The following is a 57,671-nucleotide window of genomic DNA, read 5'->3' on the forward strand; positions in this document are numbered from 1 at the left end:
AGCGACTTGCAGCGCATCGAACCCTATGTCGATGTGCACCACATCGACGTCGCGGACGGCCATTTCGCGCCGTCCTTCCTGTTCTTCCCCGATCTCGTCGCCCGTATCGCCAAACTGACGGCCAGGCCCGTCCACGTCCATCTGATGGTCGACCAAGCAATCGTCGAAGAACAGACGCGCCAGTTCATCGAGGCCGGCGCCGACATGATCAGCGTCCATGCCGAGAACGGCGAGGCGGGTCTGCGCGCGGTGCGGCTGGCGCATGAACTCGGCGCCGAGGCCGGCGTCGTGCTGAGGCTGGAGACCCCTGTAGAGGCGATGAAGCCTTTCGTCTCCGAAGTGGCGTTCGTCACGCTTCTTGGAACCGCGATCGGCGTCAAGGGCCAGGGCCTGTCGGAGAAGGCTTGTGACAGGCTGGGCGAAGCCCGCGCCATCCTGAGGAACGCTGGTCGTGAGTCGGCCGTGGTGCTCGCCGCCGATGGCGGCATCCGCCACGAAACCGTGCCGCTGCTGCGCGCCGCTGGCGCCGAGACCGTGGTGCTCGGTTCGCTCGCTTTCGGCGACGAGGATCTCGCCAGCCGCATCGGCTGGCTGCATGGTCTGAAGGTCGCGGCCTGATGAGCATTGAAGTCGCCCTCGCGATCGATCTTGGCGGCACCGAGCTTCGTGCCGCCCTGGTCGACCGTGACGGCAAGATCCTGGCCTTCGCGGCTGTGCCGACGCAGGCGCAGGCCGGCCCCGACGTGGTGATCGGCCAGATCGAGGCGCTGGCCGCGACCATTCATGCCGAAGCGCCGGGGCTGTCGATCCTCGGCGTCGGCGTCGGCGCGCCGGGCCCGCTCGATCCGCTGGCCGGCATCGCCGTCGGACCGCCGACGCTGGCCGGCTGGCAGGACGTGCCGCTGGCCGACATCCTCGAGCGGCGGCTCGGCCTGCCGGTGCGGCTGGAGAACGACGCCAATGCGGCAGCGCTCGGCGAATGGCGCTTCGGCGCCGGCCACGGTGCGCGCTCCCTGGTCTTCGTCACCGTCTCGACCGGGATCGGCGGTGGCGTCGTCGCCGACGGACGCATCCTGCACGGCCGTCGCGGTCTTGCCGCGGAGATCGGCCACATGACCATCACCAACGAAGGCGAGCGCTGCGTGTGCGGCGTCGTCGGCTGCTTCGAGGCGATCGCTTCGGGAACCGCGCTCGGCCGCCGCGCCAATGCCGCAACGTCTCCTTTGGACGGTTCGACGCTGCGCCGCCTCTCGGCCAACGCCGAGGTCATGGGTCGTCACGTGGTCGAGGCCGCGCGGCTGCAGGACGACCTCGCTCTGGCTCTGCTCGAGGAGGAGGCGCGCTGGCTGGGCGTCGGCTTCACCAACCTTTTGCACCTCTATTCGCCCGACGTGCTGGTCGTTGGCGGCGGCATCGCCAATGGCCTCGACCTGATGGCGCCCGTCATCGGGGCGACCATCCGCCAGCGCGCCATGCGCGCCTATCGCGACGTGCCGGTCGTCCAGGCCCGGCTCGGCCGCCATGCCGGGCTGGTCGGCGCGGCCAGCCTCGTCCTGTTCGATGATTTGGGCACGTTGGCGGCTCCCATTCCCGTCGGCCCAAGTACATATCCGGACACGCGGAGGGACTTCAAGGGCTGAGCTCAAGCTGGCGCGGTCCTGTCTCGCTGCAAGTCGATCCGTCGCGCTGCGACCCCTCGTGGCAGATGGCAAGGCCGTGCCACCGCTGCGCAAAGCCGCCTGATAGCGATGAAACATGACCATGGCCGCAAGCGGCGTGCTTGCGGCCATTGTCCGTCGTATGAAACCGTGGATCACTCGGCGGGAACGATGTCCGCCGGCAGGCTGTCGTCGGCGGTCCCAGCCAGCGCTCTCGCCAGCTTGGCCTCGTCGAGTTCGCCTTCCCAGCGCGCCACGACCAGCGTCGCCACCGCATTGCCGACGAAGTTGGTCAGCGCCCGGCATTCCGACATGAAGCGGTCGACGCCGAGGATCAGCGCCATGCCGGCGACCGGCACCGAGGGAACCACCGAAAGCGTGGCGGCCAGGGTGATGAAGCCTGCCCCGGTGATGCCGGCGGCACCCTTGGACGACAGCATCGCCACCAGCAAAAGCAGGATCTGGTCTGATATCGACAGATGGATGTTCGTCGCTTGGGCAATGAACAGGGCGGCAAGCGTCATGTAGATGTTGGTGCCGTCGAGATTGAAGGAATAGCCGGTCGGGATGACCAGTCCGACCACCGAGCGCTTGGCGCCGGCCTTCTCCATCTTCTCCATCAGCGAGGGCAGGGCCGCTTCCGACGACGAGGTGCCGAGCACCAGCAGCAGCTCTTCCTTGATGTAGCGGATCAGCGACAGGATCGAGAAGCCGTTGTAGCGGCAGACGGCACCGAGCACGACGAACACGAACAGGAACGAGGTCGCGTAGAAGGTTCCGACCAGCATTGCGAGGTTGATGACCGAGCCGATGCCGTATTTGCCGATGGTGAAGGCCATCGCACCGAACGCGCCGATCGGGGCTGCCTTCATCAGCACGCTGACCAGCTTGAACATCGGCGCCATCAGCGCTTGCAGGAAATTGAGCACCGGCGTGCCCTTGTCGCCGACCAGCGCCAGCGCGATGCCGAACAGCACCGAGAAGAACAGCACCTGCAGGATGTCGCCGTCTGCGAAGGCGCCGACGATCGTCGTCGGGATGATGTTCATCAGGAAGCCGGTAACCGACTGGTCATGTGCCTTGGCGGCGTAAGTGTTGACCGTCGAGGCGTCGAGCGTCGCCGGATCGATGTTGAAGCCGGCGCCCGGCTGCACGACATTGGCCACGACAAGGCCGATGATCAGTGCCAGCGTGGAGAAGGTGAGGAAGTAGAGCATCGCCTTGCCGGCGACGCGGCCGACCTTCTGCAGGTCGCTCATGCCGGCGATGCCGGTTGCCACCGTCAGGAAGATGACCGGGGCGATGATCATCTTCACCAGCTTGATGAAGGCGTCGCCGAGCGGCTTCATGCTCTCGCCGATCGCCGGATAGTAATGGCCGAGCAGGATGCCGACGGTGATCGCCACCAGCACCTGGACGTAGAGCTGGGCATAGAGGGGCTTGCGCTGCGCGGCGGGCGCGGCGGATTGGTCTGCGATATGCATCGAACTCTCCCTGGCCGGATGGACGGAACCCGCCCTGCGTGACTTCTCCCATCGCGGCGTTCCGGTCGCCCGCCGCTGCACGGATGTTTGCAAACGCTGTGCCAGATGCCGGACAGGCCGGAATCCCTGGGTTCAGCCGTTCCTGCCTTGCCTTTGACGGAGAGTTGTGCGGATTTCCGCACAGGTCTTGTTTGCCTGGGCGGAATTCCGCATTAGACTGGGGGCAAAGCCGGGGAGCAAAGGGAGAGGGCCGACGCCACAACAGCGCATCGATAGCGGATCCCCCGGGTTTGCCGGCCGCGACCTGCTGCGCGAAGCGGTAGCGCGCCTGCGCGGCCGTTGGCTGTTTGCGGCAATAGCGCTCGCTCTGCTTGCCGGCGCGGTTGCCACCGCCGGGCGCATCGCCGAGGGTCAGGCCGCCGATGACCTGCGCGACGGGGCATTGGCCGCCTTGCCGCTGGCGGCCGGAACCCTGACCGGCGAAATCGAAAAGCAACGTCTCGTGCCGCTGGTGCTGGCGCGCGACGATGCGGTGCGTGAGGCGCTGCGCCGTGCCGGGAAAGTCGAGGAAACAGCGCTCGACGCCAAGCTGAAGGCCATAGCCGGCGATGCGTCGGCCTCGGCCATCTATGTCATCGATACGGCGGGCATGGCGATATCGGCCAGCAATGCCGGCCAGCCGGACAGCTTTGTCGGCATCGATTATAATTTTCGCCACTATTTCACCGATGCGATGGCCAAGGGCGCGGCCAGCCAGTATGGCCTCGGCACGATCAGCGGCAAGCCGGGACTCTACCTTGCCGGCCGTGTCGACGACGGTGGCAAACCGCTTGGCGTCGCGGTTCTGAAGGTCGAACTCGGCGGTGTCGAAGCCAATTGGCGGGCGAGCGGCTTTCTCGTTTTCGTCACCGACGAGCGCGGCGTCGTTCTGGCCACCAGCCAGCCCGACTGGCGGTTCCATGCGCTGGCGCCGCTCTCCGCCGCGGATGCCGCCGCGGCGCATGACCAGCTTCAACTGGTCGACGCCGCCTTCGAGCCGCTGCCGATACGGCGTGGCGCCGGTGACGGCCTGGCGACGATCGAAGAAGCCGGAAAATCGCGCCGGTTCGTCGAGGTGGTGCAGGACTTGCCCGGTGCCGTCCCCGGCTGGCGCCTGTGGCTGCTGACGCCCGCCGATGCCGCCTTGACCGCCGCCGCCAACACGGCGCGCCTGACGACACTGCTCGGGCTGCTGCTGATGGGGCTGCTTGCCTATGTGTTCACCCGGCGCCGGCGCACACGCCGGCTGCGGCAGGAGGCGCTGGCGCGCATGAATGCCGAACTCGAAAGCCGGGTCAGTTCCCGGACCGCCGAACTGACGCGATCGAACACGGCCCTTGCCGGCGAAATCGCCGAGCGCGAAAACGCCGAGGCCAAGGTCCGCCGGCTGCGCGACGATCTTGCCCAGGCCAACCGGCTCTCCATCCTCGGCCAGATCGCCGCCGGCGTGGCGCATGAGATCAATCAGCCGGTCGCCGCCATCCGCACCTATGCCGAGAATGCCCGCCGCTTTCTCGAGGCCGGCAAGACCGAACCGGCAAGCGGCAACCTGACCTCGATCGTCTCGATGACCGAGCGCATCGGCGCGATCACCAGCACGCTGCGCACCTTTGCGCGACGGCCTGGCGTCGCTGCCTCGCCCTTGCCGGTACGCGAGGCGATCGAGGGCGCGCTGTCGCTGCTGTCCGGCCGCATCCGCGATTCCGGCGTCACCATCGTCAAGCCGGGCGGCACCGCATCGCCATTGGTGATGGCAAGCCGCATCCGGCTGGAGCAGATCCTCGTGAACCTGTTGCAGAACGCGCTGGACGCCATGAAGGACCGGCCTGATCCCGGCATTGAGATCGACCTCGCCGAACGCGGCGACCGCGTGCTGATTTCGGTGCGCGACAATGGCCCCGGCCTCGATCAGGACGCCGCCGCCAATCTGTTCATGCCGTTCCAGACCACCAAGGAGAAGGGGCTTGGCCTCGGCCTGGTGATCTCGCAGGAGATCGCCCAGGAATTGGGCGGCACGCTGCGGCTCGACCCCGGCACCGCCAGCGGCGCATCCTTCACCATCGACTTGAGGCGGATCGAATGACGCAGGGATCAGGGCTGGTCGCGCTCGTCGACGACGATGCGGATCTGCTGCATGCCACCACGCAACTGCTCGAACTTGCCGGCTTCACGGTGATCGGGCTCGACGCCGCCGAGGCAGCGCTTGGTGTCGTCGACAGGGACTTCGAGGGTGTGGTCGTCAGCGACATCCGCATGCCCGGCATGAATGGGCTGCAACTCTTCGACCGCGTCAAGGCTGTTGATCCCGACTTGCCGGTGATCCTGGTCACCGGGCATGGCGATGTCGATCTTGCGGTCGCCGCGCTCAAGGATGGGGTCTATGATTTCATCCCGAAACCCTATGCGGGGGAGCGTCTGGTGGAGGCGCTGAAACGTGCATCGGAGAAGCGGCGGCTGGTGATGGAAAACCGGCGGCTCCGCGAAGCCGCCGCACTTGCCGCGGACGGCATGCCGTTGATCGGCGAGGCGCCGGCCATAAGGCGGTTGCGCGAGACCTTGCGCCAGATCGCCGACATGGACGTCGACGTGCTGGTGGAAGGCGAGACCGGAACCGGCAAGGAAGTGGTGGCCGACCTCCTGCACCGGTGGGGCCGGCGGCGTGCAAAGCCGTTCGTGGCACTGAACTGCGGCGCTCTGCCCGAGACCGTCATCGAAAGCGAGCTGTTCGGGCACGAGGCCGGCGCGTTTACCGGGGCGCAGCGACGGCGGATCGGCAGCATAGAGCATTCCAGCGGCGGCACGCTGTTCCTCGACGAGATCGAATCCATGCCGCCGGCCCTGCAGGTCAAGCTGTTGCGGGTGCTGGAGACGCGCAGCCTCACCCCGCTCGGCTCGAACGAAACAAGGCGCCTCGATCTCCGGGTCGTCGCGGCGACCAAGGTCGATCTCAGCCGGCAGGACCAGCGCAGCGATTTTCGCGAGGATCTCTATTTCCGCCTCAACGTGGTGACGCTGCGCATTCCGCCGCTGCGCGAGCGGCGCGGCGATATCGAGATGCTGTTCGGCCACTTCCTTGGCAAGGCGGCGAAACGGTTTGGCCGGCCTGTCGCCAAGGTGAACGCCGCCGTGAGCCATCATCTCCAGTCGCACGACTGGCCGGGCAATGTGCGCGAACTCGCCCATTTCGCCGATCGCGTCGCGCTCGGTCTTGGTCCCGATGACGAAACCAGGTTCTCGCCCGCACGATTGCCAGCGCCCGCCGCCGCACTGCCGGAGCGGGTCGGGCATTACGAGGCGCAGCTCATCCGCGACGCGCTGCGCGACCATGGCGGCGACGTGCGCGGCGCCATCGACGCGCTCGGCGTGCCGCGCAAGACGTTTTACGACAAGCTCAAGCGCTATGGCATCGCCGCATCTGATTTCCGTCCCTCTTGATCTTTCCAAGCGAGTATCGCGAAAGCCATGAACACGACACTTGAAACGACCGCCGATCCCCTGCCGGAAGAACTCGCCCTTCTCAGTGAACGGCTGACGGCGTTCAACGACGGCGATGTCGGCGCGTCCGAAAAGAAGGCGCTGGCGGTGTTCGTGCGCGACGAGATCGGGGCGATCGTCGCCGGCATTTCAGGCTACACCGCCTGGGGCTGGCTCTACGTGCAGTGGCTGTGGGTCGACGAAAGGCTGCGCGGCCAGCACATGGCAGGCCGGATGCTCGACGCGGCCGAACGCGAAGCCGTGGCGCGCGGCTGCCAAAACGCCTGGATCGACACATTCAATCCCAACGCCGCCAAGGTCTATCAGAGGCAAGGCTACCAGCCTTTCGGGACGCTGGCCGATTTCCCGGTCGGCCGCAGCCGCATCTTCCTGCGGAAGAAACTGGTCGACTGATCAGCCAGCCAGCTTTCCGCCGCGCATCGGCCGCGGCGCGCCCGTCGTGCTCGGGAAACTGATCGGCAGGCCGCGCAGCACGCGAACCGCGAGGAAGGCAAAACACTCCGCCTCCACCGCGTCGCCGCTCCAGCCGAGGCTTTCGGCCAGTACGACCTCGACCCCGGCGCGGCTGGCGAGCATCGCCATCATTGTCGGGTTGTGGCGACCGCCACCGCTGACCACCAGCTTCTTCGGCCGGCTGGGCAGAAGGTCGAGCGCCTTGCCGACAGCCGACGCGGTGAAGGCGGTGAGCAGGGCCGCGCCATCCTCGGCGCTCAGGCCGTCGGCCATGGCCGCGCCGAAATCGAAACGGTCGAGTGATTTCGGATAGGCCTTGGTCAGATAGGGATGCTGCAACAGCTTGGCGAGCCGGGCTTCGTCCACCTTTCCCGCGCGGCCAAGCGCACCGTCGCGGTCCATTTCGCCGAGCCCCTTCGATTTGATGAAGTCATTGAGCGGCGCGTTGGCGGGGCCGGTGTCGAAGGCGATGACATTGTCGGCGCCGTCCCACCAGGTGATGTTGGCGACGCCGCCGAGATTGAGTACCGCCACCTCGCCACTGGCGCCGGCGCCGCGCATCAGCGCGGTGTGATAGGCAGCGGCCAAAGGCGCGCCCTGTCCGCCGGCGCGCATGTCGGCCGAGCGGAAATCGTAGGCGACCTTGGTGCCGAGGATGGCATGCATGAGGTCGCCGTCGCCGAGCTGCCGGGTCTGGCCGAGCCGTCCGACCTGCGGCGCGCGATGCAGCACGGTCTGGCCGTGAAAGCCGACGACCCCGATCTCGGCCATCGTCATGCCATAACCTTCCACGAGTTCCTTCACCGCTGCCGACTGCGCGCGCGTCAGCGCCTCTTCGGCCTTGCGGAAAATCGCAGGTTCCGGCCCGGTGAAATTCCAGGCCCGCGCCGCCGCCAGCGTCTCTTCCAGCAGCGACCGGATCGACGCGGGATAAGGCATCAGCCGGTAAGTGCCGAAATCGTCCATCCGCTCGCCATCGGTCTTGATCAGGGCGACATCGATGTTGCCGTCAAGCACCGTGCCGGTCATCAGGCCGACGGCCCAGATTGGTTCCATCATTGAGCTCCATTGATGAGGTCGCCGACCGCTTGCCGAAGCTGAACGATGCCGCTGTCGAAATGACGTGTCGGATGGATCCGGTTGGTAAGCAAGGTCCATGCCTGACCCTTGTCGAAGTCGATCCACAATCCTGTGCCGGTGAAGCCGGTGTGGCCGATCGTTCCCGGACCGCACAGCGCACCGCCGGACCAGCCTTGGTAAGGGCGCTCCCAGCCATGGGTGCGGGTGGCCGATAAGGGCTCGCGCATCAGCGCGATCAACCGTTCGGATGCGCCGGTTCCGTCCAGCAATCCCCAGGCGAAATCGAGCACCGAAGCAGCTGTGCCGAACAGGCCGGCATGACCCGCACCCTGCAGCGCCGAGCAATTGTCGTCGTGGACCTCGCCGGACAGCACGCGATGGCGCCAGGTGCAGTCCTCGGTCGCCGCGGCGGCATCGGGTTCCGCGAACCAGGCAAAGCCTGGGCCGGGTTCCATGGCGCGGATGCTCTTGCCCGACAGCCGCTCCATCGCAAAGCCGAGCAGGATGAAGTTGATGTCGGAATAGACAGGGTCGCGCGCCCGCCATTCGCGCTGCAGGACGAAGGCGCGCAGCAGCTCGGGGTCCCGCCCATAGGTGTAGATCGGCTCGACGGCCGGAAAGGGCGTCTGGTGGCCCAGGCACTGGCGAAACGTCACCTCCCGCTCCCATGCGTTCGCGTCATACTGGCGAAGGTCGGGAAGCAGGGAAATCAGCGGCGCGTCGAGATCGATGATGCCGTCCTGCGCCAGCGCCAGGATACGCGGCGTGGTAAAGATCACCTTGGTCAGCGACGCCAGGTCGAACCAGGTCTCAACAGTCATCGGCCTGACCTTAGGCACAAGCTGCGCGGAGCCGATCGCTCTGGTGATGCGCTCGCCGTTTCTGCCGACCAGGCCGAGCACGCCGCCGGGAATGCGCTTAGCCGCCACTGCCGCTGCGAGCGGTTGGAACGCGCGATCGAAGAGCTGGGCAAGGGGGCTCAATGCCGGCCACCGCACGTGGGCATGTCGTCAAACGGAAAAGTCGGCGATCCTTCGCACCCCCCTCTGTCCTGCCGGACATCTCCCCCGCAAGGGGGGAGATTGGCCGTAATAGCGGCTTTCGCCAATCGCCGACGTCGCAGGAAGGGGCGGGATGCCGAAGCTGCTAATCTCCCCCCTTGCGGGGGAGATGGCCGGCAGGCCAGAGGGGGGTGCTGTCCCGCCGACCTTGCATATCCCAGTGCACCGTCCATCACACCTCCACCCTCGCCATGTGATCCCCGCCAAACCGCTCCCATTTCGCCGGCGCCGGCTCGAACCCTGGCGGGCGCACCAGCGAAGGCACCTGGCGTGTGTCGATCTCGAAATGCTCGCGCCGACGGTCGATAGCCGGAACGGCTGATATGAGCTTCTTCGTATAGGAATGTCTCGGCTTCGACAGCACGGACTGTGCGTCGCCGATCTCGACGATCTGGCCGGCATAGATGACTGCGATGCGGTGCGCGATCCGCTCGACCACCGCCATGTCATGCGAGATGAACAGATAGGCCAGCCCAAACTCGCGCTGCAGGTCGACCAGCAACTCCAGCACCTTGGCCTGCACCGACACATCGAGCGCCGACACTGCTTCATCGAGGACCACGACGGACGGGTTGAGCATCAGCGCGCGCGCAATGCACAGCCTTTGCCGCTGGCCACCGGAGAATTCATGCGGATAGCGCTCGAGGCTGTTCTTGGGCAGGCCGACGCGTTCCAGCAGGCGCGCCATTCTGGCCCGCGTTTCGGCATCCACCCGGCCGCCGGTGGCGATCACGGGTTCCGCCAGAATGCTCTCGATCGTCAGCCTTGGATTGAGAGAGGCATAAGGGTTCTGGAACACCATCTGTATGGGCCTGGCGCTGCGCCTCGGCGAGGCCGCTCGGGCGCCGACCGAGAAGCCGCCGCGCGCCGGCCGCACAAGCCCTAGCACCGCCTTGGCGGCAGTGGATTTGCCCGAACCGCTTTCGCCGACGATGGCCAGCGTCTCGCCGTGCATCAGGTCGAAATCGACGCCGTCGACGGCATGCACCGCGCCGGTGGCGCGGCTGAAGAAACTGCTCTTGAGGGGAAACCGAACCACGAGGCCATCGACCTTCAAGGCCGGTTCGGCGCTCGCGCCGTTGTCGCGTTGCCCATCCGAGCGCGTCGCGCGACCGCTGGCGAAATGCGGCACGGCGTGCAGCAGATGCTGGGTGTAGGGATGCTGGGGGCTGTCGAGGATCCGGTTGAGCTCACCCTGTTCGACGGCCTGCCCGTTCTGCATCACCATCACCTTGTCGGCGATGCCGGCAACCAGGCCGATATCGTGGGTGATGAAGATGACGGACATGCCGCTTTCGCGCTTCAGCTCGGCAAGCAGCGCCATGATCTGTGCCTGCACGGTAACGTCGAGCGCCGTCGTCGGCTCGTCGGCGATCAGCAGGCGCGGGTTGCAGGCCAGTGCAATGGCGATCATCACCCGCTGCAGCATGCCGCCGGACAGCTGGTTGGGCGTGTATTTCAGCCGCCTTGCGGCATCGGGAATGCGCACGCGGTCGAGTGCGTCCTTGGCTGCCGCAGTAGCCTGCCGGCCGGTCAGGCCGCGATGCAGGCGGAACGATTCCTCGATCTGGGTGCCGATGGTCAGCACCGGGTTGAGCGAGGTCATCGGTTCCTGAAAAATCATGCCGATCTCGGCGCCGCGAATGCCGGTCAGTTGCGGTTCGGTCGCGGTCGTCAACTCGAAGACGGTCCCATTGGCCCGCTTGAGCTTCATCGAGCCGCCAGTGATGCGGCCGCCACCGAAATCGACGAGCCGGTTGATCGACAGCGCCGTCACCGACTTGCCCGAGCCGCTTTCGCCGACAATGGCCAGCGTCTCGCCATCGGCGATATCGAAACCGACGCCGCGCACCACCTCGTTGGCCCGGGGGTCGCGGCCGAAGCCGACGCGCAGGTCCGAGACTGACAAGAGCGGGGTCATGCGAACGCGCTCCGCATCCTCGGGTCGAGTATGTCGCGCAAGGCGTCGCCCAGAAGGTTGAAGCCGAGAATGCTGATCATGATCGCCAGCCCCGGGAAGATCATCAGCCAGGGTGCCGTCTCCATCAGGTTGCGGCTGTCGCTCAGCATCAGTCCGAGCGACGCGGCGGGCGGCTGCGTGCCGAGGCCGAGAAAACTCAAGCCGGCTTCGGTCAGCAGCGCCCAGGCCAGTGCCAGCGTCACCTGTACGGTCAGCGGCGCCACCAGGTTGAGCAGCAGGTGGCGCGTGACGATGTAGCTTGAGCTGCTGCCGAAGGTGCGCGCGGCATCGACGAATTCGCGTGTCTTGAGCGACAGCGCGGGGCCGCGCACCACGCGGGTGAAGATCGGCGTGTAGACGATGCCGATGGCAACGACGCTGGTCCAGGTGCCGGGGCCGGCAACGGTGACGATGAGCAGCGCCAGGAGGATCGCCGGGAAGGCCAGCAGCACGTCCATGATCCGCATCACGACGCCGTCCCAGCGGCGCCCGAGCCAGGCGGCGGCCAACCCCAGGATCGTTCCGGCAAGCGCCGCGAAGGCCACCGAGAAGAAGGCGACGGTAAAAGACTGGCCGATGCCCGCCATCAGGCGGCTGGCGACGTCGCGGCCGAACAGGTCGGTGCCCATCCAGTAGGCGGCGCTGGGCGCATGCAGGCGGTCGATACGGTACTGCGTGATCGGATTGTGCGGCGTCAGCCCGAGCAGGCCGAGGATGGCAAGCAGCAGATAGACGCACACGATGACGCCGCCAATGCGGCCGCTGCCATGGCCGAAGATGGCACGCAGGATGTGCATCACTGTTCCCCCAGCCGGATGCGCGGATCGAGCGCGACATAGGCGAGGTCGACCAGGAGATTGACGATCATGAAGTTGAAGGCGATGAACAGCACGCTGCCCTGCACCAGCGCGTAATCGCGCTGCAGGATCGCGTCGAGCACCATGCGTCCGAGGCCGGGCAGGGCGTAGATCTGCTCGACGATGACGGCGCCGCCCAGGAGGTAGCCGAATTCTATGCCGCTCAGCGTCACCACCGGGATCAGTGCATTGGGAAGCGCATGCCGCCAGATGACGCTGCGCGCCGAAGCGCCCTTGCTGCGCGCGGTGCGCACATAATCGTCGCTCAACACGTCGAGCATTGCCGAGCGCGCAATGCGGGTGACCGATGCCGCGAAGGCAAAGCCGAGCGTGATGGCGGGCAGGATCAACTGGCTGAGATTGCGCAAGGGATCCTGCCAGAGCGGCACGAATTCGCCCATCGCCGGCAGCACGCCGAAGCCCGCCGACAGCGTGTAGATGATCAGCAAGCCAAGCACGAAGCTCGGCGTCGACTGGCCGATCATGGCGACGACGCGCACACCGAGATCGGACAGCTTCTCGTTGTGAGTGGCGGCGTAGATGCCGGCCGGCATGCCGACGGCAAGTGCAATGATCATAGAGAGGAGCGCCAGCTCCAAGGTCAGCGGGAAGCGCTCGAGGATGACGTCGAGAACCGGCCTGCCATAGGTGACGGATATGCCGAAATTGCCGTGCAGGATGCCGCCGATCCAGCGCCAGTACTGGACGAACCAGGGCTGGTCGATGCCGAAATAGGCGGCGAGCGAATCCCGTTGTGCCGGCGTCAGCAGGCCGGCCTCGGTGCCCAGCATCGCCGTGATCGAATCGCCGGGCACCATCCGGATCGCGACGAAGACCAGGATGGACACGCCAAGCAGCACGAGAGGAAACGTCGCCAGCCGTCGCAGGAGATAGTTCACGCCAGGAAGACCTCTCGTCCCATTGCCGAAGCTACTGGATCGTCACCTTGCTCAGGCTGAACAGCGTGCCGGTCGGCGTCGGCACGAAACCGGATATGTTCTTCTGCTGCGCCGTGTAGCTGTAAGAGGTGTAGAGCCAGATCCACGGCGACATTTCGGCGAGATGCTTCTCGAATTCGGCGAAGATCGCTTTGCGTTTGGCTGGATCGGTCTCTGCGCGGCCCTGCTGCATCAGGCTGTCGAGCGTATCGTCGATGTAGTTCGCCACCTTTTGCAGATTGCCTGATTTGGTCCAGTAGCGGTTGTACATGGTATAGGGGTCGGCCCGGCCGCCATTGAGCGCGATCGCCATGTCGAAATCGCCCTTCAGCCAGGCGTCGACATAGACGTTGAGTTCCATCATCTTGATATCGAGTTTGACGCCGATTTCGGCGAGCTGCGACTGGATGACCTGGGCTTCGGCCGCTGCCGTCGGCGGCTCGCCCGTGGCGCCGATCACGGTCGCCGAAAAGCCGTCGGCAAAGCCGGCCTCGGCCATCAGCTTCTTGGCCCTTTCGACATCGCGCTTGTAGCAGAACAACTGGCTGGGATCGGTGGCCAGCGCCGGGATGGTCAGCGGTCCGGTGACCTTGCCTTCGCCCAGCGCGGCGGTGTCCAGCACCTCCTGCCGGTCGATGGCGCAGGAGATCGCCTGGCGCACCTTGAGCTCGGTCATCGGCTTCCGCGACGGGTTGAGCTGCAGCACGTTGTAGGCCAGCACCGGCACGCGGTTCAGTTGCAAGTTGGCTTCCTTCGGCACCAGCGTGGCGACGAGCGGATCGTTGAGCAAGGCGAAATCGATCTGCTTGGTGCGCATGGCGGCGAGGATCGCCGCCTCGTCGGGCAGCACACTGATCTCGATGCCGTCGACGCCGGTCGCGCCGCCGGCCCAGTTCTTGTTGGCGCTCAAGACTTCCTTGGCGTTGGGATCCCACTTGTCGAGCTTGAACGGGCCCGAACCGACCGTCCTGGTGCCGATCGAGCCGGCCTTGATCTCGGCCACCGGAACGATGGCCGCGTTGACGTCGCTCATTGCCGTCAGGATAGGCGCGTCGGCCTGCGACAGGTGGAACACGACGGTCGCCGCATCCGGCGTGTCGATGCTGGCGATCGACAGGAAGTTGGCGCGGGCGGCGGCACCGGTCTTCTCGTCGAGAATGCGCTCGAACGACGCCTTGACGTCGGCCGGGGTCACGGCGGTACCGTCCTGGAATTTCGCCTTGGGATCGAGCTTGAAGGTCAGCTCCTTGCCGTCCTTCGAAAACTCCCAGGAGGAGGCGATGGCGGGGATGATCCGCAGGCTGGCGTCGACGCGCACCAGCGGCTCATAGATCAGCTCCAAAAGCCGCAGCGAGGAAAAGGCCGTCTGCTTGTGCGGATCAAGCCCGGTGGCGTCCTGGGACCAGGCCATGTGCAGCGTCGCCGCCTGCGCCGAAACCGTCGCGATGCCGAGCATCGCGGCAAGGGTGATGCCCGAAAGCAGCCTTCTTGTAAGATGAACCATTCTCGTCTCCCATTATTGAACTCGATGCCTTGCAGTTTCCGAGGACCGCTTCCAAGGCACACATGCTATGGAGTGTCGGCCCAGTCTATGCGGCTTGACGCCGTCTTGTCTAAAGCGGCTTCAGGTCGCTTCGTCGCCGATCGCCTTTCGCAGGAACCCTCCGGCCCTGGACAAAGCGGCCCGCGCCGCGTCGACATCAAGGCCCGTGATGGTCACCAGGATCGCCAGCTTGACGTCCTTGCCGGTCCGGTCGAGCGCCTGCCGCGCCTGCGGCGCGGTACAGCCGGTCGTCTGCATGACCATTCTGATCGCCCGGGCCACCAGCTTCCTGTTCGACGGGTTCAGGTCGACCATCAGATTCTGGTAGCTCTTGCCGATCCGGATCATCGAGGCCGTGGTCAGCATGTTGAGCACCAGCTTCTGCGCGGTTCCCGATTTCAGCCGCGTCGAGCCGGTGAGCACTTCGGGGCCGACGATCGGCGAGATCGCGATGTCGGCGATACCGGCAATGGCCGATGCCGGATTGCAGGAGAGGGCGACCGTCGTTGCGCCGATCTGCCTGGCATGGGTCAGCCCGCCGATGACATAGGGCGTGCGTCCGCTGACCGCGATGCCGACCACCACGTCGTCGGGTGTGAGTCCGATCCCCTGTAAGGCCTTGGCGCCCATCTTCGGGTCATCCTCGGCGCCTTCGAGCGAGCGCACCAGCGCGTCGGACCCGCCGGCAATCAGGCCGACCACCATGCCTTCGGGCACGCCGAATGTCGGCGGGCATTCCGAAGCGTCGAGCACGCCAAGCCGGCCGCTGGTGCCGGCGCCCATGTAGATGAGGCGCGCGCCCCTCTGGAAGGCAAGCACGATCCGGTCCACCGCGGCGGCGATTTCGGGCAGCACCTTTTCGACGGCCGCTGGGACGATCTTGTCCTCGTCATTGATCCTGCGCAGCACGTCGAGGGTCGGCAGCAGATCGATGTCGACGGTCCTTGGGTTCCGACCCTCGGAAACCAAGCGATCCAGCTCAGACATCAATCCTTGCTCGGTCATCCCAGCGCTTTCAAAAATTCTGCCGCACGACGCCCGGCATGACTCGACGGGCAGCCAGTGCGGACGGACCTTGGGGTCCGTCATCGCAGTTTTTCTTTGTTAACTTTCTAGAATTTGATATTCGTATCGTCAACGGAGATTTGGAATATTCTATTCCTGCCCAAATTGGCTATCCCTTGCAAACCGAACGCTTGGCAAGAATGATCGCGCCGGATACGGCGTCGCCGTCGGCGGGCTTCAGGCGGCGGCGCACATCGGGAGAAAGCCAGGGCTCCAGCGGGCTGGCGAGGCCGCCCAGCAACGTCACGCGCAGCGCGCCTTTTTCGAACAATACCCGCACCAGCGTGTCGATCTGTTCGGCGGCACCTTGCACGATGCGGCGCCCCACGGGATCGCCCTGGTCGGCATGGCGCATCACCATGGGTGCAAGCGCGGCATAGTCCGTGGCACTGGCGCGGTCCATCCAGGCGACAGCCTCCATGGGGTCGCCCGCGAAGCGCTGCATGACCTCCGCCAGCAGCGCCGTGCGCTCGTGGCGGCCGTCATGGGCGCGCAATGCCAGTTGCACGGCTTTCAATCCAAGGTCGGCGCCGCTGCCCTCGTCGGAGATCGGAAACCCGTAGCCGCCGGCGCGCAGGTCGCGGCCCTCGACGAAGCCGAGGCCGATCGAGCCGGTCCCGGCGATGACGATGGCGCCGTCCCGGCCGGAATGCGCGCCAAGGCAGGCACCGATGCCGTCGCTGACGAAGTCGATGCTGGCAAAGGGATGCGCGATTGCCCGCAACGCCTCAAGCGCGCCTTTGCGGCCGATGCCGGCAAGGCCGATGCCGGCATGGATCTTGGCGGTCTCGGCTGGCGCGAAACCTGCTTCCTCGATCGCCGCGCCGAAAGCTTTGGCGATGGAGGCCCAGGCTGCCTCGATGCCGAGCCGCGTCGTCGCCGGCCCCGACAGGCCCTGTCCCAGCACCGTGCCTTGCGCGTCCTCGAGACGGGCGCGGCAACCGGTGCCGCCGCCATCGACGCCGAGAAAATAATCCGCTTCGGTATTCATGCGCCCAGCCGCTCGATGCCGGCGCCGCACAGGCGCAGCTTGCGGTCCAGTTGCTCGTAGCCGCGGTCGAGGTGATAGACGCGGTTGATTGTCGTCTCGCCTTCACAGACCAGCGCCGCCAGCACCAGCGACACCGAAGCCCGCAGATCGGTGGCCATCACTTGCGCGCCGTGCAATTTCTCGCCGCCGCGCACCAGCGCCATCGTGCCTTGCAGCTTGATGTTGGCGCCGAGCCGCATCAGTTCGGGCACATGCATGAAGCGGTTCTCGAAAATGGTTTCGCGCAGCAGCGACGCACCCTGGGCGCAGCACATCAGCGCCATGAACTGCGCCTGCAGGTCGGTCGGAAAGCCCGGATAGGGTTCCGTCGTCAGATCCGCGGCCTTGAGCGGCCGGTCGCGCGAGACGATCAGACCGCGATCGCCTGGCCAGACGCTGACGCCGGTCGCCTCCAGCAATTGCACCACCGAGGCCATGTGCTCGAGCCGGGCGTGCGTCAGTTCGAGCTGGCCGCCGGTGATGGCGGCCGCGATGGCATAAGTGCCGGCCTCGATGCGGTCGGGGATGATGTCGTGCCTGGCGGCGTGCCAGCTGGTGTCGCCCGCGATCAGGATACGGTGCGTGCCGGCGCCTTCGATGCGCGCGCCCATGGCAACGAGGCAGGCGGCGAGATCGGCCACTTCCGGCTCGCGCGCCGCGTTCAGGATCTCGGTTTCGCCCTTGGCCGCGGTCGCCGCCATCATGGCGGTTTCCGTCGCCCCGACCGATGGCGAGGGGAGCACGATGCGCGTGCCGGTCAGCCCGTTCGGGGCCGAGGCGACGATCAGGCCGTTCTCGACGGCGATCCTGGCGCCAAGCGCGGCGAGTGCGGCGACATGCATGTCGACCGGCCGCGCGCCGATCGCGCAGCCGCCCGGCAGCGAAACCCGGGCATGGCCGAACCGCGCCAGCAACGGCGCCAGGACGAGCACCGTCGCCCGCATTTTTCGTACCGTGTCGTAGGAGGTCTCCTTGGAAACGGCGGTACTTGTGTCGATTGTGGCGGCATGGGCGGACCGGGTGATTTCGGCGCCGTGAAGTCGCACCACGCCGAGCATGTTTTCGACGTCGGTCACATCGGGCAGATTGGTCAGTTCCAGCGGGTAGGGGCTGAGCAGCGCAGCCGCGATCTGCGGCAAAGCGGCATTCTTGGCGCCCGATATGGTGACCGCGCCTTCCAATCTCCGTCCGCCGACGATCCGCAATCTGTCCATGGCTGAAACCTTGACGGCCACATCCGATGACCTGCCCGGGGAATCCCCGAGCGACCCCGGGTCGAGCCGAGAATTAATTCTGCGTTCTTGGCTGTCAATCAAATTTGGAATAATTTATTCCTCGTCTTGCAGTGAAGAGCGAGGGGTTCCCGTGTCCGTCTTAAGCAGGATCAGTGCCGAGCTCGACGGCATGGCGCCCGGCGATCGCGAGATCGGCCGTTATATCATCGACAATCCCGACCAGATGCTGCGGCTGTCGACGGCGGCACTTGGGGCCGAGATCGGCCGCAGCCAGTCTAGCGTCGTCAAGTTCAGCCAGAAGCTCGGCTATGCCAGCTATCAGGAGCTCAAGCTCGCCGTCAGCGAGGCCAAGGCGCAGGATTGGCAGGTGCCGGCCGGCGTCATCCATGGCTCGATCGAGGTGGGTGATACTTTTCCGGTCATCCTGAAGAAGCTGATCGGCAGCAAGCTGCTGTCGATGCAGCAGACCGTCGCCGCCAACAGCGAGCGCATCCTCTCCAGGACGCTGGACCTGCTTGATGGCGCGCGGCGCATCCATCTGGTCGGCGTCGGCGCCTCCTCGCTGGTGGCGCGCGATTTTTCATACAAGCTGATGAAGCTCGGCCGCAATGTGCTGCATGACAGCGACAGCCACATCCAGATGGCCAACGCCTCGACGCTCGGGCCTGACGATGTGCTGTTCGCGCTGTCCTATTCCGGCGCCAGCATCGAAACCTTGCGTATCGCGGAGCTTGCCAGCAAGCGTGGCACGACGGTGATCGCCGTCACCGGCCTGCACGACAATCCGCTGAGCCGCGTCGCCGACATCCGCCTCTACACCCTCGCCGACGAGGAACGCGCGCGCTCTTCCTCCATCACCGCGCGCGACGCGCAGCTGACGCTGACCGACCTTCTGTTCATCCTGCTGGTACAGAAGCAGCCCGACGCCAACGACTACGTTCACAACAGCGAGGCGGCGGTCACGGTGCTGAAGGCCGAGCGCTCGTCGTAAAGGCCTCAGACGCTTTCGAGATAGGTCTCGATCTCGAAATCGCTGACGTTGAGGGCAAACGTATTCAATTCCTGGCGTTTGCAGGCGACGAAGGAGTCGCGCAGAATCGCCGGGAAGATCTCCGCCACATGCGTCCCGCCTTCAAAGGTTGCAATCGCCGACGCCCAGTCCGGCGGCAATTTGGCCGGGGCAACGCCTTGCCCGTCACTCCCCGCCGGGTCGCCTGGCGACATCTGCTTCTCGATGCCGATCAGCGCGGCGCCCAGTATGGCGGCAAGCACGAGATAGGGGTTGGCGTCGGCTCCCGAGACGCGATGTTCGATGCGGCGCGCGCCGGTCGGGCCGCCGGGGATGCGGATCGCGACCATGCGGTTCTCGTAACCCCAGGCGACCGCGGTCGGCGCGTAGGATCTCGGGCGCAGCCTGCGGTAGGAATTGAAGTGCGGCGCGAACACCAGCGTGCTTTCGGCCATCGCCGCCAGCAGCCCGCCGACCGCGTGCCGCATGGTGTCGGAACCCTGGTCGGTGCCGTCGTCGAATACGTTGCGCCCATCGGCATCGACCAGGCTGAAATGGACATGGAAGCCGTTGCCGGCGCGATCGCCATAGGGCTTGGCCATGAAGCAGGCGGCAAAGCCGTGTTTGCGGGCAATGCCCTTCACCGTGCGCTTGAACAACACCGCATCGTCGGCCGCCCGCAAGGCGTCGGCGACATGGTTCAGGTTGATCTCGAACTGGCCGACGCCGTTTTCGGCGATTGCCGTGTCGACGGGAATGCCTTGCGCCCGGCAGGCTTCATAGATGTCGTGGATGAAGGCTTCGAAATCGTCGATCTCGTCGATCGACAGCGCCGCGTCGGAATCGAGACGCCGCCCGGTGACCGGTGAGACCGGTCCGACCGGCCGCTGCGATTGCGGATCGACCAGGTAGAATTCGAGTTCGGTCGCCGCGACAGGCGTCAGGCCGAGCGCCTTGTAGCGACCGAGGATGCGAGCCAGTGCCCGCCGGGGGTCGCCGAGATAGGGCGCTCCGCTCTCATCGGCGAGCCAGAGCGGGACGAGCGCCGTCGGATGCGCCGTCCATTCCACCGGCAGAATGCCGCGACCCGTCCATTGGCAAAGGCCATCGGCATCGCCGGTCGAGAAGACCAGGCTGTTGCCTTCGATGTCCTCGCCCCAGACATCGAGCCCGATCAGCGAGTAGGGCATGCGCAGCTTGCCCTCCAGTGCCTTGCGGGCCTGCTCGACGGGGATGCGTTTTCCCCGCATGATGCCGTTGAGGTCGCACACCGCGGCCCTCAGGCTCTGGATGTCGCTTCGGCTTTCAAGCCAGTTCAAAACGTCCGCAATTGCATCGCTCAATTTCAAACCTCTGGTTCCCTGCGGTGTCGCGTCTGAGGCGAGCACCCTATTTTTACGACAAAGCGGCTGATGAGTTCATGAAGGCATCTCCGACATCGGTCGGAAAAGTTTCCTTCATTTTTTCAAGTCATTAGCCGGTATGTCGGGAGGCATTTCAGGAACCAATTGCGCGATCTGCGATCGCAACATAGCGACAAGGCAAGGGAAAGCCAAGCGGCATCTGGGGTCCAGGAGACACCGGCCTAGCTCCTCGCTTCCGGGAATCTGACCTGCCGCAGGATGTGGGCAGCACCCTCGTCGATGTCGCGAACGATGGCCGCCCGCGCTCGCGCACCGTCCTGCGCCTCGATCGCGGCAACGACTTCCTCGTGATAGTCGATATCCAGGATGGAGGAGAGGTCGTCCTCGAATCCCACGGCGAGGTTTCTGAGAAACGGGCCGACCTGCATCCACACCGTCTCGATCAGGAAGATCATCTGCTCGTTGCCGCAATGGCGATAGATCGAGAACTTAAAATCGTGGTTCTTCCTGAGATAGTCGCCGATATCGCCTTTGCGGGCCGTCAGGGTCAGTTCTGTGCAATGGCGTCGGATCGCCCGCAGATTGTTGCCGTTGATCAGTTTCGTCGCAAGCTCGGTCGCCGGGCCTTCGAGCAGTGTGCGCACGGCGGTCAATTGCGAGAACCGCTCGGCCGAGATCACCGGCACCTCGACGCTGCCATTCGGCATCGGGCTCAGTGCCCGCAATGCCTGCAGCCGCATGAAGGCACTGCGCACCGGCATGTCGCTGGTGCCGAGTTCCCTGGCGAGCCTGCGCGAGGTCAGCTTCTGACCGGGCAGGAATTGGCCCGACATCAGGGCTCGCACAAGCTCCAGATAGACCTTCTCGTGCAAGGGCACGGTGTCGACGGCGGTCAAACCGAAATGTGTTCTGCCGGCCATTGGCGGGGCGCACCTTCATCCGTTCTGAAAATGACCTGACGACACGCGCCGCGGACAAAGCTTAGGCCCGGCACGGCGGGAACACCCAAGCCGCCGATTGACCAGGCATGATAGACGCTTCGATCGTTGCGCGGCAAGCCAACCGCCGGAGCCGGCGTGGTGCGGCGGGCTGCCTTCCTTTCCGGCTATCGATCCGGAGCCTCTTTTCCTGCGCCAGATGCGTCAGCAAATTCCTGGTGATCCGGCCGACGTCGTTCATGGCATCGCCCGCGGGCAAGGCGCCGCACCAGGCGACCGAACTCGCGCAGAAGATCAGACCGCCCGAGGGCAGATGGCGCAGCGTCATCTCCGCGCAGCGGCGCTCGTCGCGCTCTCTGTCACCTCCTTCGTACCAGCGCGTCGCGTCATGGACGAAGCTGTCCGGGAATCCGGTCGCGCGGGCAATGACCATGGTGTCGGGGGATGTGCCCAGATGCGGGTCGGTGGCATCGACCTCGTAGCCGGCGGCGCCTCCAAGCACGATGCCCTCGTCGCCGAAGGTCTCGCTGGTGACGCCGTCGAACAACCACGCGGCCGAGGGCTGACGGCTTTCCGGCGTACGCGTGAAAGGCCGCGCGCCATCGAAACCCATCAGCGAGATGGCGACGCCGGTCAGCGAGAACTCGCCGCGCCCGCTGGCGCGCAGGTAGCCTCCCGGCTGGTTGGTAATCGACAGTGACTGTTCGGCGATGGGGCCGTCCCAGGTCCGGCCCGCCTCGAGCGGCGAGCGGCGCAATTCCATCAGATCGTCCTGGAACGCCACCTTGCCGGCAAAGCCATTGCCGCCGAGATAGGCGATGCTGCCGCCCGCCGCCGCGAATTGGCGCAGCGCATGCTCCATCTCGACCGACATGTATTCGGGATGGCTACCGGTGATGACCGCCTGATACTCCTGCAGGCCGGCAAGACCCAGTTCGTGCAGGTCGCGGTCGGTGATGAGATCGAAGGCGATATCATTGTTGTGGCAGAAGCGTAGAAAATGCAGGTCGACCGGCAGATTGTGCGGGCAGCCGCAGAGCGGATACTTGTAGTCGTCACGCAGCGTCGCCTTGGGCTTCCTGGTGGAACAGATCGACACGCCGCTGAGGTCGCTGTGATAGTCGTAGAGCGACTTCAGATTGTTATCGATCGCGAAGCGATGGCCGCGATCTTCGCACATCCATTCGTAGAGATGCGCCGGCAGGAATTCGTCCGCGTAAGCGAGATAGGTGGCCGTCGGCACCAGGAACAACAACGGCGCCCGGCGCTCCGACGAAGTGATGAAGAAGACGATACGCTCCGATCCTTCATCGTGACCGACCTCGAAGGCATAGACCCCGGCGGGCGCCTCGGCGGGAACCTGCAATTGGTATGAGGCCGGCCACTGCAACGCCTCCATGTCGTCGTCGTGGCAATGCACGGCGTCGTAATGCGACGGCACCAGCCGGGGGTCGAAACTCGACCCGTCCCAGCGGCGCGAGGTCATGCAGAAGGCGGGCTGGTTGACCGTTTCCAGGAAGAGGACGCGATCGGTGCCTGTCGAGGCGAGCGGGCCTCTCGGCAGCAGGGTCGGAAACGTCCAGGCGATACGGCCAGCCGCGGTTTGCAGCGAGATCGTCGAGAATTTCGCGTTGAGCGACCTGACATCGTTTGCCGTGCTGGTGCCGAAGACCATGTCACCGGTCAGGAGCCGCCACGGCAGGTCGAATCGACGATCCAGGCGAAACGGCGACAGGAGATCGTCCGAATCGATCCGCAGCACGGTCGCGCCGTCGTTCGACGAAATCTCGACCTTGAGCCAGGTGTTTGCCGGCAAGACCACGTCGCTATCGGGCGAGTTGCCGTCGTCGCCTGATATCAGCCGCCCGTCCTGCAAGCCGAGGCGCAGGTTTCCGCTTTCGAACAGCACGCGGGCGCCATCGTTGCGGGTCAAGTATACTTCGAAGGCGACGCCTTCGATCTCGGTGGCCTTGGCAAGTTCCGCCGCCGCGACCCTGAGGAAGGATCCGTGATCGAAATCGCGACGGGACACGGCATTTCCCGTCGGCTCGACGCGCCAGCCCATCGGCTCGGCCGCTTGCGTGTCGAGCCGCACGACGTGCACGTCGCGTACCGGCCGCGACGACGAGACATGGAGGGCGACTGGTGTTCCTGCCGCTGTATGCCAAGGAACGGTATAGCCTGAGACGGCCATGGCGCCGTGGTCGACGGGGCGTTTCATCGCCGCAAAAATCCGCGTCGCGATCCCGGCTGTCGCACTCTCCCCGGCTGTCGCACTCTCATTGATGGCAAACTGGACAATTCTTTCATACCTTTGGGTCAGGAGGGCGCATATATCCCCTCGGCCTTGCTTGCTGATTAAGTCCGTAGAAATCTCGCTCAGCCATCGATGGCCTCGGCAAATGCGAGTTCTAGGCATCCGTCGCAGGCATCCGCTTGGTGCCTGATCCACGACGACATTATCGCGATCGTCCGAAACCGGACAGTCGTTCTCGAAGGTCGGCCTCTTCATCACAAAACTTGACCTTCACGCACTTGCACGTCCGGCCGCTCTCTGGCTTTTTGGGGTACCCATCCGAACGGACTGATTCGCGTCATGCCGCTCGATTGCAATGTCTTGCAGGCAGTCTGCTTGTGGGTCGTGAAGCGCACGCAATTGGCGAAGGAGAAGCAGGCATGGCCGAGTTCAAGAAGCCGGAAATCTCCGAGATGAGACCCAAGATCACCGTGATCGGCGTCGGCGGCGGCGGCGGCAACGCGATCAACAACATGATCGTGGAACAGCTTCAGGGAACCGAGTTCATTGCCGCCAACACCGATGCCCAGGCGCTGACTATGTCGAAGGCGACGCGGCTGATCCAGCTTGGCGCGCACGTCACGGAAGGCCTTGGCGCCGGCTCGTTGCCCGAGATCGGCCGTGCCGCGGCCGAAGAATCGCTGGACGAGATCATGGATCATTTGGCCGGCACCCACATGTGTTTCGTCACTGCCGGCATGGGCGGCGGCACCGGAACCGGTGCGGCCCCGATCATCGCCCAGGCGGCGCGCAAGGCCGGCATCCTGACGGTCGGCGTCGTCACCAAGCCGTTCACCTTCGAGGGCAGGCGCCGCATGCAGATGGCCGAAGAGGGCATCGAGCGGCTGCGCGAGGCCGCCGACACCGTGATCGTGATCCCCAACCAGAACCTGTTCCGGATTGCCGATGCCAAGACCACTTTTGCCGATGCCTTCGTCATCGCCGACAGGGTGCTTTATTCAGGCGTCAGCTGCATTACCGACCTCATCGTCAAGGAAGGCCTGATCAATCTCGACTTCGCCGACGTCAAATCGGTGATGCGCGGCATGGGCCGCGCCATGATGGGAACCGGCGAGGCTTCGGGCGAAGGCCGGGCGATGAAGGCGGCGGAAGCCGCGATCGCCAATCCGCTGCTTGACGAAATGTCGATGAAGGGCGCCAAGGGCGTGCTGGTGTCGATTTCGGGCGGCCGGGACATGACCCTGTTCGAGGTCGACGAGGCGGCCACGCGCATCCGTGAAGAGGTCTATGAGGACGCCGATATCATCGTCGGCGCCATCTTCGACAAGAGCATGGAAGGCCGCTTCAGGGTCTCGGTGGTGGCGACGGGCCTCGATCGTTCGCTCGGCGAGGGTGATGCCGATGCCGGCATGGCACATGGCCATTCCGTGCCGTCCGCCGCACGGACCCTGCAGTAACCTTTCTCTTCGATTGACCTCCCGGGCAGGCGACCCGCGGTATCTGCCGCGTCCCCGGGGCGGAAAAATTGCTCTTCAGGACGCCTTCTCGCCGATGAGCTCGAATCGCTCGATCTCGCATTCGCGCGCGACCAGCGCCAGGATTTCCGTCGAGGGTTCGGCGGCGTCGGACTGTCTCCATTCGAGATTGAACGAGTACACGAAGCGGTCGCGGCTGGGATCATGCTCGATCTTGGCAAGGCGCGCGCCGTAGCCGAGCGGCCGCACCATCTCCGGAAGGTCAGGTGGGAATCCGTTTGCCCAGGAAACCGACAGGATCGCATGGTGGTCGCGCGGCAACTTGAGGTCGACCCATTTCAACACCTGAAGTGTCAGTAGCGTCAGCACGGTTGCAATTGCCGCAAGACCAAACTGGCCGCCGCCAACGGCAAGTCCGATCATCGTCATGATCCACATGGTGGCCGCGGTGGTGATCCCAGTCACGAGATCGCCGCGCCGAAGGATGGCGCCGCCGCCGATGAAGCCGACGCCGGTCAGCACGCCAAGCGGCAGACGCAGCACGTCCATGCTGGCGAAGAAGTCCATTCCCTTACCCGTGGTATCAAGCAGTATGTTGGCCTGGATCATGGCCACAGCGGCTGCCAGGGCGACCAGGATGGTCGTGCGAAGCCCGGCGGTGTGGCCGCGCGCTTCCCTGTTCAGGCCGATGAAGAAACCAGCCAGCAGCGCAAGCAGCAACCGGGCGACAAGATCGGGCCATGTCGGATGAAGTGGCATATCGCAGCAAAGCGGCTCGAACATCGCCCTGTCAGGGCGGCGCTGGTGCTCCGCCCTCCATTTTTCTCAGGATTTCGGCGCCCTCGCTGACGACGTTGCTTGCGGCTGGCCGGTACGTCGCGACCTCGGGCTGTCGATGTAAGAACCTTTTTGCCTTCGTGAGGTTCCCGGCGAACCGTCGCGCGGCAGCCGACCAAACGCCATGCAATTTGAAGGTGGCGCTTGACTTCGTCCGGTCCGTGTGAAAAATTTTGCAGCAAATGATAAAAATATCACCGGGATGGAAACGTGGTTGGTTTTGGAAACGGCCTTTTGCGGGACGATGATGCCAGCATGGCGGCGCGGGCCGCGTGGCTTCATTACGCCGGCGGCCTGACCCAGTCCGAGGTCGCCAAGCGGCTGGGGCTGACCAGCCTCAAGGCGCACCGCCTCATCACCAAGGCCAATCAGGAAGGCCTGGTGAAGGTCTATATCGACGGCGAAGTGTCGGAATGCGTCGAGCTCGAGGACGAATTGTCCCGCCGCTACGGCCTCGACTATTGCGAGGTGGTCCCGGATTTCGATTCCGAGGATCTGCCGCTCAAGGCGCTCGGCATCGCCGGCGCGCAGTTCCTCAAGCGCGAGATCGAGCGCGGCGAGCAGGCGCTGATCGGCGTGGGCCATGGCCGCACGCTCGCGGCCTGCGTTGAATATCTGCCGCGCACCACCACCGACCGCATCCGTTTCGTCTCGCTGCTTGGTGGCCTGACGCGGAAATTCTCGGCCAACCCGCATGATGTCATCCACCGTCTCGCCGAACGCACCTGTGCCGAAGCCTATGTGATGCCGGTGCCGATGTTCGCCAACACGGCGGAGGACCGCATCGTGCTGCTGGGCCAGAAGGGCATTAGTGAGGTCTTCGATCTCGCCAGATCCGCCGACCTGTTGTTTGCGGGCATCGGCACCGCCGAACGCGAGGCTTCGCTTGTCGCCACCGGCATGATCGAGAAGGGCGAGATGGAGGAGATCCGTCGCAATGGCGGTGTCGGCGAATTGCTCGGCCATTTCTTTGACGAGGCCGGCAAGGCAGTGGCGACGACCGTTTCCAACCGGGCGCTGGCACTGGCGCGCGAGGATATCGCCAGCCGCCGGATTGTCGCCGTCGCCGGCGGCAGGATTAAGGTTCGCGCAATCAAGTCGGTGCTGGAGGGGCGCTATCTCAAGGGCCTGATAACGGACGAGCGCACGGCGCGATCGCTCGTGGAAGAGACGCCGGTCGGGTAGCCGGCAACAGTCCAGTTGAAACTACCCTGTGGAGGAGAAGACGAAATGCATGAGAAAGAGAAAGACCTGATAGATGCCTTCCTGCGCGGACAAGTCGACCGTCGTGGACTGATCAAGGGCCTGGGTGCCATGGGTCTCGCCGCCGGCACCGCCGGCTCGCTGCTCAACCTCGGCCAGACCCGCGCGCTTGCCGCCGACTTCGACTGGCAGGCGCATAAGGGCAAGACCATCAAGCTCTTGCTCAACAAGCATCCCTATGCCGACGCCATGATCGCCAATCTTGAGAACTTCAAGAAGCTGACCGGCATGAACGTCGTCTACGACGTATTCCCCGAAGACGTCTATTTCGACAAGGTGACGGCCGCATTGTCGGCGAGCTCGCCCGAATATGATGCCTTCATGACCGGCGCGTACATGACCTGGACCTATGGCCCAGCCGGCTGGATCACCGACCTCAACGAATGGATCAAGGATCCGGCCAAGACCAACCCGAACTATGCTTGGGACGACTTCCTGCCAGGCGTCAAGAATTCCTGCGCCTGGAACGGCAAGCCGGGCGGAGCTTTGGGATCGGAAGACGCCAAGCAGTGGTGCATTCCGTGGGGGTTCGAGCAGAACAACATCACCTACAACAAGGCGATGTTCGACAAGGCGGGCGTCAAGGTTCCCGGCAATATGGACGAGATGGTGGCCGCTGCCGCCAAGCTCACCAAGGATGTCGGCGGCGGCGTCTACGGCATTGGTGTGCGCGGCTCGCGCTCCTGGGCGACCATACACCCGGGGTTCCTGTCGGCCTACGCCAATTTCGATCAGAAGGACCTGAACGTGTCGGCCGACGGTAAATTGTCGGCCGCCATGAACACCGCCCAGTCCAAGGCTTTCCACAAGCAGTGGGTGCAGATGATCCAGGAGAGCGGCCCGAAGGACTGGTCGACCTACACCTGGTACCAGGTCGGCACCGATCTGGGCGCCGGCGCCTCGGCGATGATCTTCGACGCCGATATCCTTGGCTACTTCATGAATGGTGGCGACAACAAGATGGCCGGCAAGCTTGCCTTCGCCGCCTTCAAGGCGAATCCGGAGGCCAAGGCACCAACGCCGAACATCTGGATCTGGTCGCTGTCGATGTCCAACTTCTCCAAGGACAAGGACGCCACATGGTACTTCATGCAATGGGCCTCCGGACCTGAGCATGCGCTGTTCGGCGCCACCAAGATGGATTTTGTCAACCCAGTCCGCCAGTCGGTCTGGAAAGATGAGGTCTTCCGCGAGAAGCTGAACAAGAGCTATCCGGGCTATGTCGAGATGTTCGACGCCTCGGCACCCGGCGCCTCGATCAAGTTCACGGCGCAGCCGTTGTTCTTCGATCTCACCACCGAATGGGCGGCGACGCTGCAGAAGATGGTGTCCAAGGAAGTGCCGATCGACGAGGGCCTCGACAAGCTCGCCGAGAGCATCAACGGCCAGCTCAAGGAAGCCGGCCTCGGTTAAGTCGCAACGAGGGCCGGCCTGCTTGGCGGTTCGGCCCTCGCCACATCTTTCATGTTTGCGATGCGGTGCCGAAAGGTGACCGCCATTTCGCCCCACCGGCCGCCTTGCTCCCTTGGGCGGCCGGCAGGGCGAAGCGACAGCAACAACGGAGCAGCTCGATGACTGCGGTGGTATCGCAAAGGCTCAAGCCATCCGGCTTCAGGATCAGCAAGCGGGTGCTGCCCTATGTGCTCAGCCTGCCGGCCTTGCTGGTCTGCATAGGCATCCTGATCCCGTTCCTGACGTCGGTCGTTTACTCGTTCCAACGCTATCGTCTGAGCCAGCCTTGGGCGCGCCAGTTCAACTGGGGCGACAACTACATCTCCTTCTTCACCGACCCGAAATTCTGGAATACGTTGAAAGTGTCGCTGCTCTATGCCGGCACCACGGTCGTGCTGGAACTGCTTCTCGGTCTCGCCATCGCGCTGCTGCTGCAGAAGCGCTCGACGCTCAACAACTTCATCTCGATCATGCTGTTGATGCCGCTGATGACGGCGCCCGCGCTGGCAGCACTGATGTGGAAGCTGATGACCAATCCGGGCTTCGGCGTGCTGAGCTATCTCGCCAGCCTCATCGGGCTGCAGGATTTTCGCTGGGCGTCGTCACCGTCCACGGCGCTGTTCACCGTCGTGCTGGTCGACATCTGGGTCTACACGCCCTTCATCATGATCCTGCTGCTTGCCGGCCTGCGCAGCCTGCCGACGCAGCCCTTCGAGGCCGCCGCGCTCGACGGCGTGCCGAGGAGCTTCGTCTTCTTCCGCATCACCTTGCCGATGCTGACGCCCTACATCCTGACGGCGACCTTGTTTCGCCTGCTCGATTCCATCCAGCAGTTCGACATCATCTACGCCATGACACAGGGCGGGCCGGGCGACACACTGACCGTGTTCCAGGTCGAGGCCTATCTCAACTTCTTCCAGTCGACCAATGTCGGCCGCTCGGCGGCGCTGATGATCATCCTGTGGGCGATCACCTATTTCCTCTCCAACATCTTCATCAAGAACTGGCTCAGGCTGCGCGAACGCGCCCGCGGCCAGGCATAGGAGGCGGCGATGGAACATACCTCGCTTTTCGAACGCATCCTGCGCGGCGCGGCACTGACGCTGGTCGTGATCTTCTTCATGTTCCCGATCCTGTGGATCTTCATGATGTCGTTCCAGACCAACGAGACCATTCTGCGCATCCCGCCGCAGCTCATCTTCGAACCGACGCTCGCCAACTACACGGCGTTGATCACCGGCAAGCTGATGACGGCCGCCGGCACGCTCGACATCGCCTTCATGCGCAACCTCTGGAACTCGGTATTCCTGTCGGTGACCTCGGTGGCGGTTTCACTGCTGCTCGGCGTGCCGGCGGCCTACGCCTTCGCGCGCCACAAATTTCGCGGTTCGGAAGACATCGCCTTCACGCTGCTGTCGTTCAAGTTCGCGCCGGCACTTCTGGTGCTGCTGCCGCTGACCCTCTATTTCCAGAAGCTCGGCCTGGCCAACACCTATATCGGGCTGATCTGGGTCTACCAGTTGATCTGCCTGCCGCTGATCCTGTGGATCGTGCGCGGCTATTTCGAGGATATTCCGGCCGACATCGAATATGCCTACCGCATCGGCGGCCATTCCTGGTTCGCCACCTTCCGCAAGATCGCGCTGCCGCTCGCCGGCCCTGGCATCGCGGCGGCCGGCCTGCTTGCCTTCATCTTCGCCTGGAACAATTTCGTTTTCGCGCTGGTGTTGGCTTCGGCCGACAAGCAGCCGGTGACGGTCGGCGCGTTGGCCTTCATCACTTCATCGGGCATCCAGTACGGCCAGATTTCGGCGGCCATAGTCTTGTCGATCACGCCGACGCTGGCGCTCGCCCTTTACGCACAGCGCTATCTGGTCGAGGGCCTGTCGCTCGGCGCGGTGAAAGGATAGAAATGGCCAGCCTCGAACTCAGAAACGTCGTCAAGCGCTACAAGAGCCAGACCGTCCTCGACAATCTGTCGCTGACCGTCGCCGATGGCGAAACGCTGGTGCTGTTTGGTCCCTCGGGCGCCGGCAAGACTGTGCTGTTGCGGCTGGTCGCCGGCGTCATCGATCCGGACGAAGGCAAGATCCTCATCGGCGGCGAGGACATGACCGATGTCGACGCGGAATTCCGCGGCGTCGGCATGGCGTTCCAGAATTTCGCGCTGTTTCCGCATATGAGCGCTTTCGACAATATCGCGACGCCGCTGGCGGCCAAGCGCTCGTCGCAGAGCGCGATCAAGGCCGGTGTCGAGAGCGTCGCCAAATTGTTGAAGATCGGCCATGTGCTTTCCCACAAGCCGCGCGCGCTCTCCAACGGCCAGAAGCAGCGCACGGCCCTTGCCCGCGCTTTGGTCGGTTCGCCGCCGCTCCTTCTGCTCGACGATCCCTTGCGCAATGTTGACGCCAAGCTGCGTTTCGAGATGCGGCTTGAACTGCCGCGGCTGCTCGCCGATCGCGGCGCCACCGTCGTTTACGTTACCCAGGACTACAAGGAAGCCATGGCGCTCGGCGACCGCATCGCGGTGATGTCGCAAGGCGTCATCAGGCAGCTTGGTACGCCCGAGCAGATCTATCGTGAGCCGGCCAACGTCGAGATCGCGCGGCTGTTCGGCGATCCGACCATCAACCTGCTCGACGTCAAGCCCGCGCGCGATGCCCGGGGGGGCTATGTCGGCCTGTCCAATGTGCAGGTCCATCTCGCCGATGCTCCCGAGGCCGCCATCGGCCGCGACTGCATCATCGGGCTGAGACCCGAGGCCCTGCATTTCGTCGGCGAAAACGAACCCGGCGCCGTTCCGGTGACCGTCGAGGCGGAGACGCCGCTCAACGAAAAGATCGTTACCCTGGTGCGCACCGTGCGCGGCCGTGAAATCCTGGTCTCGCGCCCGGCCGGAACCCCGGGGCGCAGCGAAGGCAAGGCGCATATCGCCGTCGACGGCGAGAGCGCCCTGCTGTTCGATCGGGCGAGCGGCGAGCGCATCGGCGCCAGGAATGTCGTCAAACTGCGCAACGGAGAAGCGGCATGAGCCCGAGCGCGCTCACCATATCAGGCGTCGACAAGTTCTATGGCCCGATCGACAGGGGCGTTCACGCCGTCAAGAACCTGACGATGGAGATCGGCGAGGGCGAGATCGTGGCGCTGCTCGGGTCGTCGGGCTGCGGCAAGACCTCGACCTTGCGAATGATCGCTGGCTTCGAGGAGGTGTCGCGTGGCGCGATCGCGGTCGCCGGCCGCACGGTACACACCTTGCCGCCGGTCAAACGCAATGTGGCGATGGCCTTCGAGGGCTATTCGCTCTATCCGCCGCTCACCGTGCGCGAGAACATGGCCTTTGCCCTCAAGGCCGCAAGGCTGCCCAGGAGCGAGGTCGACGCCAAGGTCGCCAGCATCGCAAAGCTGCTGGAGATCGAGGACATATTGGAGCGCTATCCCAGCTCCATTTCGGGTGGCCAGCAGCAGCGCGCCAGCCTCGGCCGGGCGCTGATCCGCGAGGCCGACCTGCATCTGCTGGACGAGCCGATGGGCCAGCTCGAGCCGCAGCTTCGCGCCGTGCTGCGCGGCCGCATCAAGCACTTCATCAAGGAACGCGGCCTGACCGCGATCCTGGTCACCCACGACCAGACCGAGGCGAATGCGCTGGCCGACCGCATCGCGGTGATGGAGGGCGGCGTGCTGCAGCAGTTCGATACGCCGGACCGGATCAAGGAGCGCCCGGCGAACCTGTTCACCGGCACCTTCGTCGGCGAGCCGCCGATGAACGTCTTCGAGGCCTTTGTCGGCACGACCGCCGGCCGCATCAGTCTCAAGCTGCCCGACGGGCTGTCGCTCGACTATGACAAGGACGCCTTCAGCACTCCGGTTCGCGACCAGCTGCTCAGCCGCGAGCGGGTGGTCATCGGCATCAGGCCCTATGCGGTCAGGCGCTCGAAGGAGGGTGTTCCGGCCAGGGTCTCGGCCAACCAATGGCTCGGCGACCAGACCCACATCGCCGCCGACTTCGCCGGCGGCTCGCTGGTCCTGGTGGAGCATGACCGCACCCGGCTCGACCTCGGCGCGCCCATCAATGTCAGCATCGATCCCAAAAACCTGCACGTCTTCGACCAGGCGAGCGGCATTGCGATCTCGCACGGCATGGAGCTCGCGTGATGCGCGATCTATTAATAGGCATCGATGCCGGCACTTCCGTCATCAAGTCCATCGCTTTTGACACGAAGGGCCGCCAGATCGCGGCCGCGGCAACGCCGAACCATTATGAGACGCTGCCGGGCGGCGGCGCCGAACAGGATCTGGCCCGCACATGGGCCGATGCCGCCACCACCTTGCGCCAGCTTGCCGACAAGGTGCCCGATCTCGCCAGCCGGACCGTCGCCATAGCGGTGACCGGGCAGGGCGACGGCACCTGGCTGATCGACGGCAAGGGCGAGCCGGTGGCCAAGGGTTGGCTCTGGCTCGACGCGCGCGCCGCCGGCGTCGTCGAGGAAATCCGTGCGCGGCCCGATGACCGGCTGCGCTTCGAGAAGACCGGCAGCGGGCTCGCCGCCTGCCAGCAAGGCTCGCAGTTCGCCTTCATGAAACGCACCATGCCCGAAATGCTCGGCAAGGCCGCGACCGCGTTCCACTGCAAGGATTGGCTCTATTTCAAGCTGACCGGCGAACGCGCCACCGATCCGTCCGAAGGGACCTTCACTTTCGGCGACTTCCGCACCCGTGACTACAGTGGGGACGTGCTCGACGTCCTCGGCGTCGCCGATCTCAGGCACCTGCTGCCGCCGATCGTCGACGGCACGAGCCACAGCGCCGGACTGTCGCCGGCCGCCGCCGAAGTCACCGGCATGCTTGCCGGCACACCCGTCGTGCTCGGTTATGTCGACGTCGTCTGCACCGCGCTCGGCGCCGGCCTCCTCGACCGCGAGCGCAAGCCCGGCTGCTCGATCATCGGTTCCACCGGCATGCACATGCGGCTGGCCGAGACCCCTGATGATGTGCAGCTCAACGAAGCGGCGACCGGCTATACGATGGCGATGCCGGCGCCGGGCGTCTTCGCGCAGATGCAGTCCAACATGGCGGCGACGCTCAACATCGACTGGGTGCTTGGCCTCGCTTCCGGCATCCTCGCCTCGCAAGGCATAACCCGCAGCAATGGCGAGATGATCGCGCTGGTCGATGCCTGGATCGCGGCCTCGCAGCCGGCTTCGCTGCTCTACCAGCCCTACGTGTCGGAAGCCGGCGAGCGCGGACCGTTCGTCGATGCCAATGCCAGGGCAGGCTTCGTCGGCATTTCGTCGCGTCACGGCTACGCCGATCTGGTGCGCGCCGTCTTCGAGGGCTTGGCCTTCGCGGCGCGCGATTGCTACGCCGCCATGGGCCCGCTGCCACGCGAAATTCGCCTGACCGGCGGCGCCGCCAGAAGCCCGGCGCTGCGCAAGATCCTGGGTGCGGCCATTGGTGCCGACACGCGCACCAGCGCGCGCGAGGAGGCCGGTGCGGCCGGTGCCGCAATGATCGCGGCGGTCTGCGTCGGCCAATACGCCTCCATGGACGAGTGCGTCGGCGAATGGGTGACGCCGCTGCTCGGCGAGGCCGAGCCGAGCGACCCGGATCTCGCCGCGATCTACGACAGGATGACCCCGTCCTACATGCTGGCGCACCAGGCCCTGCGGCCGGTCTGGCGTGCCATAGCGACATCGCAGGAAAATTGAGAAGTCGAGTATGCTGAGGAAAATAGCGATCATTGGCGACAACTTCATGCTGCCGGAGGTGTTTCGCGCCAAAATCGAGAAGGTGGCCAGTGGCGACCTCGATATCAGGACATTGCAGACGGCCTGGCCCGACGAGCCGATGGAGTTCGGCAACGCCGCGCTCGGCCTCGACAAGGTCAAGGAATATTTCGGCCATCCCGACGAGGTCGTCGACTTCATCGGCGATGCCGAAATCCTCGTCACCCAGCTTGCGCCCCTGTCGGAGGGCATGATGCGGCGCCTGCCGGGGCTCAAGCTGGTCGCGGTGTCGCGCGGCGGCCCGATCAACATCGACATGGAAGCGGCCAGGGTGCACGGCATCACCGTGGTCAATGTGCCCGGCCGCAACGCGACCGCCGTGGCCGAGTTCACCATCGGCGCCATCCTGGCCGAGACGCGGCTGATCCGGGTCGGCCACGAGGCCTTGCGCAAGGGGGAATGGCGTGGCGATCTCTACCGCGCCGACCGCACCGGCCGCGAGCTCGGCGAAATGACCGTCGGCGTGGTCGGCTACGGCAATATCGGCACGAAGGTGGTGCGCCTGCTGCGCGCCTTCGGCTGCCACGTCCTGGTCAGCGATCCCTATGTGCAACTGAGCGCCGAGGATCGCAACGCTGGCGTCGAACTGATTGCGCTCGACGACCTCCTGTCGCGCTCCGATGTGGTCACGCTGCATTCACGGGTGACGCAGGAGACACGCGGTCTGATCGGCAAGGACACCATCGCGCGGATGAAGCCGGGCGTGATCTTCGTCAATACGGCGCGTGGCCCGCTGGTCGACTACGACGCACTCTACGAGGCGCTGGTTTCAGGGCAGATCGCCAGCGCCATGCTGGAAACCTTCGCGGTCGAACCGGTGCCGTCGGACTGGCCCTTGCTGCAGCTGCCCAATGTGACGCTGACGCCGCATATCGCCGGCGCTTCGGTGCGCACCGTGACCTATGCCGCCGAGCAGGCCGCCGAGGAAGTGCGCCGCTACCTGGCCGGCCTGCCTCCGGTCAATCCGTGCTGAGAGCGATGGCCATGATGCGAAAATCAGGCAGCGGGGTGACGGCAAGATGAGCGTCGGCCCTGACATAGTCGACCTCTTCGTCATCGGCGGCGGCGTCAACGGCGCCGGCATCGCGCGCGACGCCGCCGGCCGCGGGCTTTCCGTCATCCTGTGCGAAAAGAACGATCTCGCGGAAGGCACCAGCTCGCGCTCCGGCAAGCTCGTCCATGGCGGTCTGCGCTACCTCGAATACTACGAGTTCCGCCTCGTGCGCGAGGCGCTGATCGAGCGCGAGGTGCTGCTGGAATCGGCGCCGCACATCATCTGGCCGATGCGCTTCGTGCTGCCGCACAGCCCGGACGACCGGCCGGCATGGCTGGTGCGGCTCGGCCTTTTCCTCTACGACCATCTCGGCGGCCGCAAGCGGCTGCCCGCCACGCGGACGCTCGACCTGCGCACAGCGCCCGAGGGGGCGCCGCTCAAGGACAGCTTCAAGCGCGGTTTCGAATATTCCGACTGCTGGGTCGACGATGCCCGCCTCGTCGTCATCAATGCGCTCGACGCCGCCGAACGGGGAGCGAAGGTCCTCACCCGCACCGCCTGCACCGCGGCCCGCCGCGAAGGCGGCCTCTGGGTTGTCGAGATGCGCGACGTCAGGACCGGCATCAAGACCAGTGTACGGGCCCGCGCGCTGATCAATGCCGCCGGCCCTTGGGTCAACGACATCGTCAACCGCGTTGCCGGCCAGAACTCCAGGCGCAACGTCCGCCTCGTCAAGGGCAGCCATATCGTCGTGCCCAAATTCTGGGAGGGAAGGCAGGCTTATCTCGTCCAGAACAACGACAAGCGCGTCATCTTCATCAATCCCTACCAGAACGATCTGGCCTTGATCGGAACCACCGACATCCCCTACGAGGGCCGGCCCGAGGATGTGAGGGCGGATGAGAGCGAGATCGATTACCTCATCAAGGTGGTCAACCGCTATTTCAAGCGCGGCCTTGCGCGGGGCGACGTGGTCCATTCGTTCTCCGGTGTCCGGCCGCTCTATGACGACAACGCCGACAATCCGAGCGCGGTGACGCGCGACTATATTTTCGAACTCGACGCGCCGGACGCGCAGGCGCCACTGCTTTCCGTCTTCGGCGGCAAGATCACCACCTTCCGCAAACTGGCCGAGCACGCGCTGGACAGGATCGCACCGTTCTTTCCCCGCATGGGCAAAGCCTGGACCGCGAAGGCGCATCTGCCCGGCGGCGACATCGCCAATGCCGACTTCGAACAGTTTCTTGGCAACCTCGCAGGCGAGTATCCATGGATGCCGGCATCGCTGCTCAAGCATTACGGTCGGCTCTACGGCACCAGGACGCGGTCCGTGGTCGGCGGCGCCCGATCGCTCGCCGCACTGGGGCGGTGCTTCGGCAAGGATTTCTTCGAGCGCGAGGCGAACTACCTCTTCGAACAGGAATGGGCGGAAGACGCGGCCGACATTCTCGAACGGCGCACCAAGCATGGCCTGCATTTGTCCGCCGAGGAGAAGTCGGCCTTCGAGCATTGGTGCGCCAGCCGGCAGGCAAGGGCAGGCTGATGACGCTCATTGCCCCTGTTCGGCGCCGGCGTTGAAGGGATCGCGACCTTGGCTTTCACGCTCTCCCTCAACACCAATCCGCTGGTCAACCGCTTCGCCGAGCCGGACGATCTGATCGATACCGTCGCCTATGAGATCGGCATTCGCGACGTTCAGCTCACGCATGAATTCGTCAACCCAGGCTGGCCGGCGGCGACGATCGTCAAGTTCGTCCGCCTGTTCCGCAACGCCTTGGATCGCACCGGCGTGCGCGTCACCTCCGGCATGACCGGCCCCTATGGCCGGCTGAACCATTTCGGCCATCCGGATGCCGATGTGCGCCGCTACTATGTCGACTGGTTCAAGACCTTCGCCGACATCTCGGCCGAGCTTGGCGCCAGCGGCATGGGCACGCAGTTCGCCATCTTCACGCATCGGGACTATGACGATCCCGCCCGTCGCGCCAGGCTGTTCGACATCGCGATGGACTGCTGGCGCGAGGTCGCCGAGCACGCCCGGGCGGCAGGCCTGACCTATCTGTTCTGGGAGCCGATGTCGGTCGGTCGCGAATTCGGTCACACGATCGAGAATTGCCGGATGCTGCAGGACGCGATCGACTCGGCCGGCATGGCCATTCCGCTGGAGATGATGGTCGACATCGACCATGGCGACGTCACTTCCTCCAATCCGGCCGACATCGATCCCTATGCCTGGGCCGAAGCTTTTCCCCTGAAGTCGCCGATCATCCACATCAAGCAATCGTCGATGAACAAGGGTGGCCATTGGCCATTCACCGCGGCCCACAACAAGGACGGCCGCATCACGCCTGAGAAGCTGCTGGAGACGGTGCGACGCGGCGGCGGCACCGACAACGAAATCTGTCTCGAACTATCCTTCCGCGAGCGCGAGCCGGTCGACCATCAGGTGGTCGCCATGATCCGCGAGTCGGTCGACTTCTGGGCGCCCTTCATCGAGACCGGCAGGCCTGGCCTGCTGCCGAAAGCCGGATAGAAATCGGACAGGAGCCCATGGGCTCCTGTCCATAAAATGCAACCGGATCGAACTCAGGCGAATTTCGGATCGAGGCTGCCCGACTTGTAGCGCTTGGCCATTTCCGAAACCGGTAGCGGCTTGATCTTCGGCGCATTGCCGGCGGTGCCGAACTGCTCGAAGCGCTCCTTGCAGAGCTTCCTCATCGCCGCCATCGCCGGCGTCAGATATTTGCGCGGATCGAACTCGCTGGGATTTTCGGTCAGCACCTTGCGGATCGCGCCGGTCAGCGCCATGCGGTTGTCGGTGTCGATGTTGATCTTGCGCACGCCATGCTTGATGCCGCGCTGGATCTCTTCCACTGGGACGCCCCAGGTCGGCTTCATCTGGCCGCCATATTTGTTGATGATCTCCTGCAGGTCCTCCGGCACCGAGGACGAGCCGTGCATGACCAGATGCATGTTCGGCAAGCGCCGGTGGATCTCCTCGATCACGTTCATCGCCAGCACCGCGCCGTCAGGCTTGCGCGAGAATTTATAGGCGCCGTGGCTGGTGCCCATGGCCACCGCCAGCGCATCGACATGGGTATCGCGCACGAACTGTTCGGCCTGCACCGGATCGGTCAGGAGCTGGTCGTGGCTGATCGCGCCTTCGACGCCGTGGCCGTCTTCCTGCTCGCCGCCGCCGCTCTCGAGCGAGCCCAGCACGCCGATCTCGCCTTCCACCGACACGCCGCCCCAATGCGCCATGTCGACGACGCGCTTGGTGATACCGGAATTATAGGCATAGTCGGCCGGCGACTTGCCGTCTTCCTTGAGCGAGCCGTCCATCATCACCGAGGTGAAGCCGTGCTGGATCGCGGTGACGCAGGTGGCTTCGTTGTTGCCATGGTCGAGATGCATGCAGACCGGGATGTCGGGATGGATCTCGACCAGCGCGTCGATCAGCTTGGCCAGCACCACGTCATTGGCATAGGCGCGGGCGCCGCGGCTCGCCTGCAGGATGACCGGCGACTTGGTCTCCTCGGCAGCCTCCATGATGGCGAGGCCCTGTTCCATGTTGTTCATGTTGAAGGCCGGCACGCCATAGCCGTATTCGGCGGCGTGATCGAGCAATTGTCTCAGTGTGATGCGAGCCAACGATTAGTCTCCCGTATCTGGTTTCGAACTGTGGTTGCGGGCCGCCCGCGCATCGTTCAGCCCACCGATGCTTCTGGCCGGAATCCCGCGCAACCGCAACCGTGACAGACCGTCCCGGCAGCAATTCTTGTTACAGCGGCGCGATAAAAGCCGGCGAAATATCCCACAAAATATCCCATTATCACAAAAATCATGATACCTATGCGATCATATCTGTTATATCTTCGTTCGATCAAGGAGCCAGGCTTCTGCGTTGGCGGGTCGGCGAGAATGAAGAGCGACAACAGACGCCAAGGCATCATGGACTTCCTGGTGGATGCCGGCGCGGCGAGCGTCGACGATCTTGCCTCCCGCTTTGGCGTCTCCAGGATGACCGTGCATCGCGACCTCGACGAGCTCGAGGAGAGCGGTTTGCTGCGCAAGGTGCGCGGCGGCGCCTCGATCCAGCCGAGCAGTCTGTTTGAAAGCGATTTCCGCTACCGGCAGAAGCAGGCGATCGGGGAAAAACAGCGCCTTGCGGCGGCGGCCGTGACCATGATCGAACCCGGCCAGACGGTCATCATCGACGACGGTTCGACCGCGGGCGGTATCGCGCGGTATCTCGTCGATCTCAGGCCACTGACGGTGATCACCAACAATCTCGCCGTCATCCAGGACCTGGCCGGTGCCGCGGGCATCAACCTGATCGCGCTCGGCGGCCAATACTCGAAGAAATTCCACGGCTTCTTCGGCCTGCTCGCCGAGGCTTCGCTGCGGTCGCTGCGTGCCGACGTCGCCTTCCTGTCGTCGTCCGCCATCCATGGCGCCTCCGCCTTCCATCAGGACCAGGAAGTGGTGCAGGCCAAGCGACTGATGATGGCCGCGGCGACACGCAAATATCTGCTGGTGGATCACGGCAAGTTTGGCCGCAGCGCGCTGCATTTCCTGGCCGATCTCAAGGCATTCGACGCCGTCTTCACCGGGCGCGGGCCGGAGCCCGGAATGCGCGACACGCTGGATGCGGCCGGCGTCTCGCTGACGGTGGTCGCCGACAAGGATTGATGATCAAACGGGGACTGAGGACCAAGGAGTGTACGCGTGGTTTACTGGGTCGGTACAAGCTGGAAGATGAACAAGACGCTCGCCGAGGCGCTTGATTTTGCAGGCGCACTGGCCGGCTTCGTGGCGGGTTTCGACGATCGCATCCAGCCTTTCGTCGTCCCGCCTTTCACGGCGGTGCGAGAGGTCGGGCAGGCGCTGTCGATGACGCGCGTCAAGGTCGGCGCGCAGAACATGCATTGGGCCGACGCCGGCGCCTGGACTGGCGAGATCTCGCCGGTGATGCTGAACGATTGCGGCCTAGACCTGGTCGAACTCGGCCACAGCGAAAGGCGCGAGCACTTCGGCGAGACCGACCGCACGGTCGGGCTGAAGACGGCGGCGGCGGTCAAGCACGCACTGATACCGCTGATCTGCGTCGGCGAGACGCTGGCCGAGCGCGAAAGCGGCAAGGCCGATGCGGTGCTGACCAGCCAGGTCGAGGGTGCACTGCAATTCCTCGAGGGCGAGGCGAGGGAAGCAAAAATCCTGTTCGCCTACGAGCCGGTCTGGGCGATCGGCGACAAGGGCATTCCGGCCAGTTCCGACTATGCCGACAGGCAGCAGGCGCTGATCAAGACGGTCGCCGGCGGTCTGCTGCCGTCCGTGCCGCCGGTGCTCTATGGCGGCAGCGTCAATCCCGGCAATGCCGCGGAACTGATCGCCCAGCCCAACATCGACGGCTTGTTCATCGGCCGCTCGGCCTGGCAGGCCGAAGGCTACATCGACATCCTGCGCCGCGCGTCGGCCGCCATCTGAATTATCGAACCGGAAAGGACAAAAAATGAAAATAGCCATTGGAGCCGACAGCGCCGGCAAGCCGCTGCTCGACGTCATATCAGCGCATCTGGCGACCAAGCCAGGGCTCACCGTCAGCGACCTCAGCCAGGCCGGCTTCTATGCCGACCTGTCGCGGAAACTTGCCCAGACGATCGTCGACGGTGAGAACGATCGCGGCATCCTGTTCTGCGGCACCGGCATCGGCGTCTCGATCTCGGCCAACAAGGTGCCTGGCATTCGCGCCGCACTCACCCACGACACCTATTCGGCCGAACGCGCGGCGAAATCCAATAACGCCCAGATCATCACCATGGGCGCCCGCGTCATCGGCCCGGAACTGGCCAAGGCCATTGTCGATACCTGGCTGGCCTCGGAGTTCGACGAGAAGGGACCGTCGGCCGGCAACGTCCAGGCGATCGACAGGCTCGATGCGGCGAAGAGCTAAGCGAGACTGTCGCGCATCGCGCCGATGACGGTGACGGCCGAAGCCGCACCGGGATCGATATGGCCGAGCGAGCGTTCGCCGAGCCGCGACGAGCGGCCCTTGGCGGCGATCATGTCCTTGGTCGATTCCGCGCCGCGCTCTGCGGCGGCAAAAGCGGCCTGGAGGCTTTCGGCAAGGTTTTTTCCTGCTGCATGGCTGGCGCCGGCCGCTTCCGCCGCCGGTTGCCAGGCGTCGACCATTGTCTTTTCGCCGGTTTCGGCCTTGCCGCGATCCTTGATGCCTTGCGCAATGGCCTGCAGCAGCGCGACGACATCGGCATCCGCCAGCGTCACCTTGCCCTTGACGGCGGCGGCGGCGCGCATGAAGGCGGTGGCATAGAGCGGGCCGCAGGACGCGCCGACGGCATTGAGGAACGATTTCGCCGCGGTGTTGAGGAGCGCGGTCGGCTCGGCCGCCGTAAGGTCGAGCGATGCCAGCGCATCGCGCACGGCGTTGAACCCGAGCGCCATGGCAATGCCGTGGTCGGCGTCGCCGATGACGCCGTCGAGCTGGCAAAGCCGGTCCCTGTCGGCTTCCATCGCCACGGCGATCGCATCGAACATTCTTTTCAGGTCGAACGCGGCGATGGTCATGGAGCGCTCCTCAGCCGGCACGGAACATGGCGCAGTCGCAGGGGTGGTCGAGCATCGCCTGCAATTCTTCGTCGAGATGGAAAAGCGTCACCGAAGCGCCGGCCATTTCCAGCGACGTGCAGTAGTTGCCGACCCAGGTCGCGTGGACCGAAACGCCGATGGCGTCGAGCCTCTGCTTGACCCGGCGGTTCATGATGTAGAGCTCCATCAGCGGCGTCGAACCCAGCGAATTGACCAGCACCGCGACCTTGTCGCCGCGCTTCGGCGCCATCTCGGCGAAAATCTTGTCGAGCATCTCGTCGGTGATTTCGTCGGCGGTCCCGAGCTTGCCGCGGGCGATGCCGGGTTCGCCATGGATGCCCATCCCGATTTCCATCTCGTCCGTGCCGATCTCGAAATTCGGCCGCCGGGTCTGCGGCAGCGAGCAGGGCGACAGTGCCACGCCCATGGTGAAGGTGCGGTCGTTGGCCTTGCGCGCGACGCGCTCGCATTCGTCGAGGGAGAGCATCAGGTCGCAGGCGGCACCGGCCGCCTTGAAGATGAAGAAATTACCCGCGACACCACGGCGCTTCCGCCGCTGGTCACGCGGCGCCGAGGCGACGTCGTCGGTGGTCAGCACCGTGCGCACCTCGATGTCGTCCATGGCGGCCATCTCGGCCGCCATGTCGAAATTCATCACGTCGCCGGCATAGTTGCCGTACATGAACAGCACGCCGGCGCCGCCGCTGATCGCCTTGGTGCATTCGAGGATCGGATCGGGCGGCGGCGAGGCAAAGACGTTGCCGACAGCCGCCGCGTCCGCCAGCCCCTTGCCGACAAAGCCGAGAAAGGTCGGCTCGTGGCCGGAGCCGCCGCCGATCACCAGCCCGACCTTGCCGGGCCTCGGTCCATCGCGGGCGATGATCGAGCGCGGACTGCCGTCCACGCTCCCGAGATGGCGAGGATGCGCGGCCAGGATCCCTTCGAGCATTTCGTCGACGGCACGGTTGCCGTCATTGATGATCTTCTTGGTCTGCACCGGCATCCTCCGAACTCAGTATTTTCCGGGATACTACAGCCCGTTACCGGGATTTCCACCCCGGCAGCGCCGCTTCAGGCCGCGATCTTTTCCCGCGCGGCGAGTATCTGCACACAGGCGTTTGCCGCTTCCTTCCCCTTGACCGTGAAATGCTCGAAGAAGAAGCGATGATGCTCGGCGCTGTCGTGGAAATTGTGGGGCGTGAGCACCGCCGAAAGCACGGGCACGCCGGTCGACAACTGCACGTTCATCATGCCGTCGATAACAGCGTTGGCGACGAAGTCGTGCCGGTAGATGCCGCCATTGACGACGAATGCCGTGCCGAGGATCGCGGCGTAGCGGCCGGTCCCGGCAAGCGTCTTGGCATGGAGCGGAATTTCGTAGGCGCCGGGCACGTCGAAGATGTCGACGGCAAAGCGTCCGCCGCCAATCTCGGCCAGTTCCGCCCCAAAGGCTTGCACGCACTGGTCGACGATGTCGGCATGCCAGCGCGCCCTGATGACGGCGATGCGGATTGTTTCATAGTCTTTGTGGGAATGCTGATTCATGGGTCCATCCTTCCGTTTCGAACCAGAATCAGGACGCACGATACGAAATGCGGCCCGCCGGGGCGGTCCGTCTTCCGTTTCGTTCTCTTTCATCCGGACTCTAACCGTCGGCTCCGGAATCACACCGGATCTGCTGACCTCTCCGATAGCGGAAAGCGCTCGCGGGCTTCGGCCGAAGCCGTTACCGCCGGTGGGGACTTTCACCCCGCCCTGAGAACATTAACGCGTTTTGTATGGAAGGATGGTGGGGCCGCTGTCAACTACGCGACAGGCCGCTGGCCAATCACGTTGTGCCGACTGGAGCAATGCGACGGGAGGAAAGTTCTAGCGTGTGCGCCATGCCGCCGCGCCAGCGGCAATCAGCATCAGCAAGGCCGCAACTGCCGCGCATGTGGCGAAGCCGAAGCCGGAATAGAGCGGCCCGAAGCCGGTGGTGCCGACGAACACCGCGAGGTAGGTCACCGCGCTGTTCAGCCCCATGATCGTGCCCCGCCGCGACGGATCGAGCGCCGACAGGCGCATCACCAGCACGTTCAGCCCGAAATGATTGGCAAGTCCCCAGGCAGCCACCATGGCGAGCGTCAAGCCATAGCTGCCGCTGGTCGCGGCGATCGCCACGTAGACGATGGCCACGAGAAGATAGGCGAAAGGCATGACACGCCGGGCGCCCAGGCGATCGATGATGCCGTCGAAGAGCGCCGCGGTGCCAAATCCCGCGCCATAGGCGAGGGCCGCCAGCCCATTGGCGCTGACCGGCTGCCCCAGCCCGCTGTGGAGGTGGTCGCCAAGGTAGCCATAGACACCGTAGAAGGCGGTCATGAAGGCGCCGCATGCGATGAGAAGCGGCACAATGCCGGGGATGTTCAACGCCGCCAGCGGGGCGGGCGCCGGTCCGGCCTTCCGGACATCCGGGAGCGACGATGCGCTGAGGCCGCCAAGCGCCAGCGCCGCCAGCACGGCCACGGCGACAAAGACGGCGCGCCAGTGCACGAGATCGGCAAGCACCGCCGACAGCGAAACGCCGGCCACCATGCTGAGCGTCCACCCGGTCAGCACCACGCCGATCGTGCCGCTTTCCCGCCCAGGCGGGGCGATGGCCGCGGCACTGGCATAGATTGCCGGCATGGCGACGCCAGCGGCGATCCCAGCGACAAGCTGCGCGGCAACCAGCGCGCTCACCGTTGGCGCGACCGCGCTGGCGACCAAGGCCAATGCCAGCAGCAGCAAGGCCGCCTGCAGCATCCGCCGCGCGCCGAGCCGGTCGATATGGCGTGCCAGGAACAGGGCGCTCGCGGATGTGCCGAGGCCGAACGCGGCCGCCGCCATCATCACCATGGGGACGCTGGTCGAGAACGACACGGCCACTGCCGGAGCGATCGGACCTAGCACAAGCGAATTCGAGCCGATCACGGCGATGCACCCGGTCAAGAGATAAGCGAGGGCCGGGATGGGCGGCCTGGTGTCCGCGCCCAAGGCTGTAGCTTGACCGTTGTTCGACATATCATCATAATGGCCGTATTAAATTCCGTGACAATCGGGAATACCGCTATGGATGTAGAAACAGATGGCATTCCGCGGAACAGGCCGGCGGCCCGGGATGTCGACGCGACCGACCGAAAAATATTAGGCGTTCTCGTCGAAGACGCGACCGTCAGCTATGCCGAACTCGGCGATCGCGTCGGCCTGTCGCCGCCGGCAGCGCACGAGCGCGTCAAGCGGCTTCGGCGCAGCGGCGCCATTCGCAACACGGCCGCCATCATCGATCCCAACGCGGTGCGAAAGCCGCTGCTCACCTTCGTTCACATAGACACCAGCGGCTGGGGCAAGACCCCGGAACTGATGGCGATCTCGGAATATCCCGAGGTTGAGGAGATCCACACCGTCGCCGGCGATACATGCGTATTGCTCAAGGTGCGCACCGAGGACACCAAGGCGCTCGAAGGCCTCCTGTTGCGTCTCTACGAGACACCCGGCGTCACCTCGACGCGCAGCTACGTGGTTCTGGCGACCTACCTCGAACGGCCAGTGCAACCCGGCATCACGGCGCAGTGGCCGACGCCGAAGCACATGGGCAAGCCGTTGTATTGAACGGCTTGGCTCGTCGACTAGCTTCCCAGCCGGATCGTCTCGAAATAGGCGTCGGTGCCGACCTGGCCGCCTTTCAGTGCGATCTCAAGACCGTCGATTTCACCGCCGCCATGGGCGACGCAGAGCGGAGATCCCGGCGATTGCGGCAACGGCATGCGCACGGTCAGCGCGTCGATGGCCAATTGTCCGAGCGCGTGGCTGGACGTATCGCCACCAGCGATCACCGCGCGCTTGAGTTTCTGCTCGGCGATCAGACGGCGCAGGATGGTCCCCAGGGCCCGCCCGAGCGTGTTCCGGGCGCCCTCGATCCGGTCGATCTCGGCGCCGCGATCGGCCTGTGGACCAAGCGCGGTGTAGAGGATGACGCTGCGGCCCTTGGCAAGGCTCGCCAGCCCGGCCGCGACCGCCTGCTCGATCGCTTCGCCGGCGCCCTCGCGGACCAGCCGCATCGCATCCATCTCAATACCGTCGAACCCGTGGGCGAGTGCGTGGCGGATTTGCTTTTCCGTGGTGGGCGAGACGCTGCCCGACACGACGGCGAGCCGATCCACCGGACCGGGCGACGCGAATGCCGCATGCCCCGACACGATGCCTTTGGCGGCCCACTCGGCAAGCAAGGCATATTCGGCGCCGGAGGATCCGACGACAAAACCATGGCCCTTTTCATGGATGCGCCAAAGCTGTTCGCCGACCCGCTGCTGAGTCCGGAGGCTATCGACGTCGAACAGGACGATGTCCTTGTCTCGCAGGATCTGATCGACCGTTTGCGAAAGATCGTCCGCCTGCAGCGCCGCCAGGTCGACCAGACCGGAACGTAGGCTGGTCTGGCGCGAAAGGTGGATGAGCAGGTCGGCCTCGTCCATCGGCGTCACCGGATGCCTGCTCATCACCGGATGCCGGTCGATGCGGAAATACGCGCCGCGGAATGCCGCGAAGAGATTGCCGAAGGCGGTGTAGCGCTTGAGCTGCGGCGCCCCGACCACCATTGGCACGCTCGCTCGGCCGAAAATACGCCTGCCGATTTCGGTGGCGCGGCCAATGCTGCCGACCGCCGGGCTGGAATCGAAGGTAGAGCAGATCTTGTAGTGGCAGATCGCCGCCCCGAGGCCTTTCAGCCATTCGAAGGCCGGCGTCAGGTTTTCCTCCATCCATTGCGGCGTTTCGCTTCGGCTGGTGCCCGCCAATCCAACCGCGCGGCAATGCGAAAATCGCGCCAGCAAGGACGGATCGGGCTGGTTCATGAACAGCACCGTCGGAACGCCGCCGAGCTCAAGCGCCTCCATGACGTCCGTCGAACCGGTAAGGTCGTCGCCATAATAACTGAGGAGCAGGTTTTGCGCGGCCATGCTCATGCTGCCTTGCCGTCGCCGAACTTTTCGATCGATCGGGCCAGTTCGATGTGATCGCGGGCATAGTCCGCCAGCGCAATGCCCTCGACCGCCGCCTGCCAGGCTTGCAGCACGGCCCGCACGCCGGCACCGGGTCCGTCCGGATGGCTGACGATGCCGCCGCCGCAGAGGTAGAGGAGGTCGACCGTGCGGCCGGTGCGCTCATAGGTGTCGGGTGCCTGGCCGCCCCATTGGCCCGAGCAGGCCACGGGCAGCGCGCAATCGTCTGATGAAAACAGCGGCGTCGTCACTGCCTCGAAGGAGCGGATGAAGGAATCGTCCGGCTCCCAATATTTCGAGCCGATGCCGTTGATCTGGAACTGGTCGACGCCGAGCAGCCGCCAGAATTGCTGCCAGACCTTGAAGTCCATGCCGAGGCCGGGGTGGCGTGTGAGAATGTCCCAGCCATTGCGATGGGCATGCAGCACCAAGCCGGAACGCTTCCGCAGAAAAGCCATGCCACCGAAGCCGATCGAGTTGATGTTGACGACCGCGCAATTGCCGCCGGCTTGGAGCACAAGATCGTGGTTGCGCATCATCTCGTCGGGATCGGCATGCGAGATGCCGAAGGCATACATCACCTTCTTGCCGGTCTTCTGCTCATGGTCGAGAATCCCTGGCATGATCGCCTTCACCCGCTCCGCCAGCGGCGAATAGGCAGGGCTCATCAGCTTCTCGTCGTCCTTGATGAAATCGACGCCGGCCTCGATCAGTTCGCCCACCATCGCGGCCGTCTCGTGCGGCCTGAGACCAAGCGCCGGCTTGACGATGGTACCGATGATCGGGCGGCCCTCGACACCGGTCAGCCCGCGGCTGCCCGCAACGCCGAACTGTGGACCCGGATGGGCACCCCGGTATTGTTCCGGCAGCTTCATGTCGATGAGGCGGATGCCGGACAGGCCCCTGATCGAATAGGTGCCACCAATGGCAATGGTCATCAGTGCCGACAGGTCGGTGCCGATGGCGTCGAAGGGGAAGGCGATGTCGACATCGGCGCGCCGGAAGGGCCCGCTGCCGGATCCCGGGAGAGAGGGTTGCGTGGCATCCGGCAGGTGCCGGATCGCCAGCACGCGCGCCGCCACGCGCGCCTTCAGCTCCTCGGTCTCGCCCGGCAGCGCGACGAAGGTGCCGGTCGACTGGTCGCTGGCGATCTTGGCGGCCAGCGCCTCGATGCTGCCAGGGGTTTCGATGCGATAGGTAAGCGTGATCATGGTCGGTCGGCCGCTCGAAAAGGGTTCGAAAAAAGTTTCGTCGCGCAGGAAATCTGGTATAATGAGTACATAAGTATTGCAAGAAATATCCGCGCCTCGACAAGAGCGGTGGGCTGCGGCAAAGCTGGAGCGAACCCGCTCCAGGCGCGGGCATTCCGGTAATCCTGCCGGGAATGCTAAACAGGAATCGGGCCAGGGAGTGATTCGTCACGATGAACCGTTCGGAGCCGATCGTCCGGCGCAAACTTTCCGACGAAGTCTTTGCAAGACTGAAGCGGCTGATCACCAGCGGCGAACTGCAGCCGGGCGACGACATGCCGTCCGAGCGCGAGTTGATGGAGCGCTTCGAGGTCGGCCGGCCGGCGATACGCGAGGCCATGCAGGCGCTGAGCAATATGGGGTTGGTCGCCATCTCGCATGGCGAGCGCGCCAAGGTGCTGCAACTCACCGCCAAGTCGATCATTAAGCAGGTCGACGGTGCGGCCAAGATCATCCTGTCCTCGTCCCGGGACACGCTGGAGCACCTGAAGACCGCGCGCATCTTCTTCGAGCGCGGCATGGTCAGGGAAGCCGCGGAAAGGGCCAAATCAGAGGATGTGCAATTGCTGAAGGCGACCGTGGCCGAGCAGCGCGCCGCGCGCGGCGATTCCGAAGCCTTCATCTCCGCCGACATGAAATTCCATACCCAGATCGCGTCCATTTCAGGCAATCCGATCTATGTCGCCGTCAGCGAAGCCACACTGGGCTGGCTGAAGGAATACCACACCGAAATGCTGATCTGGACCGGCAAGGAAAAATACACGCTGACCGAGCACGAAGAGATCATCGACCGCATCGAGCACGGGGATGCCGACGGCGCCGAGAAGGCGATGATCAAGCACCTCGAGCGCTCGCGTGCGCTCTATGTGATGAATTCCGAGAAGTAACCGATCCTGGTAATCGCATAGGGAGACATCACGAGATCGCCCCGGCCAAGCGCGGAAGCGTCGACCCGCATGTCGTTCGGTGTCAGGTTCGCCAGCCAGACGATGGTCTCGCCCGACGCGGAGCGGCCGGCCAGCGCCAGGACCCGCGTCTCGTCGCTCGTCGTGGCGGAAACATGCGTCAGCCCGGCCAACTCACAAAGCCCTTCAATGGCCTGGAAAATCGGCCGCGGCGATCCCTCTGCGGCGGATTCGCCCGATCCCGCGACCACGCCGAACGGTCCAGCGAAACTGGACAGAGTCAGCATCTCCAGTCCCGCCGGCGCGACCCGCGCGGCATAGCCGATCGTCCATGCGGCGGCGAACTGCGCGGCGTGGCGCGGGTCGCGGTTCGCCATGGCGATGCGCTGTCCCTGAGGATTGTCCTTGGTCGCGCCGCCATAAGGGTTCTGGCGCATGGCGATCGTCGATGGTCCGATCCGGTACGGCTTTGTCCCGAAGATCGCCCGCGTGGACCGGGTGATGAAGGGCAGCGCCTCCAGCGATTGCATCACGCTGAGATCGTCGGCGGTGTGCACGATCGGATTGGTGCAGTGGGTGATGAAATCGAGCTGGCCGGCTGGAACGCGCTTGCGGTTGAGTTCGGTGAAATAGCTGAACATGCCGCCGCCGAGGCGGAGGCCGGGAAAGCCCCGGCGGGCGGCCGCGTAGACGTCCTCGAGCGGTGGGCATGCCGGCCAGGCACTGCCCGGCGGCGTCGATTGCCGGTCGACCGCAGGCGACACCGCGATGGCGTCGAGCCGCAGGCCTGCCCGGCGCACCATGTCGGCGATCTCGGAAAGTTCGGCGTCCAGATCGCCGTCACAAGCGACCACGCACTCCAGCGTCGTCGAAACAGGATAGGCGGCCGCCAGCCGGGCATGGGCGCGCAGCGCCTCGAGGCCGTGACCACGCGTCGGGTCGAAGTGGAAAAGCAGTTGCCGGGGACCGAGCCCTCGCAGCAACGGCAGGTCGGCAAATGCCGCCTCGATCTCCTCGGGATAGACCACGATGCCGATATCGGGCAGCTTCGCGCCGGCTTGCCCGAGCTCGACGCGGACCGGTTCGGCCGGCGCCGCCGAGGCAGGCACATTGGCATCGCCGGTGATGCGCAGGCTGATCGTCTGGCGCATCGGTTCGCCGGCTGGCAGCACATACGGCCATGGCAGCGCCAGCGGCCGAACATAGGTCTTGTAGGAGGCGTCCGACCAGTTGCGCTGGTCCTCCATCTCGAAAATATCGCCTTCCATCCGGCATTCGGCGCTGAGGCCGGGACGCACTTCATGGGTGATGGCACGCAGATCCTTGAAGGGCTGCCACGGGTCGATCAGATCAGGTAGCTCCGTCTCCACCACGCTGCCATCGGTGTGCTCCACCGTCACCGGGCTGCCGGCGAGGCCGGCGATCGGATGCAGGATGCAGAAGCCGCAGCGGTTGGTCTCGAAATCGCTCCCAGGCAGTGCGGTCACATCGAAAACCAGCCTGCCGTCGGCGGAACCTTCGATCGTCGCGTGGAAGCGGAGGCTGCTGTCATCCGGGCCGGTGCAGCTCGCCTCATAGCGTATCGAGAAACGGTCGTCCTTCTGGTCGACGGTCAGATCCGTCAGCTCCGGCTCATAAGTGCCCCAGTCGCGGTCGCGCACGATGTAGGCGATGGCGCGCAGCACTTCGATGCCGCCGTGGCGGATAGTGCGCAGATTGCCATTGACCAGCTCGGCACTCAGCGCACCCGCCTGCAGCAGGATCGGCGCCGCTTCGGCCGCCCGTGTGCCGTAAAGATCGAACGCGTCGGCTGTCATTTCAGCAAGGCTTCGATCTGCACCGGCTCTCGGCTGGCGGCACCCGCATAGGCAGCCTCGACCAGGGCGAATGTCCTCAGATTGTCCGCGCCTGAAGTCGCCGGTTCCTGGCCTGATGCAAGGCAGCCGACCCAGTGCCGCTGGATGGCCAGCACGCTTTCCTGGATGTTGTGCCAGGGCCGCGAGGCCCAGGGCAGCAGCGGCGGCGAGACGTCGCTCACCTTGGTTCCGCTCTTGCCGGTGACGGTCAGCCGATAGCCTTGCGCCAGCCGGATCGTGCCGTCGCTGCCGTCGAGTTCGATGAGCGTCTCCGGGAACGGCTCCACCGCAAGCTTGGTCGCATAACTGCAATCGACCACCGAGGTGGCGCCGCCAGCGTGGTCCATGAGGATCGTGGCGACATCCTCGCCGGCGATGGCCGGGTTGATGCGTTTGGTCCGCGCGGTCAGGCTCGACACATCGCCGAGCAGGAAGCGGGCGATATCGAGGATATGGATGCCGAGATCCTCGATGATGAAGCGCTTTCCCGTCGCCAGATAGGGCTGGCCGGAAAACACGTCATAGCCGGAGCGAAAGGAGATGCGGCCGAAGAAGGGCGTGCCGATCTCGCCGCTGTCGAGCACGGCGCGCACCGCCTGTATGGGCGACTGCCAGCGGAAATTCTCGTGCACCATCAGCGGCACGCCGGCGTCGGCGCAGGCCTTCACCATCGCCTTGGCATCGCTGAGCGTCGGCGCGAACGGCTTCTGGCAGATGACGGGAACGCCGTGCGTGGCAGCAATCTCGACCAGCGCGCGATGGCTGCCCACCGTGGTTGCGATGTCAACGAAATCGAGCGTCTCGGCGGCGAAAAGTTCCGCCGCATCGGTGTAGCGCCGCGTCACGCCGAACTGGTCGCCGACTATCTTGAGCCGCTCGGGATCGCGGTCGCAGACGGCGATGATCGCGGCGCCTTCGATGTCGCGCCAGGCATGCATCTGGTTGACGGCGAAGAAGCCGCAGCCGATCAGCGCTCCACTTAAGCCCGCCATTCTCTCAACCCGCCTTTGCCATCTGCATGAGGGTGACACGCTGCTGCAGCCGGCGCTGCGCCTGGTCGACGACCACGGCGACGATGATGACCAGCCCCTTGATCACCATCTGCCAGAAAGAACTCACGCCCATCATCACCAGCCCGTCCGACAGGATGCCGATGACGAAGGCGCCGACGATGGTGCCGCCGATCGTGCCGCGCCCGCCCGACATCGAGGTGCCGCCGAGCACCGCCGCGGCGATGGCGTTCAATTCGAAGCTCTCGCCCGTCGCCGGATGCGAGGCCATCAGCTCCGAGGAGATGATCAGGCCGACGATCGCCGCGCAGAAGCCGGAAAACATGTAGACGAACATCTTGACCATGTTGACGCGCACGCCTGAGATGCGCGCCGCCCTCTCATTGCCGCCGACGGCGAAGATGTGCCGGCCGAGCGGGGTGTAGCGCGCGAGATAGGCAGCCCCCAGCGCCACCACGATCAGAATCCAGATCGACACCGGCAGGCCGAGCAGCCGGCCGGCGCCGAGGAAGCCGAAGCCGGTGGTGCCGAGTTCCGGCTTGCCGACCAGGTTGGGGAAGGTGCGGCCGTCGGAGGACAGCAGCGCGAAACCGCGCGCGACATAGAGCACGCCGAGCGTGGCGATGAAGGGTGCGACGTTGAGCCTGGTGATCAGCAGCCCGTTGACGGCGCCGATCGCTATGCCGACCAGAAGCGTGATCAGGGCGATCTCGACGACGTTGAAATAGATGGTGTAGCCGATCTGCAGGTCGATGCCGTTGAGCACGAGATAGCCGGCCACCATGCCGCACAGGCCGACGATCGAGCCGACCGAAAGATCAATGCCGCCGGTGATGATGACGAAGGTCATGCCCATGGCCAGGAAGGCGTTGAGCGCCACGTGCTTGGCCATCAGGATCAGGTTCGCCGCAGACAGGAAGTTCGGCGCGGCGATCGAGAAGAACACCAGGACCGCGATCAGCGCGATAAAGGTCCTGAGCTTCATCAGTGTCAGCAACGCGGAGCCGCCGGAGGCGGAAGGAGCGGTCGCCTTGGCCGGAATGTCAGTCATCAGCGTTGCTCCCCATGTGCGGCCGGTCCGTGGCCCAGCGCCGATGCGGCGACGATCACCGCCTCCGTCGCTTCGGCGCGGTCGAACATGCCGGTCAATCTGCCATTGCTCATCACCGCGATGCGGTCGGACAGCGCCATCACCTCGTCGAGATCGGAGGTGGCGAACAGGATGCCCAGCCCGTCGCGCGAAAGCTTGCGCATGGTGCGGAAGACATCGGCCTTGGCGCCGACATCGATGCCACGGCTGGGCTCGTCCATCAGAAGCACTTTCGGTCCGGTGAGCAGCGCCTTGCCGATCACCACCTTCTGCTGGTTGCCGCCCGACAGCGACGAGACTTCCTGCGCCGGGTCGGCTACCTTGATTGCGAGTTCCCGCACCATCTGCATCACCGCCTGCCGCTCGGCGCCGCCGCGGATGTGGAACAGGCGCACGAAACGCGACAGGCTCGCCAGCGTCAGGTTGCTGGCCACCGAGAGGATCGACACCAGCCCTTCGCGCTGGCGATCCTCGGGGATCAGTGCAAGCCCGCGCTGGATACGGCGCGTCGTGTCGCGCTCCTTCACTTGCCTTCCGGCGATGAAGATCTTGCCGCTGGCATGGCCGTGGCGGCCCATGATGCAGTCGAACAATTCGCTGCGCCCGGCGCCCATCAGCCCGTATATGCCGAGGATTTCGCCGGCGCGCAGCGACAGCGAGACATGGTCGACCGCCAGTCCGCCGGTAACGCGCGGCAGGCAGATCTCCTCGGCGCGGAAGATTTCCTCGCCTGGCTGGTGGCCGTCGGCCTTGGCGAAATCCTTGGCATCCGAGCCGATCATCTGCCGCACGATCCACTGCGTGTCGACGTTCTTCATTTCCTCCTGGCCGGTGATGCGGCCATCGCGCAGCACGGTGACGGTGTCGCCGATGCGGATCAGTTCTTCCAGCCGGTGCGAGATGTAGACGATAGCGACGCCGCGCGCCTTGAGGTCGGCGATCACCTTGAACAGGATTTCGACTTCCGTAGCACTCAGCGCCGAGGTCGGCTCGTCCATGATCAGGATCTTGGCGTCGAGCGATACCGCTTTGGCGATCTCGACCAGCTGCTGCTGGCCGATGCGCAAGTCCTCCACCAGCATGTCTGGCCGGATGCCGGCCTCGAGCCGGTCGAGGAATTCGCCCGCCCGCTTTTCCTGTGTCTTGCGATCGATCTTGCCCAGCCGGTTGGTGATCTCGCGTGTGGCGAAGATGTTCTCGGCCACGGTCATATTGCCGAACAGGTTCAGCTCCTGGAACACCATGCCGATGCCGCGCGCGACCGCGTCTCCCGACGAGGAGAAGGAAACCTCTTCGCCTTCGAGCAGGATACGGCCGAGGGTCGGCTGCTCGACGCCGGCGATGATCTTCATCAGCGTCGACTTGCCGGCGCCGTTTTCGCCGACCAGCACGTTGACGGCCCCCTTGTGCACCTCGAAGTTCGCCTGCTTGACCGCGACCGTGCCGGCATAAACCTTCGAGACGTCCTCCAGCTTGAGGATAACCTCGTGAGCGGGGCTCATGGCTTCGGCCCGATCTCGGCCTCCGCCGGGGTCACCAGCGGCAGGTCCTGGCCGCCTTCGATCGTATAGGCGCCGATCACCTTGGCGGTGCGGCCCTCAAGCGCCTCGCGAGGCAGTTTGGACAGCACGGTCTTACCGGCATAGGCGTTGAAGGCCTTGCCGAACTGGGCGAAGTCGATCTGATTGGTGAAGTCGTTGAACTGGACGAAATCGAGGCTGTCTCTAAGTGCGGTGCCGCGTATCGCCGGCCCGATCTGGACGCGCGCATCGGCCTTGTCGTCGCCGTCCACGTCGACATCCATCGTTGCCGCGCGCGACTGCGTGTTGGCGGCGACGATCTTGCCCTCGACGCGGACCGCGAAGGTCCATGGCGAATTCGCCTGCTTCCTTGGATTGCCGTATTTGGCGCCGGCCGCCGCCGGATCGGTTTTCGCCAAGGCATGGACCTCGGCGAACGGCCCAGCCTTCTGCCTGAGGTAGGGGATGACCTTCGGGGCCCAGATGTCCTCGACCATCTTGTCCGGGTTAAAGGCAGACGCGCTGTTTTCACTCTGCGCCACCGGCGTCGGCAGGATTTTGCAACCGCCGAGGCCAAGGCCCGCGAGCGCGACAAGCGTCAGCCAACTAAAAGGGGTTAGCCAGGTCAATGTCTTCGGCATGGCGGTCAAAAGCACCCGGAACGTGAAATTAGAGCAATTCCAGGAAAACTGTGAAACGGTTTCCCGTCCGGAATTGCATCAAAATAAAGCACTGAGGGGCGAACGCGTGTCCGCCCCTCGCAATTATATCGTGCCGGCTCAGTTCTTCAGCGCGAAGGTTTCCAGCTTGGCGGCATTGTCGCCATTGATGAGCACGCAGTCCATCAGCTGCTTTTCCTTCTCGGGCGACTTCTTGTTCTTGATGAAGTCGTTGGCCTGTTCGACCGCCATCTGCGCCTGGGCGTAGGCCGGCTGCAGCACCGTCGCCTTGATGCCGCCCGAGGTGATGGAATCACGCACGTCGTTCGAACCGTCGAAGCCGACGACGATGACATCCTTGCGGTTCGCCGCCGCGAGCGCCGCATAGGCGCCCATCGCCATCGTGTCGTTGCCGGAGATGACGCCCTTGATGTCGGGGTTGGCCTGCAGGATCGATTCCATCTTGGAATAGGCCTCGGTCTGGCTCCAGTTGGCCGATTGCTGCGCGACCATTTTCAGGTCCGGATAATCGTCGATGACGTCATGGTAGCCCTTGGAGCGGATGCCGGCATTGGTGTCGGATTCCTTGCCGACCAGCTCGACGAAATTACCCTTTTCGCCCATCAGCTTGACGAACTCCTGCGCGCCGAGCTGGGCGCCCTGGTAGTTGTTGGAGACGATCTGCGCCACGGCAACGCCTGTGGCGTTGATCTCGCGATCGATCAGGAAGGAGGGAATACCGGCGTCCTTGGCCTTCTGCACGGCGGCGACGGTCGCGTCGGCGCCGGCATTGTCGAGGATGATCGCCTTGGCGCCGCGGCCGATCGCGGTATCGATCAGCTCGGACTGCTTGTTGGCGTCGTCGTCATGCACCAGCACCAGCGCCTCGTAGCCGAGTTCCTTGGCCTTGGCCTCGGCGCCGACGGCTTCCGCCTTGAAGAACGGATTGTCGTGCGATGGGGTGATGATGGCGATGAGGTCCGCCGCGTAGGCGGGCATCGCCGTGCCGAGCGCCAGCACGCCGGCGAAGGCGGCAAGCGTCATTCTGCGTGTCAGTTTCATGAAGTCCTCCCGTTTGAAAAGCCTGTGTCTCGATCGTTCGAGCCACTTGTCTGTGTTTGAATTCGTCAGCGTGTGAAGGTTGCGGAACGCCCGGGCTCAAGCCACCAGCTCCGCCAAGGCAAGTTCCTATTCCCCCATCCTCCACCCGCCTCAGCATCGAACTCCCGGCGAAGCGTGATCCGAGCGAACATTAGCTTAGCTAACTGGTATGATGAGTCAACCACAAATTCAGGTGATCTGTACCTAAGGCAGATCTGTGCCTAAGACGCTCAAGTGATCCGCTGGATGCTGGCCGCGATCTCTTCGGGCTCGAAGACGCGCTTCCAGTCGTCGCGCATCAGCACCGGCTTGCCAAACTCGATCGCCTTGTTGCAGGCATCCGAGAACACCCCCTTGGTTTCGCCGAAGATGACGGCGCCGAGCACGTTCATGTGGCCAAGCAGGAAGTCGAGTGCCGCCTGCTGGTCGACGCCGCGCGCCACCACCTCGTCGACCGCTTCCTTCATGACGACCAGCAGCGAGGCGCACACCGTTTCCGAAAGTCCCGGCTCGAGCAGCGCCATCTGTTCGACGGAAACGCGGTGCGAGCGCATTACCGGCGCCCAGATGATCTTGGCGATAGCCTCCCCCTTGGCGTAGTCGGCCTCCGGTCCCTGCATCAGTGCGCTGACCATGTGCTGCTTGGCCTTGACGCCGCCGAAATAATCCTTCTTGGCTGCCATGTCGGTCTCGTCGTTGAAGATCGGCGGATGACAGGGATGGGTGACGAAGTAGGTCAGGTCGGGACGATTAGGCAGATGGCCGGCAAACGGTGCGGCGGCATCGAGCACGATGACCATCGTGCCCGGCGCAAGCTTGCTCTCGATGCCGGCCGCGACCTTGCCGATATGGGTGTCGGGCACGGCCAGGATCACCACGTCTGCGCCTTCCAGCGCCTCGTCGGCGCTGACCGTGTCGAAGCCCAGTCCGGTCTTCAGCCGCTCGCGCCCGGCCTCGCTGACCTCGACATGGCGGATCGTATAGGGCGAACCGCGGAAATTGGTCGAAAGGCGGTAGCCCATTTTGCCACCGGCACCGAACAGCGCAATCGTCGTCATCTAGCCCTTGCTCCTTGGTCGCGGGACGCCGGCATTGCCGATCGTCATCTTATCTACTGGTATGATCACTCTACCACAGCTTGGCAAGAGAAATCATCACTCGGATTTCAGCGTGCCGTCGTCGCCTGCGCGGTCCACGGCGGCTCGCCTCGACAGCACCTGCCGGCCGGCCAGCGCCAGAACGAAGATGACGACGATGCCTTGCACGATGTCCTGCGCACCTGGCGGCAGGCCGACGATCTGCATGGTGGTGACGATGAGGATCAAAAGGATGCTGGCGAACAGCGTGCCGACGGCGCTGGCCGAGCCGCCGAAGATCAGCGTT

51 protein-coding genes and 1 riboswitch (2 of these 52 only partly in view) are annotated in these 57,671 nt (G+C 64.7%); of the genes, 22 read left to right on the top strand and 29 right to left on the bottom strand.

Features of this window, described 5'->3' with window-relative positions; all coding sequences use genetic code 11:
• Positions 1-618 carry the 3' portion of a ribulose-phosphate 3-epimerase gene (locus FJ543_RS25055; RefSeq protein ID WP_140661532.1) on the top strand. Its footprint begins 105 nt before the window's first position, so only the last 618 of its 723 coding nucleotides appear in the window; the start codon falls outside the window, past its left edge; the stop codon is at positions 616-618.
• Positions 618-1,640: an ROK family protein gene (locus FJ543_RS25060; protein ID WP_140661531.1), complete on the top strand. Its 1,023-nt coding sequence runs from the start codon at positions 618-620 to the stop codon at positions 1,638-1,640. Before FJ543_RS25055 ends, FJ543_RS25060 begins: the two co-directional genes overlap by 1 nt.
• Positions 1,641-1,813: 173 nt before the next feature.
• Here the strand turns inward: FJ543_RS25060 and FJ543_RS25065 are convergent, their stop codons facing one another.
• Positions 1,814-3,142, bottom strand: a complete 1,329-nt coding sequence (locus FJ543_RS25065; protein ID WP_140661530.1) for a dicarboxylate/amino acid:cation symporter — start codon at positions 3,140-3,142, stop codon at positions 1,814-1,816.
• 166 nt (positions 3,143-3,308) lie between these two features.
• On the opposite strand from FJ543_RS25065, the gene FJ543_RS25070 reads away from it, so the two are divergent.
• Genes FJ543_RS25070 through FJ543_RS25080 form a run of 3 tightly spaced genes read left to right on the top strand, consistent with a single transcriptional unit; the run spans position 3,309 to position 7,069 of the window.
• Positions 3,309-5,264, top strand: coding sequence for a sensor histidine kinase (locus FJ543_RS25070; RefSeq protein ID WP_140877976.1), 1,956 nt, complete (start codon positions 3,309-3,311; stop codon positions 5,262-5,264).
• Positions 5,261-6,616 carry a sigma-54 dependent transcriptional regulator gene (locus FJ543_RS25075; RefSeq protein WP_140877978.1) on the top strand — a complete coding sequence of 452 codons (1,356 nt, stop codon included), beginning with the start codon at positions 5,261-5,263 and terminating at the stop codon, positions 6,614-6,616. Before FJ543_RS25070 ends, FJ543_RS25075 begins: the two co-directional genes overlap by 4 nt.
• 27 nt (positions 6,617-6,643) lie before the next feature.
• Entirely contained in the window at positions 6,644-7,069 is a 426-nt protein-coding gene (locus FJ543_RS25080) for a GNAT family N-acetyltransferase (RefSeq protein ID WP_140877980.1), read from the top strand.
• Here the strand turns inward: FJ543_RS25080 and FJ543_RS25085 are convergent, their stop codons facing one another.
• The 9 genes from FJ543_RS25085 to murA form a co-directional block, all read right to left on the bottom strand.
• On the bottom strand, positions 7,070-8,185 hold the full coding sequence (locus FJ543_RS25085) for an anhydro-N-acetylmuramic acid kinase (protein WP_140877982.1): 1,116 nt from the start codon (positions 8,183-8,185) through the stop codon (positions 7,070-7,072).
• On the bottom strand, positions 8,185-9,192 hold the full coding sequence (locus FJ543_RS25090) for a serine hydrolase (RefSeq protein WP_140877984.1): 1,008 nt from the start codon (positions 9,190-9,192) through the stop codon (positions 8,185-8,187). The genes FJ543_RS25085 and FJ543_RS25090 overlap by 1 nt, the downstream gene beginning before the upstream one ends.
• Before the next feature lie 250 nt (positions 9,193-9,442).
• Positions 9,443-11,191: an ABC transporter ATP-binding protein gene (locus FJ543_RS25100; protein WP_140877986.1), complete on the bottom strand. Its 1,749-nt coding sequence runs from the start codon at positions 11,189-11,191 to the stop codon at positions 9,443-9,445.
• Positions 11,188-12,027 carry an ABC transporter permease gene (locus FJ543_RS25105; RefSeq protein WP_015318982.1) on the bottom strand — a complete coding sequence of 280 codons (840 nt, stop codon included), beginning with the start codon at positions 12,025-12,027 and terminating at the stop codon, positions 11,188-11,190. The genes FJ543_RS25100 and FJ543_RS25105 overlap by 4 nt, the downstream gene beginning before the upstream one ends.
• On the bottom strand, positions 12,027-12,986 hold the full coding sequence (locus FJ543_RS25110) for an ABC transporter permease (RefSeq protein WP_140715197.1): 960 nt from the start codon (positions 12,984-12,986) through the stop codon (positions 12,027-12,029). The genes FJ543_RS25105 and FJ543_RS25110 overlap by 1 nt, the downstream gene beginning before the upstream one ends.
• A 31-nt stretch (positions 12,987-13,017) precedes the next feature.
• On the bottom strand, positions 13,018-14,529 hold the full coding sequence (locus tag FJ543_RS25115; RefSeq protein WP_140877988.1) for an ABC transporter substrate-binding protein: 1,512 nt from the start codon (positions 14,527-14,529) through the stop codon (positions 13,018-13,020).
• A gap of 120 nt (positions 14,530-14,649) precedes the next feature.
• Positions 14,650-15,573 (bottom strand): N-acetylmuramic acid 6-phosphate etherase, encoded by a 924-nt coding sequence (gene murQ, locus FJ543_RS25120; protein WP_140877990.1) that lies wholly within the window; start codon positions 15,571-15,573, stop codon positions 14,650-14,652.
• Positions 15,574-15,742: 169 nt separating this feature from the next.
• Entirely contained in the window at positions 15,743-16,624 is an 882-nt protein-coding gene (locus FJ543_RS25125) for an N-acetylglucosamine kinase (RefSeq protein ID WP_140617419.1), read from the bottom strand.
• Entirely contained in the window at positions 16,621-17,877 is a 1,257-nt protein-coding gene (gene murA / locus FJ543_RS25130; protein WP_140823409.1) for a UDP-N-acetylglucosamine 1-carboxyvinyltransferase, read from the bottom strand. The genes FJ543_RS25125 and murA overlap by 4 nt, the downstream gene beginning before the upstream one ends.
• A 151-nt stretch (positions 17,878-18,028) precedes the next feature.
• Between murA and FJ543_RS25135 the strand changes: the two genes are divergently transcribed.
• Positions 18,029-18,889, top strand: a complete 861-nt coding sequence (locus FJ543_RS25135) for a MurR/RpiR family transcriptional regulator (RefSeq protein ID WP_140877992.1) — start codon at positions 18,029-18,031, stop codon at positions 18,887-18,889.
• 5 nt (positions 18,890-18,894) lie between these two features.
• Here FJ543_RS25135 and FJ543_RS25140 read toward each other — a convergent pair whose 3' ends face one another.
• The 3 genes from FJ543_RS25140 to FJ543_RS25150 all read right to left on the bottom strand — a co-directional run bounded on the left by FJ543_RS25140 (position 18,895) and on the right by FJ543_RS25150 (position 23,430).
• On the bottom strand, positions 18,895-20,250 hold the full coding sequence (locus FJ543_RS25140) for a glutamine synthetase family protein (RefSeq protein WP_140877994.1): 1,356 nt from the start codon (positions 20,248-20,250) through the stop codon (positions 18,895-18,897).
• A gap of 242 nt (positions 20,251-20,492) precedes the next feature.
• Entirely contained in the window at positions 20,493-21,191 is a 699-nt protein-coding gene (locus FJ543_RS25145; protein WP_140661516.1) for a GntR family transcriptional regulator, read from the bottom strand.
• A 61-nt stretch (positions 21,192-21,252) separates the two neighbouring features.
• Entirely contained in the window at positions 21,253-23,430 is a 2,178-nt protein-coding gene (locus tag FJ543_RS25150; protein WP_181174080.1) for a N,N-dimethylformamidase beta subunit family domain-containing protein, read from the bottom strand.
• Between the two features lie 455 nt (positions 23,431-23,885).
• Here FJ543_RS25150 and ftsZ point away from each other — a divergent pair, with 455 nt between their 5' ends.
• The gene (ftsZ, locus tag FJ543_RS25155; protein WP_140715186.1) at positions 23,886-24,923 is read left to right on the top strand and encodes a cell division protein FtsZ; all 1,038 of its coding nucleotides are present in this window, start codon (positions 23,886-23,888) and stop codon (positions 24,921-24,923) included.
• A gap of 75 nt (positions 24,924-24,998) precedes the next feature.
• Here ftsZ and FJ543_RS25160 read toward each other — a convergent pair whose 3' ends face one another.
• A complete protein-coding gene (locus FJ543_RS25160) occupies positions 24,999-25,724 on the bottom strand; it encodes an MgtC/SapB family protein (RefSeq protein WP_140715185.1) in 726 nt (241 codons plus the stop codon).
• A 264-nt stretch (positions 25,725-25,988) separates the two neighbouring features.
• Between FJ543_RS25160 and FJ543_RS25165 the strand changes: the two genes are divergently transcribed.
• From FJ543_RS25165 to FJ543_RS25210, 10 genes are all read left to right on the top strand, one after another.
• Entirely contained in the window at positions 25,989-26,963 is a 975-nt protein-coding gene (locus FJ543_RS25165) for a sugar-binding transcriptional regulator (protein ID WP_181174081.1), read from the top strand.
• Between the two features lie 45 nt (positions 26,964-27,008).
• Positions 27,009-28,454 carry an extracellular solute-binding protein gene (locus FJ543_RS25170; protein ID WP_140877996.1) on the top strand — a complete coding sequence of 482 codons (1,446 nt, stop codon included), beginning with the start codon at positions 27,009-27,011 and terminating at the stop codon, positions 28,452-28,454.
• A gap of 158 nt (positions 28,455-28,612) precedes the next feature.
• Positions 28,613-29,536 (top strand): sugar ABC transporter permease, encoded by a 924-nt coding sequence (locus tag FJ543_RS25175; protein WP_015318968.1) that lies wholly within the window; start codon positions 28,613-28,615, stop codon positions 29,534-29,536.
• Between the two features lie 9 nt (positions 29,537-29,545).
• Positions 29,546-30,403 (top strand): carbohydrate ABC transporter permease, encoded by an 858-nt coding sequence (locus tag FJ543_RS25180; RefSeq protein WP_140715182.1) that lies wholly within the window; start codon positions 29,546-29,548, stop codon positions 30,401-30,403.
• Positions 30,404-30,405: 2 nt separating this feature from the next.
• The gene (locus tag FJ543_RS25185) at positions 30,406-31,524 is read left to right on the top strand and encodes an ABC transporter ATP-binding protein (RefSeq protein ID WP_015318966.1); all 1,119 of its coding nucleotides are present in this window, start codon (positions 30,406-30,408) and stop codon (positions 31,522-31,524) included.
• Positions 31,521-32,645 carry an ABC transporter ATP-binding protein gene (locus FJ543_RS25190; RefSeq protein WP_140724579.1) on the top strand — a complete coding sequence of 375 codons (1,125 nt, stop codon included), beginning with the start codon at positions 31,521-31,523 and terminating at the stop codon, positions 32,643-32,645. Before FJ543_RS25185 ends, FJ543_RS25190 begins: the two co-directional genes overlap by 4 nt.
• Positions 32,645-34,198: an FGGY-family carbohydrate kinase gene (locus FJ543_RS25195; protein WP_140877998.1), complete on the top strand. Its 1,554-nt coding sequence runs from the start codon at positions 32,645-32,647 to the stop codon at positions 34,196-34,198. The genes FJ543_RS25190 and FJ543_RS25195 overlap by 1 nt, the downstream gene beginning before the upstream one ends.
• A gap of 10 nt (positions 34,199-34,208) precedes the next feature.
• Positions 34,209-35,249, top strand: a complete 1,041-nt coding sequence (locus FJ543_RS25200; protein ID WP_181174082.1) for a 2-hydroxyacid dehydrogenase — start codon at positions 34,209-34,211, stop codon at positions 35,247-35,249.
• A 46-nt stretch (positions 35,250-35,295) separates the two neighbouring features.
• Positions 35,296-36,813 (top strand): glycerol-3-phosphate dehydrogenase, encoded by a 1,518-nt coding sequence (locus tag FJ543_RS25205; protein ID WP_140878000.1) that lies wholly within the window; start codon positions 35,296-35,298, stop codon positions 36,811-36,813.
• 48 nt (positions 36,814-36,861) lie between these two features.
• A complete protein-coding gene (locus FJ543_RS25210) occupies positions 36,862-37,803 on the top strand; it encodes a TIM barrel protein (protein ID WP_140878002.1) in 942 nt (313 codons plus the stop codon).
• A gap of 53 nt (positions 37,804-37,856) precedes the next feature.
• Here FJ543_RS25210 and fba read toward each other — a convergent pair whose 3' ends face one another.
• On the bottom strand, positions 37,857-38,921 hold the full coding sequence (gene fba, locus FJ543_RS25215; RefSeq protein WP_015318960.1) for a class II fructose-bisphosphate aldolase: 1,065 nt from the start codon (positions 38,919-38,921) through the stop codon (positions 37,857-37,859).
• Between the two features lie 270 nt (positions 38,922-39,191).
• Between fba and FJ543_RS25220 the strand changes: the two genes are divergently transcribed.
• Genes FJ543_RS25220 through FJ543_RS25230 form a run of 3 tightly spaced genes read left to right on the top strand, consistent with a single transcriptional unit; the run spans position 39,192 to position 41,223 of the window.
• Positions 39,192-39,962: a DeoR/GlpR family DNA-binding transcription regulator gene (locus FJ543_RS25220; RefSeq protein WP_140878004.1), complete on the top strand. Its 771-nt coding sequence runs from the start codon at positions 39,192-39,194 to the stop codon at positions 39,960-39,962.
• A gap of 36 nt (positions 39,963-39,998) precedes the next feature.
• A complete protein-coding gene (locus tag FJ543_RS25225; RefSeq protein ID WP_140878006.1) occupies positions 39,999-40,757 on the top strand; it encodes a triose-phosphate isomerase in 759 nt (252 codons plus the stop codon).
• A gap of 25 nt (positions 40,758-40,782) precedes the next feature.
• Positions 40,783-41,223, top strand: coding sequence for an RpiB/LacA/LacB family sugar-phosphate isomerase (locus FJ543_RS25230; protein ID WP_140617404.1), 441 nt, complete (start codon positions 40,783-40,785; stop codon positions 41,221-41,223).
• Here FJ543_RS25230 and dhaL read toward each other — a convergent pair.
• The 4 genes from dhaL to FJ543_RS25250 form a co-directional block, all read right to left on the bottom strand.
• Positions 41,220-41,855 carry a dihydroxyacetone kinase subunit DhaL gene (gene dhaL / locus FJ543_RS25235; RefSeq protein ID WP_140878008.1) on the bottom strand — a complete coding sequence of 212 codons (636 nt, stop codon included), beginning with the start codon at positions 41,853-41,855 and terminating at the stop codon, positions 41,220-41,222. The genes FJ543_RS25230 and dhaL overlap by 4 nt on opposite strands.
• Before the next feature lie 10 nt (positions 41,856-41,865).
• Positions 41,866-42,873 carry a dihydroxyacetone kinase subunit DhaK gene (locus FJ543_RS25240; protein WP_140715172.1) on the bottom strand — a complete coding sequence of 336 codons (1,008 nt, stop codon included), beginning with the start codon at positions 42,871-42,873 and terminating at the stop codon, positions 41,866-41,868.
• 74 nt (positions 42,874-42,947) lie between these two features.
• Positions 42,948-43,421, bottom strand: a complete 474-nt coding sequence (locus FJ543_RS25245) for a 6,7-dimethyl-8-ribityllumazine synthase (RefSeq protein ID WP_015318954.1) — start codon at positions 43,419-43,421, stop codon at positions 42,948-42,950.
• 77 nt (positions 43,422-43,498) lie between these two features.
• Positions 43,499-43,643, bottom strand: a riboswitch (FMN riboswitch).
• A gap of 102 nt (positions 43,644-43,745) precedes the next feature.
• The gene (locus tag FJ543_RS25250; protein WP_140878010.1) at positions 43,746-44,921 is read right to left on the bottom strand and encodes an MFS transporter; all 1,176 of its coding nucleotides are present in this window, start codon (positions 44,919-44,921) and stop codon (positions 43,746-43,748) included.
• Between the two features lie 48 nt (positions 44,922-44,969).
• Between FJ543_RS25250 and FJ543_RS25255 the strand changes: the two genes are divergently transcribed.
• On the top strand, positions 44,970-45,509 hold the full coding sequence (locus FJ543_RS25255; RefSeq protein ID WP_140878012.1) for an Lrp/AsnC family transcriptional regulator: 540 nt from the start codon (positions 44,970-44,972) through the stop codon (positions 45,507-45,509).
• Between the two features lie 17 nt (positions 45,510-45,526).
• On the opposite strand, the gene FJ543_RS25260 is transcribed toward FJ543_RS25255, so the two are convergent.
• Both FJ543_RS25260 and oiaX read right to left on the bottom strand, forming a co-directional pair.
• Positions 45,527-46,855: a four-carbon acid sugar kinase family protein gene (locus tag FJ543_RS25260; protein WP_140878014.1), complete on the bottom strand. Its 1,329-nt coding sequence runs from the start codon at positions 46,853-46,855 to the stop codon at positions 45,527-45,529.
• Positions 46,856-46,857: 2 nt separating this feature from the next.
• Positions 46,858-48,108 (bottom strand): 3-oxo-isoapionate-4-phosphate decarboxylase OiaX, encoded by a 1,251-nt coding sequence (gene oiaX, locus FJ543_RS25265; protein ID WP_140878016.1) that lies wholly within the window; start codon positions 48,106-48,108, stop codon positions 46,858-46,860.
• A 212-nt stretch (positions 48,109-48,320) separates the two neighbouring features.
• Here oiaX and FJ543_RS25270 point away from each other — a divergent pair, with 212 nt between their 5' ends.
• The gene (locus tag FJ543_RS25270) at positions 48,321-49,034 is read left to right on the top strand and encodes a transcriptional regulator NanR (RefSeq protein WP_140617398.1); all 714 of its coding nucleotides are present in this window, start codon (positions 48,321-48,323) and stop codon (positions 49,032-49,034) included.
• Here FJ543_RS25270 and FJ543_RS25275 read toward each other — a convergent pair.
• The 8 genes from FJ543_RS25275 to FJ543_RS25310 all read right to left on the bottom strand — a co-directional run.
• Entirely contained in the window at positions 49,010-50,869 is a 1,860-nt protein-coding gene (locus FJ543_RS25275) for a hypothetical protein (RefSeq protein ID WP_140878018.1), read from the bottom strand. The two genes, FJ543_RS25270 and FJ543_RS25275, sit on opposite strands and share 25 nt — an antisense overlap.
• The gene (locus FJ543_RS25280; protein ID WP_140878020.1) at positions 50,866-51,900 is read right to left on the bottom strand and encodes a Gfo/Idh/MocA family oxidoreductase; all 1,035 of its coding nucleotides are present in this window, start codon (positions 51,898-51,900) and stop codon (positions 50,866-50,868) included. Before FJ543_RS25280 ends, FJ543_RS25275 begins: the two co-directional genes overlap by 4 nt.
• A gap of 4 nt (positions 51,901-51,904) precedes the next feature.
• The gene (locus FJ543_RS25285; RefSeq protein WP_140661496.1) at positions 51,905-52,969 is read right to left on the bottom strand and encodes an ABC transporter permease; all 1,065 of its coding nucleotides are present in this window, start codon (positions 52,967-52,969) and stop codon (positions 51,905-51,907) included.
• A complete protein-coding gene (locus FJ543_RS25290) occupies positions 52,969-54,510 on the bottom strand; it encodes a sugar ABC transporter ATP-binding protein (RefSeq protein ID WP_140715156.1) in 1,542 nt (513 codons plus the stop codon). Before FJ543_RS25290 ends, FJ543_RS25285 begins: the two co-directional genes overlap by 1 nt.
• Positions 54,507-55,169, bottom strand: coding sequence for a DUF2291 family protein (locus FJ543_RS25295; RefSeq protein ID WP_015318944.1), 663 nt, complete (start codon positions 55,167-55,169; stop codon positions 54,507-54,509). Before FJ543_RS25295 ends, FJ543_RS25290 begins: the two co-directional genes overlap by 4 nt.
• A gap of 138 nt (positions 55,170-55,307) precedes the next feature.
• Positions 55,308-56,249, bottom strand: coding sequence for a D-ribose ABC transporter substrate-binding protein (locus FJ543_RS25300; RefSeq protein WP_015318943.1), 942 nt, complete (start codon positions 56,247-56,249; stop codon positions 55,308-55,310).
• Between the two features lie 269 nt (positions 56,250-56,518).
• Positions 56,519-57,346 carry a phosphogluconate dehydrogenase C-terminal domain-containing protein gene (locus tag FJ543_RS25305; protein ID WP_015318942.1) on the bottom strand — a complete coding sequence of 276 codons (828 nt, stop codon included), beginning with the start codon at positions 57,344-57,346 and terminating at the stop codon, positions 56,519-56,521.
• A 96-nt stretch (positions 57,347-57,442) separates the two neighbouring features.
• Positions 57,443-57,671, bottom strand: partial view of an ABC transporter permease gene (locus tag FJ543_RS25310; RefSeq protein ID WP_140617393.1) — the 3' portion only. 779 nt of this gene lie beyond the right edge of the window; the window shows 229 of its 1,008 coding nt (coding positions 780-1,008); its start codon lies beyond the right edge, outside the window; it ends in the stop codon at positions 57,443-57,445.

The organism is Mesorhizobium sp. B2-5-7 (assembly GCF_006440875.1).
GTDB lineage: Bacteria > Pseudomonadota > Alphaproteobacteria > Rhizobiales > Rhizobiaceae > Mesorhizobium > Mesorhizobium australicum.

Coding starts and splice junctions, on each gene's coding strand:
- FJ543_RS25060 (WP_140661531.1), top strand. CDS start 618: ATGAGCATTGAAGTCGCCCTCGCGATCGATCTTGGCGGCACCGAGCTT.
- FJ543_RS25065 (WP_140661530.1), bottom strand. CDS start 3,142: ATGCATATCGCAGACCAATCCGCCGCGCCCGCCGCGCAGCGCAAGCCC.
- FJ543_RS25075 (WP_140877978.1), top strand. CDS start 5,261: ATGACGCAGGGATCAGGGCTGGTCGCGCTCGTCGACGACGATGCGGAT.
- FJ543_RS25080 (WP_140877980.1), top strand. CDS start 6,644: ATGAACACGACACTTGAAACGACCGCCGATCCCCTGCCGGAAGAACTC.
- FJ543_RS25085 (WP_140877982.1), bottom strand. CDS start 8,185: ATGGAACCAATCTGGGCCGTCGGCCTGATGACCGGCACGGTGCTTGAC.
- FJ543_RS25100 (WP_140877986.1), bottom strand. CDS start 11,191: ATGACCCCGCTCTTGTCAGTCTCGGACCTGCGCGTCGGCTTCGGCCGC.
- FJ543_RS25105 (WP_015318982.1), bottom strand. CDS start 12,027: ATGCACATCCTGCGTGCCATCTTCGGCCATGGCAGCGGCCGCATTGGC.
- FJ543_RS25115 (WP_140877988.1), bottom strand. CDS start 14,529: ATGGTTCATCTTACAAGAAGGCTGCTTTCGGGCATCACCCTTGCCGCG.
- murQ (WP_140877990.1), bottom strand. CDS start 15,573: ATGACCGAGCAAGGATTGATGTCTGAGCTGGATCGCTTGGTTTCCGAG.
- FJ543_RS25125 (WP_140617419.1), bottom strand. CDS start 16,624: ATGAATACCGAAGCGGATTATTTTCTCGGCGTCGATGGCGGCGGCACC.
- murA (WP_140823409.1), bottom strand. CDS start 17,877: ATGGACAGATTGCGGATCGTCGGCGGACGGAGATTGGAAGGCGCGGTC.
- FJ543_RS25145 (WP_140661516.1), bottom strand. CDS start 21,191: ATGGCCGGCAGAACACATTTCGGTTTGACCGCCGTCGACACCGTGCCC.
- FJ543_RS25150 (WP_181174080.1), bottom strand. CDS start 23,430: ATGAAACGCCCCGTCGACCACGGCGCCATGGCCGTCTCAGGCTATACC.
- ftsZ (WP_140715186.1), top strand. CDS start 23,886: ATGGCCGAGTTCAAGAAGCCGGAAATCTCCGAGATGAGACCCAAGATC.
- FJ543_RS25160 (WP_140715185.1), bottom strand. CDS start 25,724: ATGTTCGAGCCGCTTTGCTGCGATATGCCACTTCATCCGACATGGCCC.
- FJ543_RS25170 (WP_140877996.1), top strand. CDS start 27,009: ATGCATGAGAAAGAGAAAGACCTGATAGATGCCTTCCTGCGCGGACAA.
- FJ543_RS25175 (WP_015318968.1), top strand. CDS start 28,613: ATGACTGCGGTGGTATCGCAAAGGCTCAAGCCATCCGGCTTCAGGATC.
- FJ543_RS25180 (WP_140715182.1), top strand. CDS start 29,546: ATGGAACATACCTCGCTTTTCGAACGCATCCTGCGCGGCGCGGCACTG.
- FJ543_RS25185 (WP_015318966.1), top strand. CDS start 30,406: ATGGCCAGCCTCGAACTCAGAAACGTCGTCAAGCGCTACAAGAGCCAG.
- FJ543_RS25190 (WP_140724579.1), top strand. CDS start 31,521: ATGAGCCCGAGCGCGCTCACCATATCAGGCGTCGACAAGTTCTATGGC.
- FJ543_RS25195 (WP_140877998.1), top strand. CDS start 32,645: ATGCGCGATCTATTAATAGGCATCGATGCCGGCACTTCCGTCATCAAG.
- FJ543_RS25200 (WP_181174082.1), top strand. CDS start 34,209: ATGCTGAGGAAAATAGCGATCATTGGCGACAACTTCATGCTGCCGGAG.
- FJ543_RS25205 (WP_140878000.1), top strand. CDS start 35,296: ATGAGCGTCGGCCCTGACATAGTCGACCTCTTCGTCATCGGCGGCGGC.
- FJ543_RS25220 (WP_140878004.1), top strand. CDS start 39,192: ATGAAGAGCGACAACAGACGCCAAGGCATCATGGACTTCCTGGTGGAT.
- FJ543_RS25230 (WP_140617404.1), top strand. CDS start 40,783: ATGAAAATAGCCATTGGAGCCGACAGCGCCGGCAAGCCGCTGCTCGAC.
- dhaL (WP_140878008.1), bottom strand. CDS start 41,855: ATGACCATCGCCGCGTTCGACCTGAAAAGAATGTTCGATGCGATCGCC.
- FJ543_RS25245 (WP_015318954.1), bottom strand. CDS start 43,421: ATGAATCAGCATTCCCACAAAGACTATGAAACAATCCGCATCGCCGTC.
- FJ543_RS25250 (WP_140878010.1), bottom strand. CDS start 44,921: ATGTCGAACAACGGTCAAGCTACAGCCTTGGGCGCGGACACCAGGCCG.
- FJ543_RS25255 (WP_140878012.1), top strand. CDS start 44,970: ATGGATGTAGAAACAGATGGCATTCCGCGGAACAGGCCGGCGGCCCGG.
- FJ543_RS25260 (WP_140878014.1), bottom strand. CDS start 46,855: ATGGCCGCGCAAAACCTGCTCCTCAGTTATTATGGCGACGACCTTACC.
- oiaX (WP_140878016.1), bottom strand. CDS start 48,108: ATGATCACGCTTACCTATCGCATCGAAACCCCTGGCAGCATCGAGGCG.
- FJ543_RS25270 (WP_140617398.1), top strand. CDS start 48,321: ATGAACCGTTCGGAGCCGATCGTCCGGCGCAAACTTTCCGACGAAGTC.
- FJ543_RS25275 (WP_140878018.1), bottom strand. CDS start 50,869: ATGACAGCCGACGCGTTCGATCTTTACGGCACACGGGCGGCCGAAGCG.
- FJ543_RS25280 (WP_140878020.1), bottom strand. CDS start 51,900: ATGGCGGGCTTAAGTGGAGCGCTGATCGGCTGCGGCTTCTTCGCCGTC.
- FJ543_RS25285 (WP_140661496.1), bottom strand. CDS start 52,969: ATGACTGACATTCCGGCCAAGGCGACCGCTCCTTCCGCCTCCGGCGGC.
- FJ543_RS25290 (WP_140715156.1), bottom strand. CDS start 54,510: ATGAGCCCCGCTCACGAGGTTATCCTCAAGCTGGAGGACGTCTCGAAG.
- FJ543_RS25295 (WP_015318944.1), bottom strand. CDS start 55,169: ATGCCGAAGACATTGACCTGGCTAACCCCTTTTAGTTGGCTGACGCTT.
- FJ543_RS25300 (WP_015318943.1), bottom strand. CDS start 56,249: ATGAAACTGACACGCAGAATGACGCTTGCCGCCTTCGCCGGCGTGCTG.
- FJ543_RS25305 (WP_015318942.1), bottom strand. CDS start 57,346: ATGACGACGATTGCGCTGTTCGGTGCCGGTGGCAAAATGGGCTACCGC.